Origin of the sequence: Streptomyces sp. TRM64462 (assembly GCF_013362995.1) — a bacterium.
Classification (GTDB): Bacteria; Actinomycetota; Actinomycetes; order Streptomycetales; family Streptomycetaceae; genus Streptomyces.
Genome location: NZ_JABWDV010000438.1, coordinates 7440 through 61392, shown reverse-complemented (window position 1 = coordinate 61392; position 53953 = coordinate 7440). Strand labels below are relative to the sequence as shown.

The 53953-nt window shown below is 73.3% G+C and carries 42 protein-coding genes and 2 tRNA genes; 15 read left to right on the top strand and 29 right to left on the bottom strand.

The window, feature by feature from the left end; all coding sequences use genetic code 11:
- The coding region (locus tag HTZ82_RS28345; RefSeq protein WP_175412232.1) for a TetR/AcrR family transcriptional regulator at positions 1–352 on the bottom strand (352 nt) is incomplete at its 3' end.
- A 101-nt stretch (positions 353–453) separates the two neighbouring features.
- Between HTZ82_RS28345 and hisN the strand changes: the two genes are divergently transcribed.
- Together hisN and HTZ82_RS28335 are read left to right on the top strand one after the other, a co-directional pair.
- A complete protein-coding gene (hisN, locus tag HTZ82_RS28340) occupies positions 454–1254 on the top strand; it encodes a histidinol-phosphatase (RefSeq protein ID WP_175412231.1) in 801 nt (266 codons plus the stop codon).
- Between the two features lie 188 nt (positions 1255–1442).
- Positions 1443–1865 (top strand): cyclic nucleotide-binding/CBS domain-containing protein, encoded by a 423-nt coding sequence (locus HTZ82_RS28335; protein ID WP_175412230.1) that lies wholly within the window; start codon positions 1443–1445, stop codon positions 1863–1865.
- A gap of 75 nt (positions 1866–1940) precedes the next feature.
- Here the strand turns inward: HTZ82_RS28335 and HTZ82_RS28330 are convergent, their stop codons facing one another.
- Positions 1941–3413 carry a catalase gene (locus HTZ82_RS28330; protein ID WP_175412229.1) on the bottom strand — a complete coding sequence of 491 codons (1473 nt, stop codon included), beginning with the start codon at positions 3411–3413 and terminating at the stop codon, positions 1941–1943.
- Positions 3414–3530: 117 nt separating this feature from the next.
- On the opposite strand from HTZ82_RS28330, the gene HTZ82_RS28325 reads away from it, so the two are divergent.
- Positions 3531–3947: a Fur family transcriptional regulator gene (locus HTZ82_RS28325; protein WP_175412228.1), complete on the top strand. Its 417-nt coding sequence runs from the start codon at positions 3531–3533 to the stop codon at positions 3945–3947.
- A gap of 175 nt (positions 3948–4122) precedes the next feature.
- Here the strand turns inward: HTZ82_RS28325 and HTZ82_RS28320 are convergent.
- From HTZ82_RS28320 to HTZ82_RS28305, 4 genes are all read right to left on the bottom strand, one after another.
- Positions 4123–4196: transfer RNA gene (locus tag HTZ82_RS28320), tRNA-Met, on the bottom strand.
- 66 nt (positions 4197–4262) lie between these two features.
- The gene (locus HTZ82_RS28315) at positions 4263–6770 is read right to left on the bottom strand and encodes a sel1 repeat family protein (RefSeq protein WP_375540869.1); all 2508 of its coding nucleotides are present in this window, start codon (positions 6768–6770) and stop codon (positions 4263–4265) included.
- Positions 6771–6997: 227 nt separating this feature from the next.
- Positions 6998–7071: transfer RNA gene (locus HTZ82_RS28310), tRNA-Met, on the bottom strand.
- Positions 7072–7112: 41 nt separating this feature from the next.
- A complete protein-coding gene (locus tag HTZ82_RS28305) occupies positions 7113–10010 on the bottom strand; it encodes a UPF0182 family protein (RefSeq protein WP_175412226.1) in 2898 nt (965 codons plus the stop codon).
- Between the two features lie 141 nt (positions 10011–10151).
- On the opposite strand from HTZ82_RS28305, the gene HTZ82_RS28300 reads away from it, so the two are divergent.
- Positions 10152–10754, top strand: a complete 603-nt coding sequence (locus HTZ82_RS28300; RefSeq protein ID WP_375540868.1) for a PPA1309 family protein — start codon at positions 10152–10154, stop codon at positions 10752–10754.
- Positions 10755–10780: 26 nt separating this feature from the next.
- On the opposite strand, the gene HTZ82_RS28295 is transcribed toward HTZ82_RS28300, so the two are convergent.
- From HTZ82_RS28295 to HTZ82_RS28280, 4 genes are all read right to left on the bottom strand, one after another.
- The gene (locus HTZ82_RS28295) at positions 10781–11869 is read right to left on the bottom strand and encodes a PDZ domain-containing protein (RefSeq protein WP_175412224.1); all 1089 of its coding nucleotides are present in this window, start codon (positions 11867–11869) and stop codon (positions 10781–10783) included.
- Between the two features lie 93 nt (positions 11870–11962).
- A complete protein-coding gene (locus HTZ82_RS28290) occupies positions 11963–12133 on the bottom strand; it encodes a hypothetical protein (protein ID WP_175412223.1) in 171 nt (56 codons plus the stop codon).
- A 264-nt stretch (positions 12134–12397) separates the two neighbouring features.
- Positions 12398–12859, bottom strand: coding sequence for a molybdenum cofactor biosynthesis protein MoaE (locus HTZ82_RS28285; protein ID WP_175412222.1), 462 nt, complete (start codon positions 12857–12859; stop codon positions 12398–12400).
- 108 nt (positions 12860–12967) lie between these two features.
- Entirely contained in the window at positions 12968–14083 is a 1116-nt protein-coding gene (locus HTZ82_RS28280) for an SDR family oxidoreductase (RefSeq protein ID WP_175412221.1), read from the bottom strand.
- 190 nt (positions 14084–14273) lie between these two features.
- Between HTZ82_RS28280 and HTZ82_RS28275 the strand changes: the two genes are divergently transcribed.
- Complete coding sequence (locus HTZ82_RS28275; protein ID WP_175412220.1) at positions 14274–15707, top strand: zinc-dependent metalloprotease; 1434 nt, start codon at positions 14274–14276, stop codon at positions 15705–15707.
- Positions 15704–16219 (top strand): NUDIX hydrolase, encoded by a 516-nt coding sequence (locus HTZ82_RS28270; protein ID WP_175412219.1) that lies wholly within the window; start codon positions 15704–15706, stop codon positions 16217–16219. The genes HTZ82_RS28275 and HTZ82_RS28270 overlap by 4 nt, the downstream gene beginning before the upstream one ends.
- 65 nt (positions 16220–16284) lie before the next feature.
- Here HTZ82_RS28270 and HTZ82_RS28265 read toward each other — a convergent pair whose 3' ends face one another.
- From HTZ82_RS28265 to HTZ82_RS28250, 4 genes are all read right to left on the bottom strand, one after another.
- Entirely contained in the window at positions 16285–17040 is a 756-nt protein-coding gene (locus HTZ82_RS28265; protein WP_175412218.1) for an AIM24 family protein, read from the bottom strand.
- Between the two features lie 25 nt (positions 17041–17065).
- Positions 17066–17746 carry an AIM24 family protein gene (locus HTZ82_RS28260; protein ID WP_175412217.1) on the bottom strand — a complete coding sequence of 227 codons (681 nt, stop codon included), beginning with the start codon at positions 17744–17746 and terminating at the stop codon, positions 17066–17068.
- 16 nt (positions 17747–17762) lie between these two features.
- Entirely contained in the window at positions 17763–19532 is a 1770-nt protein-coding gene (locus tag HTZ82_RS28255; protein ID WP_175412216.1) for a TerD family protein, read from the bottom strand.
- Between the two features lie 118 nt (positions 19533–19650).
- Positions 19651–20226: a M48 family metallopeptidase gene (locus tag HTZ82_RS28250; protein WP_175412215.1), complete on the bottom strand. Its 576-nt coding sequence runs from the start codon at positions 20224–20226 to the stop codon at positions 19651–19653.
- Positions 20227–20429: 203 nt separating this feature from the next.
- On the opposite strand from HTZ82_RS28250, the gene HTZ82_RS28245 reads away from it, so the two are divergent.
- On the top strand, positions 20430–21689 hold the full coding sequence (locus HTZ82_RS28245) for a ThiF family adenylyltransferase (RefSeq protein WP_175412214.1): 1260 nt from the start codon (positions 20430–20432) through the stop codon (positions 21687–21689).
- 62 nt (positions 21690–21751) lie between these two features.
- Positions 21752–23149, top strand: coding sequence for an AarF/ABC1/UbiB kinase family protein (locus tag HTZ82_RS28240; RefSeq protein WP_175412213.1), 1398 nt, complete (start codon positions 21752–21754; stop codon positions 23147–23149).
- Between the two features lie 24 nt (positions 23150–23173).
- Here HTZ82_RS28240 and HTZ82_RS28235 read toward each other — a convergent pair whose 3' ends face one another.
- The 5 genes from HTZ82_RS28235 to HTZ82_RS28215 all read right to left on the bottom strand — a co-directional run bounded on the left by HTZ82_RS28235 (position 23174) and on the right by HTZ82_RS28215 (position 27004).
- Positions 23174–23371 carry a hypothetical protein gene (locus HTZ82_RS28235; RefSeq protein ID WP_175412188.1) on the bottom strand — a complete coding sequence of 66 codons (198 nt, stop codon included), beginning with the start codon at positions 23369–23371 and terminating at the stop codon, positions 23174–23176.
- Between the two features lie 59 nt (positions 23372–23430).
- Complete coding sequence (locus HTZ82_RS28230; protein WP_175412237.1) at positions 23431–23754, bottom strand: hypothetical protein; 324 nt, start codon at positions 23752–23754, stop codon at positions 23431–23433.
- Positions 23754–24122 carry a WhiB family transcriptional regulator gene (locus HTZ82_RS28225; protein ID WP_175412212.1) on the bottom strand — a complete coding sequence of 123 codons (369 nt, stop codon included), beginning with the start codon at positions 24120–24122 and terminating at the stop codon, positions 23754–23756. The genes HTZ82_RS28230 and HTZ82_RS28225 overlap by 1 nt, the downstream gene beginning before the upstream one ends.
- Positions 24123–24292: 170 nt before the next feature.
- A complete protein-coding gene (locus HTZ82_RS28220; protein WP_175412211.1) occupies positions 24293–24652 on the bottom strand; it encodes a hypothetical protein in 360 nt (119 codons plus the stop codon).
- A 168-nt stretch (positions 24653–24820) separates the two neighbouring features.
- Positions 24821–27004 (bottom strand): ATP-dependent DNA helicase UvrD2, encoded by a 2184-nt coding sequence (locus HTZ82_RS28215; RefSeq protein WP_175412210.1) that lies wholly within the window; start codon positions 27002–27004, stop codon positions 24821–24823.
- Between the two features lie 150 nt (positions 27005–27154).
- On the opposite strand from HTZ82_RS28215, the gene HTZ82_RS28210 reads away from it, so the two are divergent.
- Entirely contained in the window at positions 27155–27412 is a 258-nt protein-coding gene (locus tag HTZ82_RS28210; RefSeq protein ID WP_175412209.1) for a mycoredoxin, read from the top strand.
- A gap of 80 nt (positions 27413–27492) precedes the next feature.
- Here HTZ82_RS28210 and nudC read toward each other — a convergent pair whose 3' ends face one another.
- The 5 genes from nudC to HTZ82_RS28185 form a co-directional block, all read right to left on the bottom strand.
- Positions 27493–28440, bottom strand: a complete 948-nt coding sequence (nudC, locus tag HTZ82_RS28205; protein WP_175412208.1) for an NAD(+) diphosphatase — start codon at positions 28438–28440, stop codon at positions 27493–27495.
- Between the two features lie 86 nt (positions 28441–28526).
- Positions 28527–29933 (bottom strand): dipeptidase, encoded by a 1407-nt coding sequence (locus HTZ82_RS28200; RefSeq protein ID WP_175412207.1) that lies wholly within the window; start codon positions 29931–29933, stop codon positions 28527–28529.
- Positions 29934–29943: 10 nt separating this feature from the next.
- A complete protein-coding gene (locus HTZ82_RS28195; protein ID WP_175412206.1) occupies positions 29944–33489 on the bottom strand; it encodes an ATP-dependent DNA helicase in 3546 nt (1181 codons plus the stop codon).
- 96 nt (positions 33490–33585) lie between these two features.
- Positions 33586–36954, bottom strand: coding sequence for an ATP-dependent DNA helicase (locus tag HTZ82_RS28190; RefSeq protein ID WP_175412205.1), 3369 nt, complete (start codon positions 36952–36954; stop codon positions 33586–33588).
- A 100-nt stretch (positions 36955–37054) separates the two neighbouring features.
- Complete coding sequence (locus HTZ82_RS28185; protein ID WP_175412204.1) at positions 37055–37477, bottom strand: MGMT family protein; 423 nt, start codon at positions 37475–37477, stop codon at positions 37055–37057.
- Positions 37478–37620: 143 nt separating this feature from the next.
- Between HTZ82_RS28185 and HTZ82_RS28180 the strand changes: the two genes are divergently transcribed.
- From HTZ82_RS28180 to HTZ82_RS28155, 6 genes are all read left to right on the top strand, one after another.
- The gene (locus HTZ82_RS28180) at positions 37621–40737 is read left to right on the top strand and encodes a flippase-like domain-containing protein (protein ID WP_309235734.1); all 3117 of its coding nucleotides are present in this window, start codon (positions 37621–37623) and stop codon (positions 40735–40737) included.
- Between the two features lie 120 nt (positions 40738–40857).
- Positions 40858–41292, top strand: a complete 435-nt coding sequence (locus HTZ82_RS28175) for a molybdopterin-binding protein (protein WP_175412203.1) — start codon at positions 40858–40860, stop codon at positions 41290–41292.
- Between the two features lie 58 nt (positions 41293–41350).
- A complete protein-coding gene (gene modA / locus HTZ82_RS28170) occupies positions 41351–42112 on the top strand; it encodes a molybdate ABC transporter substrate-binding protein (RefSeq protein WP_375540867.1) in 762 nt (253 codons plus the stop codon).
- Positions 42109–44184 carry an ABC transporter permease gene (locus tag HTZ82_RS28165; protein ID WP_175412201.1) on the top strand — a complete coding sequence of 692 codons (2076 nt, stop codon included), beginning with the start codon at positions 42109–42111 and terminating at the stop codon, positions 44182–44184. Before modA ends, HTZ82_RS28165 begins: the two co-directional genes overlap by 4 nt.
- Positions 44185–44301: 117 nt before the next feature.
- Positions 44302–45906: an alpha/beta hydrolase gene (locus HTZ82_RS28160; protein ID WP_175412200.1), complete on the top strand. Its 1605-nt coding sequence runs from the start codon at positions 44302–44304 to the stop codon at positions 45904–45906.
- Positions 45907–46047: 141 nt separating this feature from the next.
- A complete protein-coding gene (locus tag HTZ82_RS28155) occupies positions 46048–47634 on the top strand; it encodes an alpha/beta hydrolase (protein ID WP_254712168.1) in 1587 nt (528 codons plus the stop codon).
- A gap of 109 nt (positions 47635–47743) precedes the next feature.
- Here the strand turns inward: HTZ82_RS28155 and moeZ are convergent, their stop codons facing one another.
- The 5 genes from moeZ to HTZ82_RS28130 form a co-directional block, all read right to left on the bottom strand.
- Positions 47744–48922: an adenylyltransferase/sulfurtransferase MoeZ gene (gene moeZ / locus HTZ82_RS28150; protein WP_175412199.1), complete on the bottom strand. Its 1179-nt coding sequence runs from the start codon at positions 48920–48922 to the stop codon at positions 47744–47746.
- 85 nt (positions 48923–49007) lie between these two features.
- Positions 49008–49769, bottom strand: a complete 762-nt coding sequence (locus HTZ82_RS28145; protein ID WP_175412198.1) for a spherulation-specific family 4 protein — start codon at positions 49767–49769, stop codon at positions 49008–49010.
- A complete protein-coding gene (locus HTZ82_RS28140) occupies positions 49757–50716 on the bottom strand; it encodes an NAD-dependent epimerase/dehydratase family protein (protein WP_175412197.1) in 960 nt (319 codons plus the stop codon). Before HTZ82_RS28140 ends, HTZ82_RS28145 begins: the two co-directional genes overlap by 13 nt.
- Before the next feature lie 137 nt (positions 50717–50853).
- Entirely contained in the window at positions 50854–51951 is a 1098-nt protein-coding gene (locus HTZ82_RS32820) for a hypothetical protein (RefSeq protein ID WP_309235733.1), read from the bottom strand.
- 157 nt (positions 51952–52108) lie between these two features.
- Positions 52109–53863 carry a DUF3492 domain-containing protein gene (locus HTZ82_RS28130; protein ID WP_175412196.1) on the bottom strand — a complete coding sequence of 585 codons (1755 nt, stop codon included), beginning with the start codon at positions 53861–53863 and terminating at the stop codon, positions 52109–52111.
- Positions 53864–53953 lie beyond the last annotated feature (90 nt).

Sequence of the window (53953 nt, the reverse complement as noted above, 5' to 3'; positions counted from 1 at the left end):
CGTGGCGTGGCGCCGGGAGCCGGGGGTCCTGGCACCCGGTGAGCAGGGCGCGCAGCAGGGGGCGGGCGGCGGCCCGGGCGACGAGCCAGTCCGCGAGCAGCACGAACCCTTCCGCTTCGGCGCCCGCCCGCGCCGCCCGTACCGCGATCTCGTCGATGCCGTCCACGCACGCCTGGGCCTCGCGCCGCAGCAGGGCGCGGGCCAGGCCGTCCTTGCTGCCGAACTCGTTGTAGAGCGTCTGCCGCGACACGCGCGCGGCGGCCGCCACGTCCACCATCCGCACCGTCGCCCACGGCCGCTCCAGGACGGCCTCGTACGCGGCGTCGAGCAGGGCTTCCCGTACGGTGGGCATCGGCGGCCTCCCGGGGCAGGCGCGTGTCCGGCCCGGTCAGCGTCAGGGCGGCCCCGCACACTGTCAAGAGCCCTGACGGGGCTCGGGATAGAGTCGGGCCCATGGCCGACTACCACGACGACCTGCGTCTCGCCCACGTCCTCGCGGACGCCGCCGACGCCGCCACCATGGACCGGTTCAAGGCCCTCGACCTCAAGGTCGAGACGAAGCCGGACATGACCCCGGTGAGCGAGGCCGACCGGCACGCCGAGGAACTGATCCGCGGCCACCTCGCGCGGGCGCGCCCGCGGGACGCGGTACTCGGCGAGGAGTACGGCGTCGAGGGCACCGGCCCGCGCCGCTGGGTGATCGACCCGATCGACGGCACCAAGAACTACGTGCGGGGCGTCCCCGTGTGGGCGACGCTGATCGCGCTGATGGAGGCGGGCGAGGGCGGTTACGAGCCGGTCGTCGGCGTCGTGTCGGCGCCGGCGCTCGGCCGCCGCTGGTGGGCGGCGAAGGGCCTCGGCGCGTACACGGGCCGCAGCCTCACGTCGGCGTCGCGCATCCAGGTGTCGAAGGTGGCGAAGCTGGCGGACGCGTCGTTCGCGTACTCGTCGCTGAGCGGCTGGGAGGAGCGGGGCCGCCTGGACGGGTTCCTGGACCTGACGCGGGCCTGCTGGCGTACGCGCGCGTACGGCGACTTCTGGCCGTACATGATGGTCGCGGAGGGGGCCGTGGACATCTGCGCGGAGCCGGAGCTGTCGCTGTGGGACATGGCGGCGACCGCGATCGTGGTGCAGGAGGCGGGCGGCACCTTCACCGGCCTCGACGGCCGCCCGGGCCCGCACAGCGGCAACGCGGCCGCCTCGAACGGGCTGCTGCACGAGGAGCTGCTGGCGTACCTGTCGGCGAAGCCCTGACGTACGCCCCGCCGGTGGGGTACCGGACGTACGCCCCCGCCGCCGAGGTGCCGGACGTACGCCCCCGCCGCTGAGGCGCGCGCCCCCTTGTCGGGTCCTGTGAGCCCTGTCACTCTGAGAGTCCCCCCGCTTGTGCGCTTGTGAATCCCTTCTCGTTGAAGGATTCACCAAGGAGGTGGCTCTCTTTCATGCTCGTCCGTGACGCCATGAGCACGCTGGTCCTGACCATCGGTCCCGCCCACACACTCCGCCAGGCCGCCACCCTCATGTCGGCGCGCCGCGTCGGCGCGGCCGTCGTCCTCGACCACGACAGCAACCATCTCGGGATCCTCACCGAGCGCGACATCCTCAACTCCGTCGGCGCCGGGCAGAACCCGGACCTGGAGACCGCCGGCGCGCACACCACCACCGACGTCGTGTTCGCGGCGCCGGGCTGGACGCTGGAGGAGGCCGCGGAGGCCATGACCCACGGCGGCTTCCGGCATCTGATCGTCCTCGACGGACACGGCCCGGTCGGGGTCGTCTCCGTACGCGACATCCTGCGCTGCTGGGCCCCGGCCCGCCGCCGCGCGGCGGTCGCGGCCGCCTCGTCCGCCTCGGCGGCCGGTTGAGTACGGGCGCATGCCGAAGGGCCGGCCCCCGCGAAAGGAGCCGGCCCTCCACCTACGACAAGCGATCCAGTGCTTTCAGCCACGCAGGGCCTGGACCGCGGCCTCCAGCCGCTTGCCGAAGTCTCCGTCGGCCTGACGGAAGTTGTCGATCGCGCGCTCGGCGATGTCGTCGCGCGACACCTTGGCGATGAAGCCCGCCAGGTTCTCGATCAGACGGCCCTTCTCGTCCTCCGACATCAGCCGGTAGAGGTTGCCCGCCTGGACGAAGTCGTCGTCCTCGGCGTGCACGGGCGTCGGGTGGTTGCCGGTGCCGGCCGTGAAGCCGTCGAACGGCTGCCACAGCGGCCGGTCGATCTGGTGCGGGCCGCCGAAGCTGTTCGGCTCGTAGTTCTTGGCGCCCTTGTGGCGGCCGTCGTACAGGAAGCCGTCGCGGCTGTTGGTGCGCGCCTCGGTGGCGTGCGGGCGGTTCACCGGCAGATGGTCGGCGTTGATGCCGACGCGGTAGCGGTGGGCGTCGCCGTACGCGAAGAGGCGGCCCTGGAGCATCTTGTCGGGCGACGGACCGATGCCCGGCACGAAGTGGGCGGGGCTGAAGACCGACTGCTCGACCTCGGCGAAGATGTTCTCCGGGTTGCGGTTGAGCTCCAGCTTGCCGATCTCGACGGGCGGGTAGTCCTCGTGCGGCCACACCTTGGTGAGGTCGAACGGGTTGAAGCGGTACGTCGCCGCGTCCGCCGCCGGCATGATCTGCACCTGCACGGTCCAGGTCGGGAAGTCGCCGCGCTCGATGGCCTCGCGCAGGTCGCGCTGGTGCGAGTCCGGGTCCTCGCCGGCGAGCCTGTCGGCCTCGTCCTGAGTGAGGTTCTTGATGCCCTGGTCGGTCTTGAAGTGGTACTTGACCCAGAAGACCTCGCCGGCCTCGTTGTTCCACTGGTAGGTGTGCGAGCCGTAGCCGTTCATGTGGCGGTAGCTCGCGGGGATGCCGCGGTCGCCGAACAGCCAGGTCACCTGGTGGGTGCTCTCCGGGCTGAGGCCCCAGAAGTCCCAGACGTTGTCCGCCTCCTGCGAGCCGGTGTACGGGTCGCGCTTCTGGGTGTGGATGAAGTCGGGGAACTTGATGGCGTCGCGGATGAAGAAGACCGGGGTGTTGTTGCCGACGAGATCGTAGTTGCCCTCTTCGGTGTAGAACTTCAGCGCCCAGCCGCGCGGGTCGCGCACCGCGTCCGCCGCGCCGAGGCTGCCCGCCACGGTGGAGAAGCGCAGGAAGGTCTCGGTCCGCTTGCCGATCTCCGAGAGGAACTTCGCGCGCGTGTACGGCGTGACGTCGGCGGTCACCGTGAACGTGCCGTACGCGCCGGCGCCCCGCGCGTGGACGACTCGCTCCGGGATGCGCTCCCGGTTGAAGTGGGCGAGCTTCTCCAGCAGGAGCTGGTCCTGCACGAGGACCGGCCCGCCCGGGCCCGCGGTCTCGCTGTTCTGGTTGTCGGCGACCGGCGCGCCGGCCTCCGTGGTGAGCGGTCCCTGCGTCACGTGCGCCTCCTGCTGCAACAATCCTGTCCCGTGGCCAAAGCCGTAACTGATCCTACAATGGACTTTGTCTAAGTCAAGCCCACTTCCAAAGACACACCTGTTCGGGACTGAGCCCCTCCCTGTTAGGCTGGCCGCATGAGTGACCTGTTGGAACGCCTGCGCGGCCGGGGCTGGCGGATGACCGCACAGCGGCGTGTCGTGGCCGAGGTCCTCGACGGGGATCACGTGCATCTGACCGCCGACGAGGTCCACGCCCGCGCGGCCGAGCGACTGCCGGAGATCTCCCGCGCGACCGTGTACAACACGCTGGGCGAGCTGGTGAGCCTCGGCGAGATCCTCGAGGTGTCGACGGACCGCCGCGCCAAGCGGTACGACCCGAACGCCCACCGCCCGCACCAGCACCTGGTGTGCGCGCGCTGCGGCGCGATCCGTGACGTGCACCCGAAGGGCGACCCGCTGGCGGACCTGCCGGACACGGAGCGCTTCGGCTTCACGATCTCGGACGTGGAGGTCACGTACCGCGGCGTCTGCCCGAACTGCGCGAGCGCCTGATCCACCGCACGTGAGCCCCCGGTGCCGCTCGGCGCACCGGGGGTTCGGTCTGTCGTGGGCGGTGCGGAGGCCCCGTGGGCGGTGCGGAGGTCCCGGTGGTCGGTGCGGAGGTCCCGGTGGTACGGGAAACGCCGAAGGCCCGGATCCCTTGGGATCCGGGCCTTCGGCCGTTCAGTAGCGGGGACAGGATTTGAACCTGCGACCTCTGGGTTATGAGCCCAGCGAGCTACCGAGCTGCTCCACCCCGCGTCGGTGAACACAACCTTACGGCACGCCGTGGACCAGCGCAAATCCGTATCGCGCCGCCGTGCGGGGTCACGCCGTGAGCTCCTGGTGCAGGGCCTCGCTGAGCCGCGCCGCGCGCTCGGCGACCTCGGCCGGGCCGAGCTCCACGGCGCGGGTGCACCAGCGGCGGCCCTCGGCCAGCTCGCCCCTGCGGGCGGCGAGCAGCGCGAGGCGCAGCGCGGCACGGCCGTGGCCGGCCCGGGCGGCGCGGGTCCACCAGAGGGCGGCCTCGCGTTCGTTGCCGTCGCGGGCGAGGAGCAGTCCGAGGTTGAAGGCGCCGTTGCGGCTGCCCGCCTCGGCGGCCTCGCGGTACCAGCGCGCGGCCTCGGTGACGTCGCCGCGCGACGCGGCCAGCATGCCGACCCGCACCTGGGCGCGGCGGTGCCCCTGCTCGGCGGCCCGCTCGTACCACTCCTCGCACTCGGTCTTGGGGGCCTGCGGCCGGCCGAGGGCGGGCGGCCCTGGCGGGGGCTGGCGTGCGTCGAGGACGGTGGCGAGCCGGAACGCGGCCTCGGCGCTGCCGCTGCCCGCGGCGACGCGCAGATGCCGCTCGGCCTCCTGCTCGTCGCCGTCGCGGAGCCTGGCGATGCCGACCTGGAGGGCGGCCTCGGTGTGGCCCGCGGCGGCGGCCCGCTCGTACCAGCGCAGGGCGGTGCGGTCGTCGTCGCGGCCCGCGTACAGGATGCCGAGGTTGAACGCGGCGTCGACGCTGCCGGCCTCGGCGGCCTTGGAGAACCAGGGCTCGGCGCCGTGCGGGTCGCCGGCCTGGAGCAGCAGGATCGCCAGGGCGTTGGCGGCCTCGCGGTGCCCGGCGTAGGCGGCGCGGCGGTACCACTGCTCGGCCTGGGCGGTACGGGCCTGGGCGGCGAACAGGAGGCCCAGGTTGTACGCGCCGTTCACGTCGCCGGCGTCGGTGGCGGCGCGGTACCAGCGCTCGGCGGTCTGGTACTCGCCGCGTGCCGCGTGCAGGGCGCCGAGGGCGTTGGCGGCGTTGCCGTCGCCGTCCTGCGCGGCGCGCAGCCACCAGACGGCCGCGCTGTCCTCGTCACCGGCGTCCCGCAGCAGGAACCCGAGCGCGCAGGCGGCACGGGGCTCCCCGTCCTTGGCGGAGGTCAGGTACCAGCGCCCGGCCTCCTTCAGCTCACCGCGCTTCTCGAGGATCGCCCCGAGGTGCAGGGCGGCCCGCCGATGCCCACGCGCGGCGGCCTGCCGATACCACTGCTCAGCACTGTCCCGAAGCTCCCGCACACCGGCGACCCCACCGATCCCGGCACCGGGGCCAGTGCCGTGGCCCCGGCCCTGGGCCCGGCCATGGGTCTGGCTCTGGCTCTGGCCTCTACTGCTGCGCCCCTCAGCCCCGCCCCCGGCGGCCCGCCCGGCACCCAGGCCCTGGGCGCGACCGGGCTCCGCGACATCGTCAAAGCCCCGGCCGCCGCCGTCCGGGCGCCCAGCGCGCCCCTCGGCCCCGGCCCAGGCAGCGCGCCCGGCGCCCGAGCCGTGGCCCCCACCGAGCCCGGCGACAGCGTCGGCGTCCCGGCCGTCGGCGCCCAGGCGCCCAGCGCGCCCTTGCGCCCCGGGGCCCGTGGTCCGGTCGGGGCTTCCTGCGGCACCGGCCCGCGCCCGGTCCCCGGGGGCGGGGCCCATGTCCCGGCGCTCCGGGTCATGCGACGCCCGGTCCTCGGTCCACCAGTGCGCGTCCAGGTCCTCGGCGGCGCTGCTCTCGGCCGGCAGGGCCGTGGCCCGGTCCTCCGGCCTCCGGGGGCCGTGGCCCTCCGCCCGGCCGCCGGAGGGCAGGCTGCCGGAGGGTCCGCCGGCGGGCGTACGGCCCGTGGCGTGCCCGGCGGGGGGCGCGTCGAGGCGCCGGCCCGGGAGTTCGGCCGAGAGGCAGTCGTGGAGCCTCTCCGATTCCGCCGCCTGGCGTTCGAGGGCGCGGGCGAGGCGGTACGCGGCCTCGCGGTGGCCCTGTTCGGCGGCGACGCGCAGCCACCGCTCGGCGCCGGCGTCGCCGCGGTGCTCCATGAGGTCGGCGAGTGCGTACGCGCCGAGGGCGTGGCCCTGCTCGGCGGACTGGCGCAGCCAGTATTCGGCGGCCGGTTCGTCGCCGCGCTCCCGGTGGTGGCGGCCCAGCGCGTGCGCGGCCGCCGCCGAGCCGGCGACGGCGGCGACCCGCCACCAGCCGGCCGCCTCGTCGGGGTAGCCGCGCTGGTGCAGGAGGACGCCCAGGTTGTTGGCGGCGGCACGGTCACCGTCGGCGGTGGCCGCACGCAGATGGGGCTCGGCGCCGTCGAGGTCGCCGCGGCGCAGCAGCATGGCGCCCAGCACGCTCATCGACGCGGTGTCGCCCTCCTCGGCGGCGCGCCGGTGCCGTGCCTCGGTCTCGACGGTGTCGGCGAAGGCCTCCGCGGAGTCCATCGCGGCGGCGTTCCATCCCCCCGTGCCGTCGGTCGCGTCGTCGGCGTGGTCGATCGCCTCCGCGGCACCTTCGGCGTGCTGTCGCTCAAACCGCCCTGTCTCCAACAGCGTTGCCCTGTCCCCCATACATTCCATCGTCGCACCACCTGCAACCCGCGTACACCTTGGTATACCGCAGCCTGTGAGGTCACTTCAGCGTTTTGTCGACATGCCCACAGAGAGATAAGTCAAACACGTCACCGTCCAAGTGCCCCCGCCGACACGGCCTTTGGCCGGTCCGCACACCTGACCGCTTCTGACCGCACGCATGACCAGGGCCCGGATCCTTGAAGGATCCGGGCCCTGGTCTTCAGTAGCGGGGACAGGATTTGAACCTGCGACCTCTGGGTTATGAGCCCAGCGAGCTACCGAGCTGCTCCACCCCGCGCCGTTGTGTGTTCACACTATCACGACGCGGGGCGGGCTCGATCAGCCGCTCGGCTGGGCCGCCTCCCTGCGCTGGGCGTCCGCGGCCGCGGCCCGCTGCAGCGCCTCGGCGAGGTCGGCCTGCGCCTTGCCGTACGCCGTCCAGTCGCCCTTCTTCAGCGCCGCCTCGCCCTCGGTGAACGCCTTCTGGGCGTCCGCGATGGCCTGGTTCAGCGCCGCGTCACCGGTGGCCGGCGGCTTCGTCGGGTCGGGCTTGGCCGGCGGTGGCGTCGTCGGGGTCTCCCCGTCCACGCCGAACACCTGGTTGAGCGCCTCACCGAGGGTGTTCTCGAACACCGTGACGTCCCTGGCCGCGTCGCCTTCCTTCGCGCTGGCGTCGACGTACGACACCGCCACCTTCTTCAGCAGCGGGTACAGCGCGCTGCGGCCCTGGGCGTAGACCGGCTCGACGTACAGGAACCCGCCGTCGAGCGGCACGGTCAGCAGATTGCCGTACTGGATCTCCGAGTCGGCGCCCTTCATGTCACGGACGAACGTGGCGACCGCCGGCAAGCTGTTGAGCTTGCTCTGCACCTGGGCGGGGCCCGGCACCTCGGATGTGACCCTCAGCAGCCTTATCTTGCCGTAGTCCTTGCTGGTGGCGTCGGCGTCGACGGCCATGAACCCGCCCAGGTTCGGGCGGCCGTTGGGCGTGAACGTCGTCGTCAGCGAGAACCGCTGCGCCGTGTCACCAGGCATCTTCATGCTCAGGTAGTACGGCGGGACCGCGTTGCCGTCCTTGTTGGTCGGGTCGGCCGGGACCTGCCACGCGTCACTGCCGCTGTAGAACTGGGCGGCGTTCTCGACGTGGTAGCGGGTCAGCAGCTCGCGCTGGACCTTGAACATGTCCTGCGGGTAGCGCAGGTGCGCCTTGAGCTCGTCCGAGATGGCGTCCTTGGGCTCGACCGTGTCGGGGAACGCCTTCATCCACGTCTTGAGGACGGGGTCCTCGGTGTCCCACTGGTAGAGCTTCACCGAGCCGTCGTACGCGTCGACGGTGGCCTTGACCGAGTTGCGGATGTAGTTGACCTGGTTCTGCTGGGCCACGACGGTCCGCGTCTGGTTCCCCGCGGTCAGCGAGTCGGCGGTGGTGTCCCCGAGCGTCGTCCGCGACGCGTACGGGTAGCCGTTCGTCGTCGTGTACGCGTCGACGATCCACTTTATCCGGCCGTCCACGACCGCCGGGTAGGCGTCGCCGTCGATGGTCAGCCACGGGGCGACCGCCTCGACGCGCTCCTTGGGCGTGCGGTTGTACAGGATCCGCGAGCCCTCGCCGATGGCTCCCGAGTACAGGATCTGCGGCTCGCTGAAGGCGACGGCGTAGGCGGCCCGGTTGAAGGGGTTGCCGAGGCTGACGCCGCTGTTCCCCTGGAAGCGGGTCTTCTTCTCGCCGTTGGCCTCGTAGTCGAGCTCCTGGTGCGGGCCGCCGACGATCGAGTACTGCTCGGTCTTCTCGCCGTAGTAGATCCGCTGCTCGTACTTCCCGGCCTGGCCGCTGGTCGGCAGGCCGTTCTCCGTGAAGATCGGCGAACCCGCGCCGTCCACGGCCGTACCCGCGCCCATGATCGCGCCGTAGCCGTGGGTGTAGGTGAAGTGGTCGTTGATCCAGTTCCGCTTCGGGATGCCCTTGATGTTGAGCTCACGCAGACCGATGACGGTGTCCTTGCCCGCGTACCGGTCGACGTCGAGCGTCACGGGGAACTGGTAGTACTTACGCTTCTGCTCCAGCTGCTGGAACGTCGGCGAGACGATGTTCGGGTCGAGCAGGCGGTAGCTCGCGGCGGTGTCGGCGTCCTTGCGGAGCTGGTCCTTGGCCGAGACCGTGGCCTTGCCCGAGTAGTTCTCGGGCTTGGTGTCCGCGATGTCGTACGCCTTGCGCGTCGCCTCGATGTTCTTCTTGATGTACGGCGCTTCCTTGGCCTGCTCGTTCGGCTGGACCTGGAACTTCTGCACGATGGCCGGGTAGAGGCCGCCGATCAGGATGGCCGACAGGACCATCAGGCCGAAGCCGATGACCGGGAGCTGCCAGGTGCGGCGCCACAGCGTCGCGAAGAACAGCAGGGCGCAGATGACCGCGATGAAGAACAGGATCGTCTTCGCCGGCAGATAGGCGTTGGCGTCCACGAACCGCAGGCCCGTCCAGTTGCCCGCCGCCTTGAAGTCGCTGGACTTCACCGCCAGGCCGTACCGGTCGAGCCAGTACGCGACGGCCTTGAGCGACACGAAGACACCGAGCAGCACCGACAGGTGCCCCGTGGCGGCCGCGGTGGCACGGGCGCCGGGGCTGGTGATGCGCAGCCCGCCGTACAGGTAGTGCGTGAGGGCGGCGGCGATCAGCGACAGCACGGTCGCCGCGAACCCGAAGCCGAGCAGGAACCGGTACCAGGGCAGGTCGAAGGCGTAGAACGCCACGTCCATCTTGAACTGCGGGTCCTTCTCACCGAAGGAGACGCCGTTCACCCACATCAGCCACGTGCGCCACTGGCCGGACGCCGAGGCGCCGGCGATCAGGCCGACGAGCGCGGCGACGCCGAGGAGCACCCACTTCTTGTACGGGGCCACACCCATGCGGTAGCGGTCGAGGCTCTGCTGCTCGAGCGACATGGCGCTCAGCGGGGGCCGCAGCCGGTGTGCGAGCCAGATGTTCAGCCCGACGGCCAGGGCCATCAGCAGACCGAAGACGGCGAACATGCCGATCTTGGTCCACAGGGTGGTGGTGAAGACGGACGAGTACTGAACGGACCGGTACCAGAGCCAGTCCGTCCAGAACCCGGAGAACATGACGAAGAGCATGGCCAGGACGGCCAGCACTCCCAGCGTCATGAGTAGCGTGCGGGCCCGCCGCGACGGCCGGCCGACTCTGATCCGTGGCCCGGTCGGGCCTCCGCCGCGGTCCGGCATCTGGAAAGCCAACGTGCGCCCCTCGAAGTTCGCGATCGATGTGTTGCCAGCAGGCCCAGCGATGGTAGGCCCCACTGATGCAACTTACTGAAGCTTTACCTAGTTCCCGTCTCCGGGTCGAGAGAAGGCAGGATATTGACCATGTCCAACGTTTCCCCCTCCTCTCCGAACTCTCCGGACTCTCCGAACGATCAGCCGCCTCCCGCGGCCGGTCCCATGGCAGCGAGCCCGCTCACCCGCGCGGTCCTCGAAATCGACGAGTACGCGGCGGGCCTCGGCTGGGACCAGCCGGCCCGTCTCTTCGCCCTCGTCGACACCGCGCGGCTGCGCGCCCAGGAGCCGGAGCTGGCCACCCAGCTCGGGCTCGACTCCGACGAGGCCACCGCGCCCCTGACCCCGATCGAGCAGGACGAGCTGCCGGCCGGGCAGCCCCTCGACGAGTTCCTCGGCACGATCGCCTGGCCCGACGCCGTTGCGGGCTGCGCGCTGACCGTGGAGCGCCTCATGCTGCCGCCGTCGGCCGAGGGCTCCGTACCCGACGGCCTGGACGAGGCCGCCCTGACGAAGTGGGTCGCCGAGCACCCGGAGCGCCAGGAGGTCCGGATGACCGTCGCCGTGCTGCGGGACGGTGCCCGTGAATCGGCGCTCCGGCTGCGCGCCAAGGACTCCCCGACGGAGGTCCTCACCGGCGCCGACCTGGTGCCCAACCTGGCCGAGGCGCTGGCCGCCACCTTCGAGGGCTGACGGCCGGGGCGCGGTGGAGGCGGGTCTCAGCTCGCCGAGCAGCTGGGGAGGGCGTCCGTGTCGCCCTCACGGACCTTGTTCAGCGACTCCACCGCGTCCCGGATCGTGTCCACCTTGATGAGGGTCAGGCCCTCGGGGGTGTCCGACGCCGCGGCGGGGCAGTTCGCCGCCGGGGTGAGGAAGTACGTCGCGCCCGCCTCGCGGGCCCCGACGAGCTTCATGTCGATGCCGCCGATCGGGCCGACCCTGCCCGATTCGTCGATGGTGCCGGTGCCCGCGACGAACTTTCCGCCGGTGAGCGGGCCGGGGGTCAGCTTGTCGACGATGCCGAGCGCGAACATCAGGCCCGCGCTGGGCCCGCCCACGTCGTCCAGCTTGATGTCGATGCCGAACGGGAACGTGTGGTCCGTGCCGGCGGAGATGCCGACGATGGCCCGGTCGCCGTCGTCCGCGCGCTTGGTCGTGACGGTGACCTTCCGCGAGGTGGTCGGCTCACGGCCGGCCTTCTCGGCGGCCGCCGCCTCCTTGGCGGGGACGATCGTGAAGTCCACCGGCCTGCCGGGGCTGCGCTTGGTGACGACCCTCGCCACGTCCTGCGGCTCCCGCACGGCCGTGCCGTCGACCTCCTTGATCACGTCACCGGCGTGCAGCCTGCCCTCGGCGGGGCTTCCCTTCTGCACGGAGGACACGACCACGCGGGACTTCACCGGGATCTTCAGCTCGCGCAGCGCCGCGACGCGCGCGCTCTCCTGGGACTGGCTGAACTCCTCGGCGTTCTCCTGCGTCGACTCCTCCTCGGTCTTGCCGTCCGGGTAGAGGGTGCTGTGCGGGACGACGACGCTGTCGTCGGAGAGCCAGCCGGCGATGGCCTCGACGAGGTTCATCCGGTACTCCGCGCCGGTGACGCGGACCGTCGTCATGTTGAGGTGCCCCGAGGTGGGGTACGTCTTCTGGCCGGAGATCCGCAGCACCGGCTCCCCGCCGTGGTCGCCCAGAGTGTTGACCGTGGGACCGGGGCTCATTTCCGAGTACGGCACCGGGATGAACACTCCCGCGCAGAGCAGCGCGATGAGGACGAGGGTGGAGGCGAGCATCGTCGCGGTGCGGCGTGGCATGGAACGACAGTACGGGACGGGCCTGTCCGTGCACCCCCGGGGCCGTCCGTACGGGGTGATCAGACGATCATCGGCCGCCGGGCGTCCGGTGGGTCAGGCGGAGCCGCTGCTGGAGTGCGTCTTGTCCATCGCGTCGCGGAACCGGGCGTAGCCGTCCAGCTCGGCTATGTCCTCGGTGGTGCGGCTCCGCGAGGCCCAGCCTCCCCATATGGCGGCGCCGACGGCAGCGAACAGTGGAATCAGCAGCCAGGCGAGTACTGCCATCGCGACCTCCCGTCCCCAAGATCGAAAACAACCGGCCGATCAGCAGATTAACCACTTGCCGTCTCAACGCTCATGCCGGGGACGCGGTTACGCAAATCGGCCATGGGTGACGGGTGGCCGAAGCGTGACGGGCGGCGCCGACGGCAGCCGACGGCGCGCGGCCGAGGTGCCTTCAGCGGCACGGCCGGGGTGACTGCGGCGGCACGGCCGGGGTGACTGCGGCGGCGCGGGCAGGGCGGCTTCAGCGACGCGGCCGAGGCGGCTTCAGCAGGCGCCGACCCATTCCTCGGTGCCGTCCGAGAAGCGCTGGTGCTTCCAGATCGGGACCTCGTGCTTCAGGTCGTCGATCAGCTTGCGGCAGGCCGCGAAGGCCTCCGCGCGGTGCGGGCACGACACGGCGACGACCACGGCCAGATCCCCGACGACGAGGTCGCCCACCCGGTGGACGGCGGCCAGGGCCCGCACGGGGAACTCCGCGACGACCTTCTCGGCCACGCGGCGCAGCTCCGCCTCGGCCGAGGGGTGGCTGGAGTACCCGAGGGCGTCCACGTCCGCGCCGCCGTCGTGGTTGCGCACGGTGCCGACGAAGAGCGCCGTGCCTCCGGCCGCGTCGTCGCCTACGGCACGGAAGACCTCGTCGAGGGAGAGCGGCGTGTCGCGGATCGCCAGCAGACGGATCGGGTCCGCTGCCGTGCGCTCACCGGGGTGGTCGTACGTGGGAGCCATGGCACCCATCGTGCCGTACGGGACCGACATCCCGGTATTGCGTGTTCGACCGGCGGACACACGCGCGCGTTGGAGCCTCCTACAGCCGCACCGCCCCCAGGGGTCGGCTCACAGGCCGCGGCGCCTGCGGGCGCGCCGTACCAGGGCGGCCGTGCCGAGCAGGGCGACCGTGGCGCCGGCGGCACCGGCGGCCGTGGCGTCCTTCCGGCCGAGGCGGCGGCCCGCGACGGTGTGGCGGCCCGCGACCTCCTCCAGGAGCGCGGCCAGCACCTCCTCGTTGGTCCACTGCGGGCGCCAGCCCGCGTCGTGGAGGCGTCCGACGCTCACCACCCAGGGGTGCATCGTGTACGCCAGGTCACCGGCCGGTGACGGCGTGAGGCCGATCCGGTGGAGCCGGGTGGCCGCGCCGAGCGCCACGGCGGACGGCAGCTCCATGCGCCGGATGCCGCTGAGCTCCTCAACCTCCTCCTGCTCCAGCCAGCCGTCGCAGCCGACCGCGAACTCCCCGTCGACCTTGCCGAGCGCCGCGTACTCCAGGGCGCTGACCAGGTCCTCGACGTGGCAGAACTGCCAGGCGGGGCGGGACCCGGCCACCACGAGCAGCCGCGGCGACTCGAAGTAGCGGGTCAGCGCCGTGTCCGTGCCGCCGACCAGGACGGCGGGGCGTACGACGGTGATGTTCAGGCCCGGGTGCGCGCGCGGGGCGCGGCGGGCGAGGCGCTCGATCTCCAGGAGGTCGCCGACGCCGGTCGCCTCCGCGGTGGCGCGCAGCTCGGCGTCCTCGGAGAGGGGGATGTCGTTGTCGGGCAGTGCCCCGTAGACCATGGCGGAGGTGCACAGGACGACCCGGTGGACGCCCGCGGCCGCCGCGGCGGTCAGCACGGTCTGCGTACCCCGTACGTTGTACGCCGTACGGGCGGCCGCGTCGGTCTCCAGGTCGAGATCGAGCGCCAGGTGGACCACGACGTCCGCGCCGCGCAGCTTGTCGGCGATGGCCGGGTCCCGTACGTCGAGGATGTGCCACTGCGCGCCGGACTCGTCGCCGCGGCGCTCGTCGATGGCGATGACCTGCTTGATCTCGTCGGACGCGACGAGGCGCCCGGTCAGCAGGGCGCCGATGCCGGACGCGGCTCCGGTGACCGCGACGACGGGGCCCCTGCCGGTGCCGGTGGACGAGGTCGAACGGTTTCGCGCTGCGCGAACCTGCGGATCTGGGGAACTCACCAGGCGTCTCCAGCGGTTGTCTTCAGTACGTACGCGGACAACGCGTACGTACCAGGTGGCGTCCATCCTGCCGCAGGCGATGCGTCAGTGGAGCACCGAGCCCCAGACCGGCCCGGATGTCTACGCTGGGTGTGATGTCGGGCAACCGCCGTCGGCACGAGGCCGGCGGCCCTACGAGCCGAGGAAACCCGTGAGCGACACCCCATTCGGATTCGGCCTTCCGCCGGAGGAGCCGGACGACGGCGACGAGGGCAAGAAGAAGCCCCAGGATCCCCAGGGTGGTGCGAACCCCTTCGGGTTCGGTGGTCTGCCCGGTGGCGGCCCGGGCGGCGCGGACAATCCGTTCGCGGCGATGTTCGGGTCGTTCAACCCGGCCGACCTGGGCGCGGCCTTCCAGCAGCTCGGCCAGATGCTGAGCTACGAGGGCGGCCCGGTGAACTGGGACATGGCCAAGCAGATCGCCCGCCAGACGGTCTCGCAGGGCACCGCGGACGGCACGAAGGACGCCAGCGTGGGCGCCGCCGAGCGGACCGCCGTCGAGGAGGCGGTGCGCCTGGCCGACCTGTGGCTGGACGGTGTGACGTCGCTGCCGTCCGGGGCGAACACCGCCGTGGCGTGGAGCCGCGCCGAGTGGGTCGAGGCGACCCTGCCCGCGTGGCAGCAGCTCGTCGACCCGGTGGCCGAGCGCGTCGGCATGGCCATGGGCGAGGTGCTTCCGCAGGAGATGCAGGCCATGGCGGGCCCGCTGATCGGCATGATGCGCTCCATGGGCGGCGCCATGTTCGGCCAGCAGATCGGGCACGCCGTGGGCGTGCTGGCCGGTGAGGTGGTCGGCTCGACGGACGTCGGGCTGCCGCTGGGCCCGGCAGGGAAGGCCGCGCTGCTGCCGCTGAACGTGGCGGCGCTCGGCAAGGACCTGAGCGTTCCGCAGGACGAGGTGCGGCTGTACCTGGCGCTGCGGGAGGCCGCTCATCAGCGGCTCTTCGCGCACGTGCCGTGGCTGCGCTCGCACCTGTTCGGCGCGGTCGAGGGCTACGCGCGCGGGATCAAGGTCGACACGTCCAAGCTGGAGGACGCGGTCTCCCAGCTCGACCCGGCCAACCCCGAGCAGCTGCAGGAGGCCCTCCAGCAGGGCATGTTCCAGCCGGAGGACACGGCCGAGCAGAAGGCCGCCCTGGCCCGTCTGGAGACCGCGCTCGCACTCGTCGAGGGCTGGGTCGACGCGGTGGTCCACGCCGCCGCCGGGTCCCGGCTGACGTCCGCGGACGCGCTGCGCGAGACGCTGCGGCGGCGCCGCGCGTCGGGCGGTCCCGCCGAGCAGACCTTCGCGACGCTGATCGGCCTGGAGCTGCGGCCGCGGCGGCTGCGGGACGCGTCCCGGCTGTGGGCGTCCCTCACCGACGCGCGCGGCATGGACGGGCGCGACGCGCTGTGGGAGCACCCCGACATGCTGCCGACGGCATCCGACCTGGACGACCCGGACGGCTTCGTGCACCGGGAGCACATGGACTTCTCGGAGCTGGACAAGATGCTCGGCGAGGCGGCCCGCCGGCCGGACGAGGACGGCGAGGACGGCGAGGACGGCGAGGGCGGCAAGGGCGGAGAGGGCGAGTCCGGCAGGTGAGTCTCCACGACGACGCCGTCCTCGTACTGAAGGGGTACGAGGACCAGGCAGAGCTGCGCCGGACGTATCTGGACCACCTCTCCACGTACGAGAACGCGATGTGGAAGGCCTGCGCGGCGGGGCATCTGACGGCCAGCGCGCTGGTGGTGGCCCCGGAGCGGGGGCAGGTGCTGCTCACCCTGCACAAGAAGATGCGCATGTGGCTGCAGATGGGCGGCCACTGCGAGCCCGAGGACCGCACACTGGCCGCGGCCGCGCTGCGTGAGGCGACGGAGGAGTCCGGGATCCCCGGGTTGACGCTCCTGCCTGGCGGGCCCGCGCGCCTGGACCGGCACTCGACGCCGTGCGCGTGGCACCTGGACGTGCAGTACGCGGCCGTGGCGCCGGCGGGCGCGGTGGAGGCGATCAGCGACGAGTCGCTGGACCTGCGCTGGTTCGCGTACGACGAGGTCGCGAAGGTGGCGGACGACTCGGTGGTCCGGCTGCTGGAGCGGACGCTGGAGCGTCTCTGACCACCATGTGTAAGGGGCGGCCCGCCATGGCGGGCCGCCCCTTACCTGTTCCGTTCCAGACTTGTTCAGTTCCAGGCGTTGTTCTGGTTCTGGGCGTGCGCGCCGTGCTGGCCGACGCCGAACTGGGCGCCGACACCCTGCCCGATCTGCACGTTCTGCGGCGGCATGACCTCACTCGGCTGGACCAGGGCGAAGCCCTGCCCGAGGAAGTTCAGCTCCCAGCCCTCACCGGTGTTGCCGCGGCGCCGCCGGATGTTCGACGCGTGCGTCTGGGCCTGCATCTGCACGCGCAGCGACGACGACCAGGCCACGATCGCGTCGGCGTCGACATTGACGTACTTGTCCGGCGTGACCTGCATCATCAGCGGCTGGCCCGAGGTCATCAGGGCGACCTTGCCCCGGCCCGAGATGTTGAGCTGGTACTTGCCGGAGCCGGAGATCCCGTACTGGCTGTCCACCGCGATGACCTCGGTGTGCAGGGCCGAGTCGAGCGCCAGCACATAGGAGCTGTCCACGGTCAGCCCCTCCTGGTCGACGTCCACGACATGGATGTACTGCGCCAGGTTGGCCAGGTAGACCGTGCCCTGCCCGGAGCAGCGCATGAGGTCGAGCCCCTCGCCCGTGTGGGCGCGGGCCCGGCGCTGGCTCTGCGTCTGGTACTCGCCGTCGAAGTCCATCAGCCCCTGGTAGGCGACCATGGCGCCCTTGCGGGCGAGGACGTCGTCGTGACCGGTGAGGGCGACCCGCAGCAGCTGCGGGTTCTGCACCGTGTACCGGTCCTGGCTCTGCTGTTCCGTATAACCGAAAAGCGGGCTCTGCATGGTGTGTTCTCGCTCCCCCTGGTCCTCAGTGCCGGATCCGCAGGCGGTCGGTACTGTCCTCACTCGGCTGCACGACGACGATGCCCTGACCCGAGAAGGCCATCTGATAGGCCTCGCCGCTGCCCCGTCCGATCAGGGAGCCGGCTTTGAAGCTGCGCTTGCCCTTCACCTTCAGGGACGGCGACCAGGCGACGAGCGCGTCGGGGTCGACGTACGTCTCGTCGTCGCCCCGGCCGCAGTCGACGACGATCGGCGTGCCGCGCGAGGTGAGCGCCACCCAGCCGGTGCCGGCGATCTGCACGTTCCACAGGCCCTGCCCGGCGAACTTGGCCATGCCCTTGACCCGTTCGACGCCCCACTGGAGGTGCGCGTCGAACGCCAGCACATTGGTGCCGTTGACGGACAGGGCGTCGTTGTCGAGGTTGACGACCACGACGTCGGCCCCGTAGTCGGCGAGGTAGAGCAGCCCGTCGCCGGAGCACTTCATGAGGGGGGCGCCCTCACCGGTGACCCAGGAGGCGGCGATCTGGCGGACGGCGGGCGGATTCGGCTCGTACTGGACGAAGCCCTCGTACGCGACGACCGAACCGGTCCGCGCGAACAGGTCCTGGCCGGTGGCCATGGCGACCTTGAGCATCGCCGAGCCGTGGTTCTCCATCCGGGCCACGACGGGGGTGGGGGCGTAGCCCGCGAGTTGCTGGTTCATAGGTCTCCGGGCTCCCTCAGACCTCGTACGGCTGGACGACGATGAAGTTCCCGGGCGCTCCCCGGAACTGGAGGTTCACGGTCTCCCCGCTGTGGCCCGGGTAGGCGTTGCGGCGCAGCCGGACCTGGGTGGAGAGGACCACCTGGGAGGCCGCTGACCAGGCGACGACCGCGTTGCAGTCCGCGAAGGTGGTCGGTGTGACGGGCAGGACCACGGGGACGCCCTGGGTCTTCACGACGACCGTGCCGGTGCCCTGGAAGAGCATCGTGAACAGCGCGCCGCCGGGGATGCCGTGGCCCTCGATGCGGCGCACCTCGTGGTGCAGCGACTCGTCGAACGCGAGGACGTTCTCGGCGGAGACGCAGATGCCGTCGCCCTGGAGCTCGATCGGATGCAGCTGCGCGCCGTTCTCGGCGAGAAAAAGCTGGCCGCGGCCGGTGCACCGCATGAGCTGCATCTCCTGGCCCGTGGCGTTGCCGACGATACGGCCGGCGAAGCCGGCGCCCTTGTAGCTGAAGTCGACCTTGCCCTGGTACATGACCATGCTGCCCTGGCGCGCGAGGACAGGAGTCTGCCCCATGGCCAGGTCGACCCGCATGAGCTGCGCGTTCTGCGGGGTCCAGCGCTGACCGGTGGGCGTCTCGCGGTACTTCTGGAGCGCGGCGGCCAGGCCGGCGCCCTGCGGGGCGCCTTGAGGCACGCCGTGCGGCGCGCCCTGGGGCATGCCGTGCGGCGGCGTTCCGGCGGGCGGCATGCCCATGGGGGGCTGCTGGCCGTACGGAGCCGGGGCGGGCTGCCCGTATCCGGCGGGCTGCTGCCCGTACGGGGCGGGCGCGCCGTGCGGCGGCGTCTGGCCGGGGACGTGGCCGTACGGGGCGGGCTGCTGCGGGTGCTGCGGGTGTCCGTACGGGGACGGGGACGGCGTGGGCGCCTGCGGGGCCGGCGCGGGGGCAGGGGCCTGCGGGGCCGGGGCGGGGGCGGGGGCCTGCGGGGGCGGGGCCATGGGAGCCGCCATCGTGGGCGCTGCGTGCAGCGGCTGTTGCGGCGGCACGGGCGCGGTGAGCGGGGCTTGAGCAGGAGCGGGTGCCGGGGCCGGAGCCGGGGTCTGGGCCTGGGCGGGCGCCGGTGCTTGGGCCGGGGCCTGGGGTGCGCCGAAGGACGGTGCGGGCTGGGCCGGGGCGGCGGGGCCGGGAGGCGGCGCGAAGCCCGGTGCCGCCGCCTGCGGCTGCTGCTGCGGCGCCGGGGCCTGCTGCTCCTCTTCGAGCACCTCGCCGCCGAAGTTCTTGAGCAGCGCGTCGAGACCGCCGTCGAACCCCTGGCCGACGGCGGCGAACCGCCAGACGTCCTTTCGGTAGAAGTCGCCGAGCATGACGGCCCGCTCGGTGGTGAACTCCGATCCGTCGAAGGCGTAACGGGCGACTTCCTCACCGCCCGCCACGATCCGGATGTAGCCGGGGCCCACCTGGGACATCTGTCCTGCGCCGTCGATGGTGGCGGTGAAGGCGAGTTTGTGGATCTGCGGCGGGACACGGTCGAGCGTGACGCGGAACGACTCGGTGTCGCCGGCCTGCGCGCCGAGGAGCTGGACGGACTCCTCCGGCGACTTCGGCTGGTTGAAGAAGACGAAGTACCGGTCGTCCGAGAGCCGTTCGTCGGCGTCGAGGCCGAAGCAGCTGATGTCGAAGGTCAGCCCGGGACCCGCGATCTGCACGCCCACGTACAGATCCGTCCCGGCGGTCAGATCACTGATCCGGGCCTTGTGGCCCCGTTGGAATTCCCTGGCCATGCGTAACGACCGTCCCCCATCCCGGATTGGTGTGCGTCGCGCCAGGCTAACGGCTGGGTGCGACAGCGACCACGTCGGCGGCCGGGTCGGTACGGAGTCGGTACAGGATCGCCGAATGTCAGTCGGCGGACGCACCCGGAAGGTGCGGCAGCCGGTCGGCGGCGACCACGCCCTCCAGGTAGCCGCGGGCCCGCTCCGTACGCGGGTACGGCTCCAGGAGCCGCCAGAAGCGCGGGCCGTGCCCGGGGACGAGCAGATGGGCCAGCTCGTGGAGGAGCACGTAGTCGACGACGTACTCCGGCATGCCCTGGAGGCGGTGCGACAGGCGGATGCTGCCCTCGGCGGGGGTGCAGGAGCCCCAGCGCGTGTTCTGGTTGGTGACCCAGCGGACGGACGCGGGCCGGGCCCTCCCTTCGAGGTACTGGCCGGACAGCCGCTCGGCACGCTCGGCCAGCTCGGAGTCGCCCAGGAGGCGTCTGCTCTCCTGCGCGGCGAGCTTGTCGAGCATGACGTCCACCCAGCGCCGTTCCTCCGCCTCCGACATCTTGGCGGGGATGAGCACGACGGTCCTGTCACCCTCGCGGTAGGCCGAGACGGTCCTGCGGCGCCGGGAGCTCCTGCGCACCTCGACGGCGGACGTGCCCCTGGGCCGGGGCGTGTCGCTGGTGGGGCTGTGCTGAGGGTCCGCGGGCACGCCCCGACGTTACCCGGTGGCCGCGGTGAAGTCCTCCTCCGGAACGGTCCGTCCACGATCCGTCCACAGCCTGCACCATTTGAATGACTAATGAGCCCGCCTGTGGATGACGATCGGCGGGCGGTGGACCGGCCGCGGCATGCTGACTCCGCGATCCGAACCGGGGGACGACTCGGGGATTTCGGGAACGGACGGGGGCCGGTATGCATCCGATGGTGAAGCCCGCGCTGCGGCGGGGCTGGCGGGATCTTCAGTACGTGCAGTTCGGGGTGACGCCCGCGCACGCGGTGGTGGTGGGCCCGGTGGACACGACGACGGGGAGTCTGCTGGGGCTGCTCGACGGGACGCGGGGCATGGCGCTGCTGCGGGAGGAGGCGCGGGCGCTGGGGGTGCCGGACGCCTGGCTGGAGGCGCTGCTGGCGCGGCTTGCGGGTGCGGGGCTGCTGGAGGACGCGGCGGCGCGGGACCCGGCGGCGGAGGCGCTGCGGCGGCGGGAGGGTGTGCTGGATCGGCTGCGGCCGGACGCGGCGTCGCTGTCGGTGGTGCACCGGGAGCCGGGCGGGGCGATACGGCGCCTGGGCGCCAGGGCCGGCTTACGGGTGCAGGTGCGGGGTGCGGGCAGGGTGGGCGCGAGCGTGGCGGCGCTGCTGTCGGCAGCGGGAGTGGGGCGCGTGGAGGTACTGGACGGCGGGTGTGTGGAGCCCTGGGACGTGGTGCCGGGCGGGCTCCCGGCCGAGGCCGTCGGGGAGCGGCGGGACGTGGCGGCCCGCCGGCTGGTGAGCCGCTCGGCGCCCGGTGGTCGTGCGGTGCGGGCAGCGCGGCGCCCGGGTGCGGGGCCGGCCGGGAGCTCGGGCGGGAGCTCGGCCGGGAGCTCGGCCGGGAGTTCGGGCGGGAGTTCGGGTATGGCGGAGCCGGGGCTTGCGCTGGTGGTGGTGGCGCCGAGAGACGGCCTCGCGGTGTACGCGCCGGATCCGGTGACGGCGGACGGCTGGGTCGGCACGGGAACGCCCCATCTGTTCGCGGGGGTGCTGGAGGCCACGGGAGTGGTGGGCCCGCTGGTGCTGCCCGGGAGTACGGCGTGCGCGCGGTGCCTGGAGCTGGCGCGGACGGACGGGGACCCGGCGTGGCCGCGGATGCTGGCGCAGTGGCGGTCGGGACGACGCGGTCCGGTGCCGTCCGGGGACGTGGGGCTGGTGTCGGCGGTGGCGGGGCTGGCGGCGGCGCATGCGCTGGCGTTCCTGGACGGTGAGCTGCCGGCGAGCGCGGGCGCGCGGTGGGAGGTGTCCTCGCCGCTGCTCGAGTGGCGGGCGCAGCGGGTCGGGCCGCACGGCGACTGCCCTTGCGGGGCCGCGGACGGGGATGCGGTCGGACAGCCTGGCGGGACGGCCGTAGGGAAGGCCGGTGAGGGTGCCGGGGTGCGGGCCTCGGGGGTCGGGAGGGGGCAGGACACAATGGCGGGGTAACGGCCGTCAACGGCGCATGCCGAGGCAAACGCGGTACGGCAGTCTGGGATTTGGAGGGGCGCATGTCTGATCTTCCCCGGAAGGCGGTCACCCGTACCGCCAAGTTGGCCGCGTTGCCCCTGGGCTTCGCGGGGCGGGCCACCTGGGGGCTGGGCAAGCGGATCGGCGGCAAGTCCGCCGAGATCGTGGCGCGCGAGCTCCAGCAGCGCACGGCGGATCAACTGTTCAAGGTGCTCGGCGAGTTGAAAGGGGGCGCGATGAAGCTGGGGCAGGCCCTGTCGGTGTTCGAGTCGGCGCTGCCCGAGGAGGTCGCCGGGCCGTACAGGGCGGCGTTGACGAAGCTTCAGGAGGCGGCGCCGCCGATGCCCGTGCGGACGGTGCACGGGGTGCTGGAGGAGCGGCTGGGCGCGGACTGGCGTGAGCTGTTCCTGGAGTTCGAGGACAAGCCGGCGGCGGCCGCGTCGATCGGCCAGGTGCACCGGGCTGTGTGGCACGACGGACGTGAGGTCGCGGTGAAGGTGCAGTACCCGGGGGCGGGTGAGGCACTGCTGTCGGACCTGGCGCAGCTCAGCCGGTTCGCACGGCTGCTGGGGCCGCTGGTGCCGGGCATGGACATCAAGCCGCTCATCACGGAGATGCGCGACCGGGTGTCGGAGGAGCTCGACTACGGCCTGGAGGCGCAGGCGCAGCGGGAGCACGCCGCCGAGTTCGCGGACGACCCCGATGTGGTGGTCCCCGATGTGGTGCACCAGTCGGAACAGGTGCTGGTGACGGAATGGATCGACGGGATACCCCTGTCGGAGGTCATCGCGGACGGTACGGAGGAGGAGCGGAACCGGGCGGGGCAGCTGCTGGCACGGTTCCTGTTCTCGGGGCCGACCCGTACGGGACTGCTGCACGCGGACCCGCATCCGGGGAACTTCCGGCTGCTGCCGGGCGAGGGCGACGGGGACCTGCGGCTGGGGGTGCTGGACTTCGGCACGGTGGACCGGCTGCCGGGCGGGCTGCCGGAGACCATCGGCGCGTGTCTGCGGATGACCCTGGAGGGCGAGGCGGAGACGGTCTACCGGCTCCTGCGCGACGAGGGGTTCGTGAAGGAGTCGATCGATCTCGACCCGGACGAGGTGCTGGAGTATCTGCTGCCGATCATCGAGCCGGCGCAGGTGGAGGCGTTCCCGTTCACCCGGGAGTGGATCCGCACACAGGCGGCACGGATCGCTGATCCGCGCTCGCCGGCCCACCAGTTGGGCAAGCGGCTCAACCTGCCGCCGTCGTATCTGCTGATCCACCGGGTGACGCTGAGCACCATCGGGGTGCTGTGCCAGCTGAACGCGACGGTGCGGCTGCGCGACGAGCTGTCCGCTTGGCTGCCGGGCTTCGTACCGGAGGACATATCAGAGGACGTGCCGGAGGACGTGCCGGAGGGCATCGCCGAGCAACCGGAGGAGACTCCGGCCTGAGCCGGCGGCGGCCCCGGCGCGTGGTTACCACCAGGCGGAGTCGAGTCTGCTCTCGATGGACCGGATGTGGGCGCGGGCGCAGGTGTCGCAGAAGTAGTGCCGGCTGCCGTTCTCGACGGAGCAGGTCCAGGTCACGGGGAGGCTTTCGGCGGTCGCGCCGCAGCGCGAGCACACCACGCTCTGCGTGCGCGACTGCGCGGGGTCGGGAGTCCGCTCGTTCACCACGAGACGATAACTCTCCGCGGGTCGTGGTGGCTGGTGCTTCCGTGCGCCACGGCTGGTTACTGCATGACCGCCATGGCCAGCGCGCGGCGGGCCCGGAGCGAGGCGCGCTCGGCGCGGCGCTGCATCCTGCGGGCGGCGATCAGGCGGGTGCCCACACGTTGCTCGTCGGCCTGGCGCAGTCGCTCGTGCATATGGGCACGGGCCAGGGCTTCGGGGATGAGTTGCATTTCGAGGGTCCTGTTCTGGCGCGAGGCGTTCGCGCCGAGGGTGGTGACGTCAGTGGTCGCGGAGCCCAGGGGCTCGTTCGTGGAAGAGGTCATCGGGGCCTGCTTCTGGGGGTCGTGCGTGAGGGGGCGGTCGATGGTTCCGGTGGCGGTGATCATGCCGTGACCGGGTTCTTGCGCGGGCGGCCACGCGGCCGCTTCCGGGCGACGACGACACCCTGGACGAAGAGCTCGCCGCCCCAGACGCCCCACGGCTCACGCCGCTCCTTGGCGCCCGCGAGGCAGGCCGCCATGAGCGGGCAGGTGCGGCAGAGGGACTTGGCGTACTCGACATCGGCCGGCGACTCGGCGAAGAAGACCTCCGGGTCGTAGGAGCGGCAGGGCACGGGTACGCCGAGGTTCTCGATGGCGTCGTCGAGCGCGGTGAGCGCGGTGAGGGCGGTCAAGTCGTGGTCCTCCGTGAGGCCGGGCGGGGGGATCGTTTCGGAAGGCGGTACGGACGGGGCGTGCGCTTCGAGTTGCACGGTGGTGTTTTCCTCGTCTGGTCGGTCCGGCCGGTCGGCCGGTGGGCTGGTACCGGGTTCTGCTTGGTCCCGAGGCCCCTTCGCTCCGTGTCACCCGTGGGGGCAAAACAGAAGGGCCGCGGATCCCTGGTGGGGTTCCGCGGCCCTGAAGGCGCCGGCCTGATCCTGGATCAGGCTGGATCACTCCAGGGTTCGAGCCCACGGAAGGCCCACATCGTGTGGTGCTGCGTCGTCTGCTGCTGCTTGGTCTCGGCACCGGTCGCCGCAATGACATAGGCCGGGGCCTGCGCCGCTGCTACTTCTGCTTCCAGTGCCTTGGTCGGTCGCTCATCGGCGATGGGTCCGTCGCAGACGGGGAGAGCCGTCAGGAAGGACGCCGGACGGACGGCACGGGTGCCGAACAGACCAATGCCGGCGAACGCCGAACCGGACAGGCCGGTAAGACCGGAGAAGCCGAGCGAGCAGGCGGAGGCGACCGAGCGATCGGTCATTTTGGCGGTGCTGTTGTTGCTGGTGTTGAAGCTGATCACTGGACTCGCCTCCTCTCGGCGTCTCGGGGGATCGGTCGGAACCGGTCCCGCATGTATTCGGATAAGTACAACACGAGGACAGGGCTTCAGTGAAGCCGCTGTTCGCGTGGTTAAGAACCTATGGGGCTTCCTGGGGCGGGCGCAAACTATTTTTTCGACGAGTTGGCATCAGTCATCCCCGTCGTCCGCGGCGAGTTGCCGACCTGCGCAGATGGCCAGGACGTCGGTGCCGAACCGGTTGAGCTTGCGGATGCCGACGCCGGGGATCGCGGCGAGCTCGCCGTCGGTGGACGGGACGGTCTCGGCGATGGCCATGAGGGTCTTCTCGGTGAACACGCAGTAGTCGGGCTGGCCCAGCAGGCGGGCCTGGCGAGCGCGCCAGTCGATGAGCCGTTCGTAGACGCCCTCGTCCATCTCCGAGGGGCAGTCCTCGCAGCGCATCAGCTTCATCTCGCCGGATGCGGTGAGTGTGGTGCCGCACACCCGGCAGCGCACGGGGCCGCGGGCGCGGCGGGGGCCGGTGCCGGCGGGGCCGCCGCGTTCGGCGTGGCCGGCGGTGGTGGCGGTGCGGGCGGCGGGTGCCGTGGTGCCGGGACGCAGCCCCTTCAGGAACCGGGACGGTTCGCGGTTCGGGCGGCCGCCCGGGGAGCGGGACAGTGCCCACGACAGGGACAGGTGCCGGCGGGCGCGGGTGACGCCCACGTACAGCAGGCGGCGTTCCTCCTCGATCTGCTCGTCGGTCTTGGCATAGGTGATGGGCAGGGTGCCCTCGGTGAGGCCGACGACGAAGACGGCGTCCCATTCGAGGCCCTTGGCGGCGTGCAGGGAGGCGAGGGTCACGCCCTGGACGGTGGGGGCGTGCTGGGCCGCGGCCCGTTCGTCCAGTTCGGCGACCAGGTGGGCGAGGGTCGCGTCGGGGCGGGCGCGGGCGAGGTCCTCGGCGAGGCGGACGAGGGCGGCGAGGGACTCCCAGCGGTCGCGGGTGGCGCCGGAGCCGGCCGGTGGTTCGGTGGTCCAGCCCTTGGTGGAGAGGACGGCGCGCACCTGGGACGGCAGGTCCACGACGTCGTCGAGGAGGGCGTCGTTGCCGCCGAAGCGGGCCGCGCTGCGCAGGGCGGCGCCCGCCTCCCGTACTTCCTGGCGTTCGAAGAAGCGCTCGGCACCGCGGAGCTGGTAGGGGACGCCCGCGTCGGCCAGGGCCTGCTCGTAGATCTCGGACTGGGCGTTGACACGGTAGAGCACGGCGATCTCGCCGGCCGGGACGCCGGCGACGATGAGGTCGCGGATGCGGCGGGCGGTGCCTTCGGCCTCGGTGGGTTCGTCGCCGTAGGCCGTGTAGACGGGCTCCGGGCCGGGGTCGCGCTGGGAGACGAGTTCCAGGCGGTGGTCGGCGGCACGGCCGCGGGCCTGGGCGAGGAGGCCGTTGGCGAGGTGGACGACCTGGGGTGTCGAGCGGTAGTCGCGGACGAGTTTGACGACGGTCGCGTGGGGGTGGCGGGTGCGGAAGTCGAGGAGGTAGTCGGGGGTGGCACCGGTGAAGGAGTAGATGGTCTGGCTGGCGTCGCCGACGACGCAGAGGGTGTCGCGGTCGCCGAGCCACAGGTCGAGGAGGCGCTGCTGGAGCGGGGAGACGTCCTGGTACTCGTCGACGACGAAGTGCTGGTACTGGCGGCGGACCTGTTCGGCGATGTCGTTCCGGTCCTGGAGGATGCCGACGGTGAGCAGGAGGACGTCCTCGAAGTCGAGGACGTCGCGTTCCCGTTTCAGCTGTTCGTACATGGCGTAGATCTGGCCGGTTTCGGCGGGCGCGCGGGGGGCGTCGCGCTGGGCCTTGGCGACGGCGGCCGGGTAGTCGGCGGGGACGGTCTGGGTGACCTTGGCCCATTCGATCTCGGCGGTGACGTCGCGCAATTCGGTGCGTTCGAGGCGGATGCGGCAGCGGGCGGCCGCGTCGGCGACGAGCTGGGCCTTGCGGTCGAGGAGCCGGGGCAGGTCGCCGCCGACGGCTTTCGGCCAGAAGTACTGGAGCTGACGGAGGGCGGCGGAGTGGAACGTGCGGGCCTGGACGCCGCCCGCGCCGAGTTGCCTGAGCCGGCCGCGCATCTCGCCTGCGGCGCGGTTGGTGAAGGTGACGGCGAGCACGCTGGAGGGCTGGAGGATGCCGGCCCGTACCCCGTAGGCGATGCGGTGGGTGATCGCGCGGGTTTTGCCGGTGCCCGCGCCGGCCAGTACGCACACCGGTCCGTGCAGGGCGGTCGCCACTTCGCGCTGCTCCGGGTCGAGCCCGTCGAGCACCGCGTCGGCGTCCTGGGGGACCTGCGGGAAGAGGGTGGAGTGCGTTGCTGCTGTCACCCGTCCATGCTGCCAGGTCGCCTGATGCGGCCGTGCCGGTTGTCCACAGGGGTGCGGGATTCGTCATACCCCCTGAGGGAATGCGGGATGGGGCGCGTACGTTTTCCGAGTGCGATCAGGCACTCCGAGTGAACGAGGACGGAAGAGACGATGCAGGGAACTGTGACGATGTACAGCACGACGTGGTGTGGCTACTGCCGTCGGCTGAAGAGCCAGCTGGACCGTGAGGGCATCGCGTACACGGAGGTCAACATCGAGCAGGACCCTGAGTCCGCCGCGTTCGTGGAGAAGGTCAACAACGGCAACCAGACCGTTCCGACCGTGCTCGTGACGCCGAACAGCGGTGCCGAGAACGTCGTGATGACGAACCCGAGTCTGGCGCAGGTCCAGCAGGCGCTGGCCAGCTGACGTCTCCGGGGCGCCTCGCCTCCGGTCAGGCGGTCACGTCGAACGCCCCTTCCCGGCCGGGAAGGGGCGTTCGTGTGTGTTCAGCCGACGCTGCCGGGCTTCGGGAGGGGCTTGCCGTACCAGAGTTCCAGGAGGTGCGAGGCGATGGAGATGCCGTACGGCGGCAGTACCTCGCCGGACTCGAAGGCGGCCGTGAGTTCGTCGCGCGAGAACCAGCGGGCTTCCTCGATCTCGTCTCCGTCGACGTTGATCTCCGCGGAGGTGGCGCGGGCCATGAAGCCGAGCATGAGGCTGGACGGGAACGGCCACGGCTGGCTGGCGACGTACTGGACGTCGCCGATGGTGACGCCGGCCTCCTCGTAGACCTCGCGGATCACGGACTGTTCGATGGACTCGCCGGGCTCGACGAAGCCCGCGAGGGTCGAGAAGCGGCCTTCGGGCCAGTGGACCTGGCGGCCGAGGAGGGCGCGGTCGTCCTCGTCCGTGACCAGCATGATCACGGCGGGGTCGGTGCGCGGGTAGTGCTCGGCGCCGCAGGCCGGGCAGCGGCGGATGTGGCCGGCTGCCGCGATGACCGTGCGTTCGCCGCAGCGTGAGCAGAAGCGGTGGAGGCGCTGCCAGTTCTCCAGGGCGACGGCGTGCACCATGAGGCCCGCGTCCCGCGGGGACAGCAGCAGTCCGGCCTCGCGCAGGCCGGCGGGGCGCGCCGACTGGTCCATGCGGCCGGGCAGGGCGTCCTTCTGGAGGGCGAAGTAGCTGACGCCGTCCGCGTCGGTGCCGAGGAAGTAGCGGTGGGTCTCGGTGAGCGGCGCTTCGAAGGCCGGTGTCGTGACCAGTTCGGTGCGGCCGTCGGGGGTGTCGTCGATGAGGGCCTGGCCGCCGGACACCACGAACACGCGGGTCGTCGGGTGGCTCCAGGCAGCGGCGAGCCACGCCTCGTCGAGGCGGTGGTGTGCCGCTCGGTCGATGCCGCTCGGGGCGGTGAGGCCGATGGGACGGTGCTCGGCCTCGTTGCTGGTGATGCTCACTGGTGCGTCCAACTCCCCCGGTGTGTGGGTGTCTGTGTCGGCGTCGTCTGGGCAGGGCTTCGGCGTCGGGTCGGCGGGGTCGGCGGTCAGCGCAGGGCGCCGGCCATCTCGCCCCACAGATGGGCGGACGCCTCCACTCCTTTGAGGAGCAGGTCCAGCTCGACCTTCTCGTTCGGTGCGTGCCAGCCGTCGGACGGTACGGAGATCCCGAGGAACAGCACCGGGGCCTCCAGGACGTCCTGGAGGTCGGCGGCGGGGCCGGAGCCGCCCTCGCGCGTGTAGCGGATCTTCGTGCCGTCGAACGCGCGGCTCATGGAGCGGGCGACGGCCTGGAGTGCGGGGTGGTCGAGCGGGGTGAGGCAGGGCCGGGTGGCCGCGCCGAAGGTGATCTTGTGGCGGATGCCGGCCGGTACGCGCGCGGCGACCCAGTCCCGTACGGCCTGCTCGATCCGGTCCGGGTCCTGTCCCGCGACCAGGCGGAAGGACAGCTTCAGCTGGGCGGACGACGGGATGATCGTCTTGCCGCCGGGGCCCTGGTAGCCGCCGCCGATGCCGTTGACCTCGGCGGTCGGGCGGGCCCAGACGCGCTCCAGGGTGGAGTACCCGGCCTCGCCGAGCGTGCCGTGGGAGCGGGCGGCGGCCAGCCAGGCCGGCTCGTCGAAGGGCAGCTCCGCGATCAGGGCGCGCTCGGCGTCGGTGAGCTCGGCGACACCGTCGTAGAAGCCGGGGATCGCCACGCGCTCGTCCGCGTCGTGGAGTGCGGCGACCAGGCGGGCGGCGGTCGTGGCCGGGTTGGGTACGGCGCCGCCGAAGGAGCCGGAGTGGATGTCCTGGTCGGGTCCGTACAGCTCGATCTCGCAGTCCGCGAGGCCGCGCATGCCGGTGCAGACCGTGGGCGTCGTCTCGTTCCACATGCCGGTGTCGGAGACGATCACGGCGTCGGCGGCGAGCCGGTCGCGGTGCTGCTCGACGAGTGCGCGGAAGTGCTCGGACCCGGACTCCTCCTCGCCCTCGACGAGGAGCTTCAGATGGACCGCGGGCGTCGTGCGGCCGGTGAGGGCGAGGTGGGCGCGGACTCCGAGGGTGTGGAAGAACACCTGGCCCTTGTCGTCGGCGGCACCGCGCGCGTAGAGCCGGTTTTCCTTGATGACCGGTTCGAAGGGGTCGGTGTGCCAGCCGTCCTCGCGGGCGGCGGGCTGCACGTCGTGGTGACCGTAGACCAGGACCGTGGGCGCGTCGGGGTCGGCCGACGGCCACTCCGCGAACACGGCGGGGGCGCCGGCCGTCTCCCAGACCTCGGCGGTCGGGAAGCCGGTGTCCTTCAGTTTCGCGGCGAGCCACTCGGCGCTGCGCCGTACGTCGGCCGCGTGGTGCGGCTGCGCGGACACGGACGGGATGCGCAGCCATGCCGCGAGGTCGTCGAGGAAGGCGGCGCGGTGCTGCTCGATGTAATTCCGTACGGTCTGGACGGCGCTGTCCGGGGTGTCGCTCATGCTCTTGAGCCTATCCGGCGCCGGACGGTGGCCCGTCTGGCGTCTCACCGAGCAGGATGCGTTCGAGCCCGTCACGCCCCGGCAGGTCGTCGGGGCGGACGACGTCGCCGGTCCGTACGTACACGAACGCGGCCGTGACCGATTCGAGCGGCAGGCCGTGCAGCTCTGCCCAGGCGAGGCGGTAGACGGCGAGCTGGAGGGGGTCGCCGGTGCGGTGGCGGTTGGTCTTCCAGTCGACGATCTCGTACGTGCCGGTGGCCGGGTCGTGGTAGACGGCGTCGATCCGGCCCCGGACGGTCCGGCCGGCGAGGGTGAGCTGGAACGGCGCCTCGACTCGGTGGGGTATGCGGTCGGCGTACGGGGTGCGCTCGAAGGCTTCCTTGAGGGCGGCCAGGTCGCGTTCGTCGATGATCTCCGGCTCGTCCGCGTACGCCTCGCCGCCGGGCAGCTCGTCGGGGCCCAGCATGGGCAGCGGCAGCTCCTCGAAGCGGGCCTCCACCCAGGCGTGGAAGCGCGTGCCGCGGCGGGCGGCGGGCTGCGGGGGGCGGGGCATGGGCCGTGCGAGTTCGGCCGCGAACGCGTCGGGGTCGTCCGCGAGGCGGAGCAGCTGCGAGGCGGACAGGGAGGCGGGCAGGACGACGTCACGGGTGGTGGCGCGGGCGCGCATCAGCTCGCCGGTGAGGGCGTCCAGGTCGCGGTCCCAGGAGGCGACGGCCCGGGCCTCTTCGGGGGTGAGGCGCGCGGCCGCCTGCGCTTGAGGTGGCGGTTGTGGGGGGCGCTGGTGGGGCAGGGCGTGGGGCGGTATGCCGTCGGGGGCGGGCGGGTCGTCGGACCAGGGGTCGTCGTCCCAGGGACCCCAAGGGTCATCCTGGTCGGCCTGGTCGGCCCGGTCGTCGGCCTGGACGTCGGCCTGGACGTCCTGGTCGGCCCAGGGTTCCTCAGGTGCCTCGGGCGCCTCGGGCGCCTCGGGCGCGTTGCCGGGTGGAGCCGCTTCGAGGTCGTCGGGCCACAGGACGTCGTCGGGTTCCGCGGGGCGGACGTGTTCGGGTTCCGGCTCCCTCGGGGCAGGCGGTGCCTCCAGGTAGGCCAGGACCGTGTCGGCGGCGGCGCGGCGGCGGGCCAGGGAGTCCGGGTCGAGGGGCAGGGGCCAGGCCCGGTCGGTGCCGGCGGCGGTGAGGGCCGGGTTCTCGGCGTCCTCGTCCGGTTCGTCCGCCCAGGCCTCGATCTCGCCGTACCCGGCGGCGCAGTGCTCGTACAGGGCGTGCAGGAACGCGGACGGGCCGCGGCGGCGCTTCTGCGACGGGCCCCACCAGTGCGCGGAGGCGAGGAGGAGGGAGCGGGGGCGGGTGAAGGTCACGTAGCCGAGGCGGAGCTCCTCGGTGTGCTGGTGGTCCTTCATCGCCTCCTTGAACGCCTTCAGCGCCGGGGCGTCCCAGGTGTCGATCTCCGGGAGGGTCGGGGCGTCGCCGCGCAGGGCGTGTGGGAGGACCTGCGGCTGGGCCGTCCAGGACTCGCGGGACCGGGTGCTGGGGAACTGGCCGGTGACGAGGCCGGGGACGGCGACGACGTCCCACTCCAGGCCCTTGGACTTGTGGGCGGTGAGGACCTTGACGGTGTTCTCTCCGCCGGGCAGGGCGTTGTCGAGGCCCTTCTCGTACTGGGCGGCGGTGCGCAGGAAGCCGAGGAAGGCGAGGAGGGTGGCGTCGCCGTCGAGGGAGGCGAAGCCGGCGGCGATGTCGAGGAAGTTGGAGAGGGTTTCGCGGCGGCGGGCGGCCAGGGCGTGCGGGGACGCCGACAGCTCGACCTCCAGGCCGGTGGTGGCGAGGATCCGGTGCAGGACGTCCATCAGGGGGTCGGCGAGGGAGCGGCGCAGGTCGCGCAGCTCGGCCGCGAGGCGGGCGAAGCGGACGCGGGCCTCGTGGGAGAAGGGTAGGCCGTCGTCGTGGCCGCCGGTCTCCAGGAACGTGTCCAGGGCGTCGGCCAGTGAGACGACCTCGGACGGGTCGACGCCCTCCACGGCGGCCGCGAGGCGCTCGTCGGGGTCGGACTCCTCGTCGGTGGCGCGGTGCACGAGGAGGCGGGCGCGGCGGCCGAGGAGGGCCAGGTCGCGGGCGCCGATGCGCCAGCGGGGCCCGGTGAGGAGCCGTACGAGGGACGCGTTGGCACCGGGGTCCTGGAGGACTTCGCAGACGGCGACCAGGTCGGCCACTTCGGGGAGGTGGAGCAGCCCGGACAGGCCGACGACCTCGACGGGCACGTCGCGCGCGACGAGGGCGGCCTGGATCTCGGGGAAGTCCGTCGCCGTGCGGCACAGGACGGCGATCTCGCCGGGCTCCTTGCCGGTGCGTACGAGGTGGGCGATGGAGTCCGCGAGCCAGGCGAGCTCCTCGGCCTGGGTGGGGTGGAGGGCGATCCGTACGGTGCCGTCGCGTTCGGCGCCGGGGGCGGGGCGGAGGGCCTCCACGCCCGCGTGCAGGGCGCGCAGGGGTGCGGCGAGACCGTTGGCGAGGTCGAGGAGGCGGCCGCCGCTGCGGCGGTTCTCGCTGAGCGCGAAGCGGGTGGCGGGGCGGCCGTCGGCGTGCGGGAAGTGCTCGGGGAAGTCGTCGAGGTTGGCGACGGACGCGCCGCGCCAGCCGTAGATGGCCTGGCAGGGGTCGCCGACGGCGGTGACGGGGTGGCCCGTGCGGCCGCCGAAGAGGCCGGAGAGGAGCAGCCGCTGGGCGACGGACGTGTCCTGGTACTCGTCGAGGAGGACGACCCGGAACTCGTCGCGCAGCAGGGCGCCCGTCTCGGGGCGGGTGAGGGCCAGTTCGGCGGAGAGGGCGATCTGGTCGCCGAAGTCGAGGAGGTCGCGGTCGCGTTTGGCCGCGCGGTAGCGGACGACCAGGTCGAGGAGTTCGCGGCGGGCGGTGGCGGCTTCGGGGACCTTGCGCAGGTCGGCGTTGCTGAGGCGGGCGCCTGCGAGGGCGGCGAGCAGTTCGGAGTCGTACGCGCGGAGGTCGTCGGGCCGTACGAGGTGCTCGGCCAGCTCGGCGTCGAGGGCGAGGAGGTCGCTGACGAGGGTGGGGAAGGACCGGGTGAGCGCCGGGTACGGGCCGGGGGCCTCGCGCAGGACGCGGGCGGCGAGCTGGTAGCGCGTGGCGTCGGCGAGGAGGCGGGCGGTGGGCTCCAGGCCGATGCGCAGGCCGTGGTCGGTGAGGAGCTGCCCGGCGAACGCGTGGTAGGTGGAGATGCGGGGTTCGCCCGGCGGGTTGTCGGGGTCGACGGCGTCGGGGTCGGTGACGCCGGCGCGGACGAGGGCGGTGCGGACGCGTTCGGCGAGCTCGCCGGCGGCCTTGTTGGTGAACGTGAGGCCGAGGACCTGTTCGGGGGCGACCTGGCCCGTGCCGACCAGCCAGACCACGCGGGCGGCCATCACCGTCGTCTTGCCGGAGCCGGCTCCGGCCACGATGACCTGCGGGGCGGGCGGCGCGGTGATGCAGGCCGTCTGCTCCGGCGTGAACGGGATGCCGAGGAGCTCCTTGAGCTGCTCGGGGTCGGTGATGTGTGAGGTCACCCGGAGAAGGCTAACGGGGACGTCCGACAGTCCGGTCGGGCTGTGGACAACCGGCCGGCGTGCGGCGCCGTGGGCGTCTCCGGCCCGACGCCGCGGCTACTCGACGATGTGGCGGCCTTCGGGGCGGGCGCTGCAGGAGGCGCGGAAGGCGCAGGTGGCGCAGTGCTGGCCGGCGGTGGGCGTGAAGCGCTCGTCGAGGACGCGGCCGGCGGCGGTGGCGAGCAGATCGGCCACCCACTCGCCCGACAGGGGTTCCTGGGCCTGGACGCGCGGGAGGGCGTCGCCGCCCTCCTTCTTGGGGGCGGCCTGGCGGAGGTGGACGAGTTCGGCGCCGCCGGGCTCGGGGCGGTCGCCGCCGAAGGCCTCGTCGACGGCGCCTTCGCGGACGGCGAGCTGGTAGACGGCGAGCTGGGGGTGGTGGGCGACCTCGTCCTTGGTGGGGGTCTGCTTGCCGGTCTTGAAGTCGACGACGTAGGCGCGGCCGTGTTCGTCGCGTTCGACGCGGTCCATGGAGCCGCGGATCCGTACCTGGTACTCCCCCGCCTCCAGGGTGACGTCGAAGTCGTGCTCGGTGACGGCGGGGGTGCGGCCGCCGCGGTCCATGACGTGCCAGCGCAGGAAGCGTTCCAGCGCCACGCGCGCGTGCTCCTTCTCCTGGGCCGACTTCCAGGGGGCGTCGAAGGAGAGAGCGTCCCAGACCGAGTCGAGGCGCTCCATGAGGACGGCCAGGTCGGCGGGGGTGCGGCCGGAGGCGACCTCGTCGGCGAGTACATGGACGACGGTGCCGAAGCCCTGGGCGGCGGTGGCGGGGGCGTCGGCCTTCACCTCGCGGCCCAGGAACCACTGGAGGGCGCAGGTGTTGGCGAGCTGGTCGAGGGCGCTGCCGGACAGGGCGACGGGGCGGTCGCGGTCGCGGAGGGGCTCGGGGGCGTGCGTGGGGTCGTACAGGCCCCACCAGCGGTAGGGGTGGGCCGCGGGCACGAGGGGCTGGCCCTCGTCGTCGGTGAGTGCGGCGAGCCGGGCGAGGCGGCGGGCGGCGGCGTCGCGCAGGGCCGGGGACGCGTCGGGGTCGACGGTGGTGGCGCGCAGCTCCGCGACGAGGGCGGCGACGGCGAGGGGGCGGCGGGGGCGGGCGGTGACGTCCTTCGGTTCGACGCCGAGCTCGGTGAGGAAGCGGGACGGCTGGTCGCCGTCCTCGGCGGGTGCCTTGACGGCGGTGACGACGAGGCGGTCCTTCGCGCGCGTGGCGGCGACGTAGAACAGGCGGCGCTCCTCGGCGAGGAGGGCGCCGGGGGGCAGTGGCTCGGCGAGGCCGTCGCGGCCGATGCGGTCGGCTTCCAGGAGGGAGCCGCGGCGCCGCAGGTCGGGCCAGAGGCCCTCCTGGACACCCGCGACGACGACCAGGCTCCACTCCAGGCCCTTGGAGCGGTGGGCGGTCATCAGGCGGACGGCGTCGGGGCGTACGGGCCGCTCGGCGAGGGTGTCGGCGGCGATGTCCTGGGCGTCGAGCTCCGCGAAAAGGTTCAGGGCGCCGCGGCCTCCGGTGCGTTCCTCGGCGCGGGCCGCGGTGTCGAACAGCGCGCACACCGCGTCGAGGTCGCGGTCGGCGTTACGGCCCGCGGGGCCGCCGCGCAGGGCGGCGCGGTGGAGGCGGGCGGGCCAGCCGGTGCCGTTCCACAGGTGCCAGAGGGCCTCCTCGGCGGTGCCGCCGGCGGCGAGCAGCTCGCGGGTCTCGCGCAGCAGCGCGCCGAGCCGCTGTGCTCCGCGCGCGTAGGCGGGGTCGTGCGCCACGAGCCGCTCGGGTTCGGCGAGGGCGCGCGCGAGGAGGACGTCGGACGGCGCCGGCACCTTCGCCCCCGCCGCCCGCTCCTCGTCCCGCAGCGCCCGCCCCAGTCGGCGCAGGTCGGCGGCGTCCATGCCGCCGAGGGGTGAGGCGAGCAGCGTGAGCGCGGTCTCGGTGTCGAGCCATGGGGCGGGGGTGGTGCCGGGGGACGACGGGGTGTCGGCGGTCGGCGCGGGAGGGTCCGGCTCTGATGTGGCGGTGACCGGCGTGTGCGCCGCCTCCGGAGGTGAGGTCGGGCGGAGGGCTGCTGTGGCGGTGGCGCGGAGGGCCGTCAGGAGGGGGGCGACCGCCGGTTCGTGGCGGAGGGGGACGTCGGCGCCGTCGACCTCCAGGGGGACGCCGGCCGAGGTGAGGGCGCGGCGGAGGGCCGGGAGGGAGCGGCCGCCGGCGCGGACCAGGACGGCCATGTCGTTCCACGGGACGCCCTCCTCCAGGTGGGCGCGGCGCAGGATGTCCGCGATGTTGTCCAGCTCCGTGGACGCGGTCGGGAACGTGTACGTCTCCACCCGGCCGCCCGCCCGCACCGCCCCCAGGTCGCGGTGCGCCCGCACCGTGTCCGCGGGCAGGCGCGGCAGCGGCATCCGCGTGGTCAGCAGCCGGGTCGCGGCCAGCAGCGCGGCGGGCTGGCGGCGTGACGTCGTCAGGACGGCGACCGGGGCCGGGCGTCCGTCGGGGCGCCGGAACATGTGCGGGAAGTCCAGGATGCCGTTCACGTCCGCACCCCGGAACGCGTAGATCGACTGGTCGGGATCGCCGAACGCGTACAGGGTCCTGCCCTGCCCCGCGAGTGCCTGGAGGAGCCGTACCTGGGCCGGGTCGGTGTCCTGGTACTCGTCGACGAACACCGCGTCGTACTCGGGGAGCCGCACCCTCCCCGCCAGCAGGACCGCGCGGTGCACCAGCTCCGCGTAGTCGAGGACGCCCTGCATGTCGAGCACGTCCAGGTACTCGGCCAGGAACGCGGCCGCCGCCGACCAGTCCCGCCGCCCGGTCCGTGCCGCGAAGTCCGCGAGGGCCCGCGGGCCGAGGCCGAGCTCGCGGGAGCGGGCCAGCACGGCCCGTACCTCGTCCGCGAAGCCACGCGTCGTGAGGCAGGCCCGCAGCTCGTCGGGCCAGTGGATACGGGCGAGCCCGGCGCGCTCAAGGTCCAGCTGCCCGGCGAGCAGCTCACGCACGGTGACATCCTGCTCCGGTCCGGACAGCAGGCGAAGCGGTTCCGCGAAGAGGTCGGCTTCCTGGTGGGCGCGGACCAGCGCGTAGCAGTACGAGTGGAAGGTGGTGGCCTGCGGGCCGCGTACGCCGGGCAGCCGGGCAGCCACGCGGTCGCGGAGCTCCACGGCGGCCTTGCGGCTGAAGGTGAGGACGAGGATCCGTTCCGGGTCGGTGCCGCGCTCCACGCGCGCGGCGACGGCCTCGACGAGCGTGGTCGTCTTGCCGGTGCCGGGCCCGGCCAGGACGAGGAGCGGCCCGGCGGCATGGTCAACCACGGCACGCTGCGCTGCGTCCAGGAGGGGAGGAGTCACGGGGGCCGGCGGAGTACGCACCAGTCGGTACGCGCCCGGGGTCCTGTGCCGTACCTGGTCCTGGTACGGCACACGCCGGGTGGAGGAGGAGGAACTCACGTGGATCGCCGGTCCTGGTGGGTGTGCGGGGTGTTCACGGTGCGTGCAAGGTGAGGGAGCGGTGGTGAAGGGGCGCTGCACCGCCGTATGGCGGAAGCTGTCAATTGTGAGTCATCGCACGCCCGGCGTCGCGGCCCGCGTCATCGCCGGAACCGCCGCCACCGCCGTCCCATCTGGCTCGCCGCATGTCGATGCGCGGCAGGTGGGTTCCGGTGCCGTGCGCCGACGTGGCCTCGCGCAGCGGCGTGGCCTCGCGCAGCGGCGTGGCCTCCTCACGGTAGTGGGCGAGGGCGCGCTGCTCGTGCCCGGGCAGCAGCCGTCCGTCGGCGCGCACCACGCGCCACCACGGCACGGCCCCGCCGTACAGCGCCATGACCCGGCCCACCTGGCGCGGACCTCCCTCGCCGAGCCATTCGGCGACGTCCCCGTACGTCATCACCCGGCCGCGCGGGATGAGCTCGGCGACCTCCAGCACGCGCTCCGCGTAGTCCGGAAGCCGCTCGGCACGCTCCTCAGCACTCATCCGGACCATCCTGCACCACAGGTACGACAACGCGGGCATTACACCCTGATGCTCTCCTGCGCCCCCCGGTCATGCCACCATCTTCCGGGCGGTGACTGGTGATACGAGATCAAGAAGAGACAGCGAAGGCGGAGGGACGGGACGTGCGGCCAGCGGACGTGGCGAGCGCTCCTGACGCCGAGCCGCGCCCGGACGCCGCCGACGCGCCGCGCCCAGGCGACGGCGACCGGCAGCGGTCCGGCGACGGCTCCGCCGGCGCCTTCCGCGCACGGGCGGCCAGCGGCAGGGCGACCGGCGGCGGGCCGCCGGGCGACGCGGGCCACGAGGCGCGCGGCAGCACGGGCGGCAGCGCCGACGAGGGTCCGCACGGCAGCGCCGAGGGCGGCGACCGGAGCGGTACGGGTGCCACGCCCGGCGGTACGGGCGGCACCCCTGGGGGCGCCCCGGCCGACGGCGGCACCGACGACACCAAAGGCACCTCTGGCAGCGCGGGCGAGACGCCCAGCAGCACAAGGGGCAAAGGCCCAGGCCCCGGCACCGGCGCCCCGTCCGACACGACCGGCCCCGGCACCCCCAACGGCAACACCGACGACACCCGAGCCGGCAGCGGCTCCGCCGGTACCTCCGGGCCGTCGGGCCCCGCCGGTACGCCCGGGTCGTCCGCGTCCGGCGGGGGCCACAACGACCGGGTCTCGGGCGACGAACCGCTGCTCGCCGCGCGCGTGCACCGCCCGTCCGATCTCCTGCGCCTGCTCACCGGCCTGCTGGCGATCGGTGTCGTCCTCGCCATCGCGGCCTTCGCCCACGGCACCACGTCGGGCCTGGAGCAGGACATCACCAAGGGCACGGGCCAGACCCCGGACGTCTTCGTCTCCGTCGCCGGACTCGTCTCCAGCATCGCGGTGCTGCTCGTCCCGGTCGCCTTCGCGATCGAACGGCTGATCAAACGGGACGGCCTGCGCATCGCGGACGGCGTACTCGCCGCCGTACTCGCGCACGGCGTGACCCTCGCCGTCGACCTGTGGGTGGCCAGGGGCGCGCCCGCCACCATCCAGGACGCCCTGACGCAGCCGCAGAGCGGCGGCGGCCTGACCGACCCGGTGCACGGCTACCTCGCGCCGGTCATCGCGTACATGTCGGCCGTCGGCATGGCCCGCAGGCCGCGCTGGCGGTTCGCGCTCTGGACGGTGCTGCTTCTCGACGCGTTCACCATGCTCGTGGCGGGCTACACCACGCCCCTGTCGATCATCCTGACCATCCTGATCGGCTGGACGGTCGCGTACGGCACGCTCTACACGGTCGGCTCGCCGAACGTACGGCCCACCGGGCAGACCCTGCTCGCCGGGCTGCGGCACGTCGGGTTCCGGCCCGTCTCGGCGATGCGCGCCGAGGGCGTGCCGGACACGGCCGAGCAGGGCGACCGGGGCCGCAGATACCTGGTGACCCTGGAGGAGGGCTCCCCGCTCGACGTCACGGTCGTCGACCGCGAGCAGCAGGCGCACGGGTTCTTCTACCGGGTGTGGCGCCGCCTCACGCTGCGCGGCTTCACCACGCGCCGGTCCATCCAGTCGCTGCGCCAGGCCCTGGAGCAGGAGGCCCTGCTGGCGTACGCGGCGATCGCGGCCGGCGCGAACGCGCCCAAGCTGATCGCCACGTCGGAGCTGGGCCCGGACGCCGTGATGCTCATCTACGAGCACCGGGGCGGCCGCTCACTCGACTCGCTCGCCGACGACGAGATCACCGACCAGGTCGTACGGAGCTGCTGGGAGCAGGTCAAGGCGCTGCAGTCGCGGCGGATCGCGCACCGGAGGCTGACGGGCGACGCCCTGCTGGTGGATCGTTCCGGCAAGGTGGTGATCACGGACCTGCGGGGCGGCGAGATCGCGGCGGGCGATCTGGTGCTGCGGATGGACATCGCGCAGCTGCTGACCACGCTGGGCCTGCGCGTGGGCCCTGAGCGCGCGGTCGCCGCCGCCGTCGACGTGCTCGGGCCCGACACGGTCGCCGACTGTCTGCCGCTGCTCCAGCCGATCGCGCTCAGCCGGTCCACGCGCGCGACGCTGCGGCGTCTGGCGCGTGAGCGGTCGCAGCGGGAGCGGGAGGCGGTGCTGCGGGCGTCCGAGGCGGCCAGGCAGGCCCGTCCGGAGACAGCGCAGAAGGGCGCCGTCACCAAGGCGGACCGGAAGGCCGTACGGGCGGAGAAGCAGGCCCAGAAGCGGGCCCTGGAGGACGCGTTGCACGGGGCCCGGGAGGAAGACCTGCTGGCGCAGATCCGGCGCCAGGTGCTGCGCATCAGGCCGCAGGCGCCCGTGGAACCGGTCCGGCTGGAGCGGATCAGGCCCCGTACCCTCGTCAGCCTCATCGCGGGTGCCATCGCCGCGTACTTCCTGCTCTCGCAGATCGCGACGGTCGAGCTGTCCACGATCGGGGGTGCGGACTGGGGCTGGGTGGCGGCCGCGCTGATCTTCTCGGCGCTCAGCTATGTGGCGGCCGCGATGAGCCTGCTGGGCTTCGTACCGGAGCGGGTGCCGTTCCTGCGGACGGTGGCGGCGCAGGTCGCCGGGTCCTTCGTGAAGGTCGTCGCCCCGGCGGCGGTGGGCGGCGTGGCGCTGAACACGCGGTTCCTCCAGCGGGCGGGCGTGCGGCCCGGCCTCGCGGTGGCGAGCGTGGGCGCATCGCAGCTGTTCGGGCTCGGGGCACACATCACGCTGCTGCTCACCTTCGGGTATCTGACGGGTACGCAGCGGTCGCAGGACGACTTCACACCGTCCAGGACGGTGATCGCGGGGCTGCTGACGATCGCGGTGCTCCTGCTGGTGGTCACGGCGGTGCCGGCGCTGCGCAAGTTCGTGTCGTCGCGGCTTCGCTCGCTGTTCGCGGGTGTGGTGCCGCGCATGCTGGACATGCTCCAGCGGCCGCGGAAGCTGCTCACCGGGATCGGCGGCATGCTGATGCTGACCGCGATGTTCGTGCTGTGCCTTGACGCGTCGGTCCGGGCGTTCAGCGACGGCGAGCAGCCGTTGAGCTACGCGAGTCTCGCCGTGGTGTTCCTTGCGGGCAACGCGCTCGGGTCGGCGGCGCCGACGCCGGGCGGTGTGGGCGCGGTCGAGGGCGCGCTCATCGGTGGTCTGATCCTGACCGGCGTACCCACGGAGATCGCGACGCCCGCGGTGCTGCTGTACCGGGTGCTGACGCTGTGGCTCCCGGTGCTGCCGGGCTGGTTGTCGTTCAGCTACCTGACGCGGAAGGGCGCGCTGTAGCGCCGGTGGTCCCTGCAGTCCCCGTAGCCCTGTAGCTTCGTACGGCTCCGGTCGCATCCGCCAGGAGGATCGCCCGGTCTTGCTTGCGGCTGCGAGCTCGGGGTGCCTACATTGCCGCACATGCGGCACGTACGGTCCTACACCACGCAGCAGGCGGCGCGGCTTCTCGGCGTGAGCGCCGACACGGTACGGCGCTGGGCCGACGGCGGCCGGCTGCCCACGCGCCGGGACGAGGCCGGCAGGCGGCTGGTCGACGGACCGGACCTGGCCGCGTTCGCGGTGGAGCTGGCGCGGCAGGCGGACGAGGCGGGCGAGGCGCCGTACAGCAGCACGCGCAACGCGTTCGCCGGGATCGTCACGGCCGTGAAGCTCGGGGACGTCGCCGCGCAGGTGGAGATCCAGGCGGGGCCGCACCGGCTGGTGTCGCTGCTCACGCGCGAGGCGGTCGAGGAGCTGGGCCTGGAGGTGGGCGTCGAGGCGGTGGCGCGGGTGAAGTCGACGAACGTCCATGTCGACCGGGTGCGGGGCGACCGGGTGCGGGGCGACCGTGGCTGAGCGGCGGGGGCATCGCGGCGGGTTCCGTCGGCGCGCCGGAGGCCGCGTTCTGGGGGCCGTGCTCGCGGCCGTGCTGCTGGTGCCGCTGGCGGCGTGCGGTGGTTCGGGTTCCGGGCCCGGTTCCGGTTCCGGTTCGGGTTCGGGTGACGGGGGCCGCGGGAAGGTGACGGTGCTGGCCGCCGCGTCCCTGACGGACGTCTTCCGGGCGATCGGCACCGCGTACGCCGAGGAGCACCCCGGTACGGAGGTCGTCTTCTCCTTCGCCGGCTCGCAGGAGCTGGCCTCGCAGGTACGGCAGGGTGTGCCCGCCGACGTCCTCGTCACCGCCGACCCCCGGACCATGGAGGGGCTGAAGGACGACACCGGTACGCCGGTCGTCATCGCGCGCAACCGGCTCACGATCGCCACGGCCGAGGGCAACCCGGAGCGGATCACCGGCCTCAAGGACCTCGCGAGAGGCGACCTGAAGGTGGTGCTCGCCGCGCCCGAGGTGCCCGCCGGGCGGTACAGCCGGCAGATCCTCGACCGGGCCGGGGTGGACGTGCGGCCGGTCTCGCAGGAGCCGAGCGTGCGGGCCGTGCTCAGCAAGGTCCAGCTGGGCGAGGCGGACGCGGGACTGGTGTACGCGACGGACGCCGCCACCGCGCGCGGGGACGTGGACACCGTCGACGTACCGGACGCGCAGAACGCCGTCGCCTCCTATCCGGCCGCCACGCTGGACTCCGCCGGGAACCCGGACGGGGCCCGCGCCTTCGTGGCCTGGCTGCGGTCGGCGGAGGCGCGGAAGCTGCTGGCCGGCGCCGGGTTCGAGACGCCGTGAACACGCCCCGGCGGGTGCCCGCCGCGCTGGCCGTCCCCGCCCTGGTGGCGGTGGTCTTCCTGCTGCTGCCGCTCGCCGGGGTGCTGGCGCACGCGCCGTGGGGGACGCTGGCGCGGCGGCTGACCACGCCCGCCGTACGGGAGGCGCTGGGGCTGTCCCTGGTCGTGTCGGGATGGGCGCTGGCGCTGTCCCTGCTGCTGGGCGTGCCGCTGGCGTGGGTCCTCGCGCGCGTGGACTTCCCCGGTAAGGCCCTGGTGCGGGTGCTGGTGATGCTGCCGATGGTGCTGCCGCCGACGGTGGCGGGTGTGGCGCTGTTGCAGGGGTTCGGGCGGCGCGGGCTGCTGGGCGGGGTCCTCGACGACTGGTTCGGCGTGACACTGCCGTTCTCGACGGCGGGCGCGGTGGCGGCGGCGGCGTTCGTGTCGATGCCGTTCCTGGTGATCAGCCTGGAGGGCGCGCTGGCCGGACTGCACCCGCGGTACGAGGAGACGGCGGCCTCCCTGGGCGCCTCGCCGCTCCGGGCGTTCTGGACGGTCACGGTGCCGATGGTCGCGCCGGGGCTGGTGGCGGGGGCCGCGCTGTGCTGGGCTCGGGCGCTGGGCGAGTTCGGCGCGACGATCACTTTCGCCGGGAACCTGCCGGGCACGACCCAGACGCTGCCGCTCCAGGTGTACCTGCTGCTGCAGAACGACCCGGAGGGCGCGGTCGCGGTGTCGCTGCTGCTGCTCGTGGTGGCCACCGGCGTGCTCGTCGCGCTGCGGGGCCGCTGGCTGGGCCGCCCGTCGGCCCGCGAGGCCCGGCCGGGTGCGCCGGGGGCCTCGGAGGAACCGGAGGGCCGCGCGCTTCCGGGTGCGGTTCCGGGCGCGTTCCCGGACGGCTGGACGGGGCGGGACGGCCGCGACCTGCCGGGCGACGGTACGGATGGCACCGGGGACGCCGCGGCCGGTGACGCGGCCGGTGACGCGGCCGGTGACGCGGCCGCCGGTGTCGGAGGAGGCCGGCCGCTTGTCGCGGAGGTGACCGGGGCCACCGCGGTCGGGCTGGACGTCCCCGGTGGGACCACCGTCGCCGTCGTCGGGCCCAACGGGGCCGGCAAGACGACGCTGTTGCGGGCGCTGCTGGGTCTGACGCCCCGCGCCACGGCCACGTCCCTGCACCTGGGCGACGGGGACCTTGCGGGGGCGCCGCCGCACCGGCGGGGGATCGCGTGGGTGCCGCAGGACGGGGCGCTGTTCCCGCATCTGTCGGCGCTGGCGAACACCGCGTACGGGTTGCGCGCCCGGGGCGTTCCACGGGCCCACGCGCGCGTGGAGGCCCGGAAGCGGCTGGACCGGCTGGGCGTCGGCCATCTCGCGCACCGCCGCCCCGCCGAGCTGTCGGGCGGCCAGGCGCAGCGGGTCGCGCTGGCGCGGGCGCTCGCGGCGCGGCCACGGCTGCTGCTCCTGGACGAGCCGCTGGCCGCGCTCGACCAGACCACGCGCGCGCGGGTGCGACACGCGCTGCGCCGGCACCTGGCGGGGTTCCCGGGCGTGTGCCTGATCGTGACGCACGACCCCGTGGAGGCCGTGTCGCTGGCGGACCGGGTCCTGGTCCTGGAGGACGGGCGCCTGGTGCAGTACGCCGAGCCGGGTGAGGTGACGCGGCATCCGCGTTCGCCGTGGGTGGCGCGCATGCTGGGCCGCAACGCCTGGCAGGGCACCGTACGGGACGGCGGCGGCCTCGACGTGACGGGCGGCCCTGACGGCCCGGCGGGCGGCGTCCGCCTGGTGACGGCCGCCGACCCCGCACCCGCCGACGGGACGCCCGCCCTCGCGGTCGTCGCGCCGGAGGCGGTGTCGCTGCACCGCACCCGCCCGTCCGGGAGCAGCCCCCGCAACGTGTGGCGGGGCACGGTACGGGAGCTGACCGCGCACGGCGCCCGCCTGCGGGTCCTGGTGGCGGGCGCCCCGGCACCGGGCCTGGACCTGGTCGCCGAGGTGACCCCGGCGGCCGCGGCGGACCTGGGGCTCGCGGAGGGCGCCGAGGTGTGGGCCAGCGTGAAGGCGACCGAGATCACCGTCGTCCCCCTGTAGCCGCCTGCCCGGGCCGCACGGCCCGCAGCGCTACCTGCCATAGGCGGGCGTCACCCGCGGCCACCCGCATGGCTGCCCGCGCAGGCGCCGGGCGGGCGGCGCGCCGATGATGGATTCATGCCGATGACTCGCGCCGCCCCGCGTACCGCCGCCCTTCGGCGTACGACGCGCCTCGCCGCCTCGGCGATCGCCACCGCCGTGCTCCTGGCGTTCGGCGCGGCGGGCTGCGCCGACGGCGGGGACGGCGGGGCGGACGGCGGCCGCAGTCCCATGCGGGACCTGGCCGCGCAGAAGCCGACGTGGCGGGCGTGCACCGCTCCCCCGGACGCGGGGGCGGGCGGGACCGCGCCGTCGCCGCTGCCGGACGGCACCCGGTGGGAGTGCGCGTTCATGGACGCGCCGCTGGACTACGCCGAGCCCGGCGGCGAGACCGTCGAGCTGGCCCTGATCCGGGCGAAGGCCCGCGACCAGGCCCAGCGGATCGGCTCCCTCGTCTTCAACTTCGGCGGGCCCGGCGGCTCCGGCATCACCGGCCTGCCGTCCTTCGCCGCGGACTACGAGTCGCTACGCGCGCGATACGACCTCGTCAGCTTCGACCCGCGCGGCGTCGGCCGCAGTGAGGGCGTGGAGTGCCTGGGCGACCGCGCGCTCGACGCGTTCTTCTCCCAGGACGCGACGCCCGACAACGCCGCCGAGCAGGAGACCCTCCGGAGCGAGCTGAAGCAGTACGCGGAGGCGTGCGACGAGAACTCCGGGAAGATGCTGCCGCACGTCGGTACGGAGAACGCCGCACGCGACATGGACCTGATGCGGCAGGTGCTCGGCGACGACAAGCTGTACTACTTCGGCATCTCGTACGGCACGGAGCTCGGCGGCGTGTACGCCCACCTGTTCCCCCGCCACGTCGGCCGCGCGGTGTTCGACGCGGTCGTCGACCCGACCGCGACGGCCGGGGAAGGCGCCCTGGGACAGGCGAAGGGGTTCCAGCTGGCGCTGGGCAACTTCGCGCAGGACTGCGTGGACCGGGGTGACGCGTGCACCCTGCCGGGCAGCACCCCCGCGGAGATCGAGCAGTTCGTCACCGCGTTGCTCGACCGGCTCGACCGGCAGCCCGTCGACGGCATCGGCGACCGCAAGCTCACGCAGACGCAGGCGGCCAACGGCATCCTGCAGGCGCTGTACTCGAAGGAGTACTGGCCGTACCTGGAGCAGGGCCTGGACGAGGCGGACGGGGGCAACGGCGCGCTGCTGCTGGCCCTGTCGGACTCGCTGAACGGCCGTGACGAGAACGGCAACTACAACAACCTCCAGGCGGCGAACGCGGCCATCAACTGCGTCGACGACAAGCAGCGGTTCACGCTGGACCAGGTCAAGACCAGGCTGCCGGAGTTCCGCGAGGCGTCCCCGGTGTTCGGCGACCTCCTCGGCTGGGGCCTGCTCGGCTGCAGCCAGTGGCCCGTGCCCGGGACGTGGGAGCACCCGGACGTCAGCGCGCCCGGGGCGCCGCCGATCCTCGTGATCGGCACGACGGGCGACCCGGCGACGCCGTTCGAGGGCGCGAAGGCGATGGCGCGGGCGCTCGGCAAGGGCGTGGGCGTGGAGGTGACCTACCGGGGCGAGGGGCACGGCGCGTACAACGGCGGCGACGCCTGTGTGAAGCGCGTCGTGGACGCGTATCTGCTGGACGGCAAGGTGCCGGCCTCGGGAACCGTCTGCCCGTGAGGGGTTGTCCACAGGGCGAGGCGGGCTGTCGCGGGCGGCGCCTACGATGACGTTCGACAGGTGGGTTTCCGGGATCGGTCGAGGTCATCCGGGGGTGTCCGGGTTATCAGGGCTACCAGGGCTATCAGGGTGGGGGGAAAGATGTCCATGCGGGTGAGGGCCGTGGCCATGGCGGCCGGGGTGGCCCTGCTGGCCGGTGCGGTCGCCGGCTGCCAGACCGGGAACGGCACGGGCAGCGGTGCGGGCAATGGTGCGGGTAGCAGTGCGGGCAATGGTGCGGGGAGCAGTGCTCCAGGCAAGCCCGGCAGTTCCGCGGGCATGCCGGCGCTGCCGGCGTCGCTCACGGACCAGAAGCCGGACTGGCGGGGCTGCGAGGCGCCCGACGGCGGTGAGGCGCCCGGGTCCGGGTGGCGGTGCGCGACGGTCAAGGTCCCTCTCGACTACGCGAAGCCGGACGGGGCGACTCTCGATATCGCGCTCGTCCGCAAGGAGGCCCGCGACAAGGGCGACCGTATCGGCGCGCTGCTGTTCAACTTCGGCGGTCCTGGCTCTTCCGGCGTCGAGATACTGCCGTCCGCCGCCGACGAGTACGGCGCGCTGAACCGCCGCTACGACCTGGTCGGCTTCGACCCGCGGGGCGTGGGGCGGAGCTCGGGTGTCGTGTGCCGGGACGACGAGGAGCAGGCGGCGGCCGAGAAGCGCGTCGACCTGACGCCGGACACGGCGGCCGAGGAGGCCGCCTACCTGAAGGACGCGTCGGACTTCGGGGCGGGCTGCGCCCGCCGGTCCGGCACGGTCATCCGCCACGTCACGACGAACAACACGGCCCGCGACATGGACCTGGTCCGGCACGTCCTGGGCGACAAGAAGCTGAACTACTTCGGCTTCTCGTACGGGACGCAGCTCGGCGGCGCCTACGCGCACCTGTTCCCGAAGAACGTCGGCTGGACGGTGCTGGACGCGGTCGTCGACCCGACATCGGACGCGACGGGCCACGCACGGAACCAGACGACCGGTTTCCAGCGGGCCCTGAACAACTACTTCGAGTCCACCGGCGAGGGCGCCGAGGCGGGTACGGCGCGCGTGGCGCGGCTGCTGAAGCGGCTGGACCAGAAGCCGCTGCCGACCAGCGGCGGCCGTGAGCTGACGGAGAGCCTGGCGCTGACGGGCATCGTCCTGCCGCTGTACTCGGAGAGCAGCTGGCCGGCGCTGACGACCGCGCTGGAGGAGGCGGAGAGCGGCCGGGGCGACGCGCTGCTGCGGCTCGCGGACCTGTACAACGACCGCGGCCCCGACGGGAGTTACGGCACGGACAGCCACTCCCAGCGGGCGATCTCGTGCGCGGACAGCAAGCAGCGGCCGACGCCGGCCGAAGCCAAGGCGCTGCTGCCGGAGTTCCGGCGGATATCGCCCGTGTTCGGTGAGTTCCTGGCCTGGGACACCGCCGGCTGGTGCGCGAACTGGCCCGTGGACGGCGAGTGGACCACGCAGGACGTGAGCGCTCCGGGCGCGGGCCCGATCCTGGTGGTGGGGACGAAGGGCGATCCGGCGACGCCGTACGAGGGTGCGCCCCGGATGGCGGACGGGCTCGGCGATGACGTCGGCATCCTCGTCACCAACGAGGGTGAGGGCCACGGCGCGTACGGCACGTCGACGTGCGTGACGCGGACGGTCGACGACTACCTGCTGCGGGGCAAGGTCCCGACGGACGGCAAGACCTGCTCGTAACACCGGCCCCGGACACAGGAGGAGCCGAGGACGCGGGAAGGGGGCCGGTCCGAGCGGTCCGGCCCCCTGCCCGGGAGCGATGTCCGATGTCCAATGTCCGGACGTCCGGTCAGTAGACCGGCTTGTGCGGCTCGATCTGGTTCACCCAGCCGATGACGCCGCCGCCGACGTGAACGGCGTCGGAGAAGCCCGCGGACTTCAGGACCGCCAGGACTTCCGCACTGCGGACACCCGTCTTGCAATGCAAGACGATCTTCTTGTCCTGCGGCAGGTCCTGGAGGGCGGCGCCCATCAGGAACTCGTTCTTCGGGATCAGCCGGGCGCCGGGGATCGAGACGATCTCGTACTCGTTGACCTCGCGGACGTCGATGATGTCGATGTTCTCGCCGTCGTCGATCCACTCCTTGAGCTGCTTGGGAGTGATCGTGGAGCCGGCCGCCGCCTCCTGGGCCTCCTCGGACACGACGCCGCAGAAGGCCTCGTAGTCGATGAGTTCGGTGACGGTCGGGTTCTCGCCGCAGACCGCGCAGTTCGGGTCCTTGCGGACCTTGACCTGGCGGTACTGCATCTCCAGGGCGTCGTAGATCATCAGGCGGCCGACCAGCGGGTCGCCCACGCCGGCGAGGACCTTGATGGCCTCGGTGACCTGGATGGAGCCGATGGACGCGCAGAGCACGCCCAGGACGCCGCCCTCGGCGCAGGACGGGACCATGCCCGGCGGCGGGGGCTCCGGGTAGAGGCAGCGGTAGCAGGGCCCGTACTCGGACCAGAAGACCGACGCCTGGCCGTCGAAGCGGTAGATGGAGCCCCAGACGTACGGCTTGTTCAGCAGCACGCACGCGTCGTTGACGAGGTAACGGGTGGCGAAGTTGTCCGTGCCGTCGACGATCAGGTCGTACTGGCTGAAGATGTCCATCACGTTGTCGGCTTCCAGCCGCTCCTCGTGAAGGACCACGTTCACGTACGGGTTGATGCCGAGGACGGAGTCGCGCGCGGACTCCGCCTTGGAGCGGCCGATGTCCGACTGGCTGTGGATGATCTGGCGCTGCAGGTTCGACTCGTCGACCTCGTCGAACTCCACGATGCCGAGCGTGCCCACACCGGCCGCCGCCAGGTACATGAGGGCGGGCGAGCCGAGGCCGCCGGCGCCCACACACAGCACCTTGGCGTTCTTCAGCCGCTTCTGTCCGTCCATCCCCACGTCGGGGATGATCAGATGGCGGGAGTACCTGCGGACCTCGTCTACGGTGAGCTCGGCAGCCGGCTCGACCAGGGGTGGCAGCGACACGGGGACTCCGTTGGTCGTATGTCAGTACGGGACTACCCCCGCGCGGGCGGGGACTACATGTCCCGTAACACTGCCACGGCCCTCCTCATTCCGAGACACCCGGTCCGATCTGCGAGACGATTTCGTCCCAGTAGCCGGGCAGGGCCGAGAATGGGTTGGTTTGTCCTGTGCGGTCGGTGAAGAAGATCGTTCCGGCGCCCTGCCACCGGGCGATCCGCATGGCCTCGTCCAGATGAGTGCGGGGCACTCCGTGAACGAGGTGCGCGAACCGTTCCGGCGGATGGTCGGCCGTCCACTCCTCAGCCTGTGACCAGCGGTATTCCGTCCACGGCCCGGCGAAGGTCACGAGCTGGTCGGCGATCTCCGCGTAGCCCGGGTACGGGTGCGTGCCGTGACCGAGCACGAGATGGCCGCCGTCCGGGTCGTCGCCCTCCTCCAGCACCGTCTCCAGGGTCGCCGTGAGGCGCCGCACTCCGGCCAGGTCTTCCCGCTCCGTGGGACAGCCGTCCAGGAAGTAGCCGTCCACGCGGTACCAGTCGAGATATCGCTGGGCGTCCGACACGAGGTCCCCGTACGTGCGCCGGCCGGTCCCCGCGAGGTGGCCGAGGACGCGGACGCCCGCGTTCCGCAGCCGGGCCGCCGCTTCCGTGCAGTGCGGGTCGGGCCGGACGCCGGGGCCGTCCGCGACATTGAGGACGGCCCAGTGCACCGGGGTGCCCGGCCGGGTCAGCTCCGCCCATTCGACGGGCGCGAGGAGCGGGTGGGCGTAGCCGGGGATGCCGAAGCCGAGCCTCTCGGCACCGGTCGCGGAGAGGTCGTCGGTGCCGGGTCTGGTCAGATGCGGCATGCCGCCTCCATCCAGATGTCGGCCAGCGACTCCTCCAGGTTGATCCGGGGCCGCCAGCCGAGCCGGTCGCGTGCGGTGCGGACGTCGGCCTGCTGCCAGCCGCCGCAGCCGTCGGGGTACGGATGCGGAGGGGGCGGCAGGTGGTCGCCGAGCGAGTCGGCGCGCTGCGCGGCGATGGAGGGCCGGGCGGGCGGCCCGTCCAGCTCGTGGAGGGCGCCCGTGTACCCGGCGACGCGCGCGAGGACACCCGCCGCGTCCCGGAGCCGTACGGCACGGCCCGTGCCGATGTTGACGACGCCCTGCGCGGCCGACAGCGAAGCGGCGTGCACGGCGCGCGCCACGTCCCGTACGTCCACGAAGTCGCGCTGGACTCCGAGGCCACCGAGTTTCAGCTCGCCGTCGCCGGACTGCATGGCCCGGCGCAGGGCCTCCGCGAGCCGGCCCAGCGGCGAACCGGCCGGGGTGCCGGGGCCGACCGGTGAGAAGACCCGGAGCACGACGGCGTCGAGGCCGGCGCCCAGGACCAGTTCGGTGGCGGCGAGCTTGGACACGCCGTACGGGCCGCCGGGCCGGGGCACGGCGTCCTCGGCGGTCGACGAACCGGGCTGTGCGGGCCCGTACTCGGACGCGCAGCCGACCTGCACCATGCGCGCGCCGCAGCGGCTGCGGCGCAGGGCCTCGCAGACGGTGGCGACGGCGACGGTGTTGTGCCGGGTCAGCTCGCGGGCGCCGCCCCGGGTGGCACCGGCGCAGTTGATGACGACACCGGGGTGGACGGCGTCGAGGAACCGGGTGAGCGCGCCGGGACTGCCGTTGGCGAGGTCGAAGCGGACGTCGGAGTCGTCGCGGCGGCCGAGGGCGGTCAGGTGCACCGCCGGGTCGGCGAGCAGCCGGTCGGCGACGAAGCGGCCGATGAATCCCGTGGCACCGAGCAGCAGCACCCTCATCGCGCGCCCCCTTCGCGCCGGCAGGCCGTGGTCGGGGATTGGGGGGTCATCTCGTGTGTCTCCTCGGTCGAAGGTCGAAGGTTCGAAGGTCAGACGTCGAAGGTCGAAGGTCGCGGGTCGATGGTTCGAAGGGTGGTTCAGGCGTGGGCGGGCGCGTGGGCGGAGGCTCGGGCGAGGGCCCTGGTGGCGTGGGCCAGCAGGGCGAGGGCCGCTGCCCCGCAGGCGAGGGTCGGTACGGAGGCGGCGCCCCAGGTTTCGACGGCCGCCCGCACCGGGGCCGACAGCGCGTCGCAGCCCGGGAGCCGTCCGGCCAGCAGGGACGCGCAGGCGACGGCCTCGGCGGCGCAGGCGGCGGCGAGTCCCGCGCTGGCCGACTCGGCGTAGCCGTGGACGGTGAGCAGCCGGGCCAGGAACAGCAGCGTGCCCAGTGCGGCCGCAGGGGCGAGCGCCCCGGGTACGGTGCCGGGCACCAGGCGGACCAGGGCGAGCAGGCCCGTGAGCGCGGCGAGGTGCAGCGCGACGACGGCGAGGAGCAGGGGCCGGGCGCGCGCGGTGAAGTCGGTCAGGCCGCGGCTGCCGGCGAGCCGGTGCCGGGCCCGCACGGCGAACAGCCGGGCGCAGGCGGCGGCCGGGAGCACCGCGAGGGCGAGCCCGACGAGCGGTGCCGTGACCGGAGGCCAGGGCCTCTCGGGGCCGCCGCTGATCAGCTCCGCGAGCAGCCCGTCACCGTACGCGGCGTACGCCAGGAGCAGCACCGTCCAGGCCCGCGCGCCGTGCAGGGCGCGGCCGGGGGCGCGGAGCGGGCCGTGCCGCAGGCAGTGGACGAGCGCCGCGGCGACCGCAGCGGCGCCGGCCACCGTGACGGCGAGCCGCAGCGGCCCCGACGTCAGGGCGTGCCCGGCGACGGCGAGCCCGCAGACGGCCCCGGGGAGCAGCGCGCTGAGCACCCAGTACCGTTCCCGCCGTTCCCGCACGGGACCGGCCTCCGCGTGCCCCCGGCCCTGGCCCTGGCCCAACGGGGCGTCGGCCGGTGACGCGGTGCCGTCGTCGTCGCCGCCTCGGGGCACGCGCGCGTAGAGCTCCTCGGCGAGCGAGAACACGTCCCGGTGCCGGAAGCGGGCGGCGGTGCGGTCGGTGACGCCGTGCGCTTCGAGCCCCGCGGCGATCTCCAGCGGATCGACAGCCCGCTCGCACAGCTCCCGGTGCCGGTGCAGCAGCACCTTCACGGGGTCCACGGAACCGCGCCGGACGACACCAGGCGCGGTGCCCGGCATGCCCCCCGGCCCGGCGCCGGGCGCGGCCCCCTGCGCGGCGCCCTCAGCCGTCCCGGGCCCAGTCCCGGGCCCAGTCCCGGTCCCGGTCCCCGGCCCGGGCCCCATACCCGTCCGCGCCTCAGACATCGCCGCCCCCAGCCGTCGTCGCGCACGCCCAGGCGGGCGCGGGGCGCGGGGCGGCCGTCCAGTGCCCCGGCACGTACGCCTCGGCGGGGTGCGCGAACGGTACGGGCCCGCCCTGCGCGTCCACGGCCTCGGCGTCGCGGCGCACCGGCGCGAGCGACAGGAGTTCGAGGTACAGCGCGCGGAAGGCGGCGAGGTTCTGCTCGACCGTGAACAGTTCGAGTGCGCGGGCGCGCGCGGCGGCGCCCAGCCGTTCCCTGCGCGCCGGGTCGCGCAGCAGCGCGACGCACGCGTCCGCGAGCGCCCGCGGATTGCGCGGGGGCACGACGAGCCCGGTGCCCCCGATGACCTCGACGACCGCGCCGACGTCCGTGGAGACGGTGGCCCGCCCGCACAGCATCGCCTCGATGAGGCCGACCGGGAAGCCCTCGACCACGCTGGACAGGACGACGACACAGCCGGCGGCGTACGCGTCGGGGAGTTCGGGCGCCTCGGGCCCGCCAATTTCCTCGAAGGAGACGGGGTTGTCCCCGACGGCGTGTGCGCCGGCGGCCTCGTCCGGGAAGAGCTGGGCGGCGAGCGCCTTGCAGTGGGCGAGGTACGTCGCGGCCTGCGGGTCCATGACGGGCGCGGCGACGATCCTCAGCCGGGTCTCGGGCTCCTGCCTGCGTACCTCCGCGAAGGCGTGCAGCAGGGCCACGAGGTCCTTGGCGGGCTCGACGCGCCCGACCCACACGAGGGTGCGCGGATCGCCCCCGTCGGCGCCCTCGCCCACGCTGGCGAACCGTTCCGCTTCGAGGCCGGGGTACACCGTCCGCAGCTTGGCCCGGTCGGCGCCGCACCGTTCCTGCCAGCGGCGGGCGTGGGTGTTGCCGGGCGTGATCACGGCGGCCTGGCGGTAGACCTCGGTGGCCAGCCGCCCGTGGAATGCGGCGAGCAGCGCGCGTACCGGCGCACTCGGCGGAGCCCCGGCCGCCCCTGCGCTCCCCGTCGCGCCCGTCGTCCCCACAGCCCCCGTCGCGCCCGTCCTCCCCACAGCCCCCGTCGCCCCCACAGCCCCCGTCGCGCCCGTCGCGCCGGCGAGGTAGTGCGCCCGCAGTTGCACGCCGTACTCGGTGACCAGCAGCGGAACCCCGAAGAAGCGTTTGCCCAGAAGCCCGGGCAGCGCCGCGACGCCCCCCGAAGCGGCATGGCACAGGTCGACGGCGCCGAGCCCGTCCGCGCCGTACCAGTCGAGCGACAGCGGGCGCAGGGCGCGCTCCAGCTGGTCCGCGAAGGCGAGGTAGTCGGGGACGGTCGCGGGCTGCACGCCCCGGCGTGCGCCGGGGGCGCGGCAGGCGGCCTCCAGGACCCGGGCGGCGCTCTCGGAGCGGAGGGCGGCGCACAGCCCGCCGCGGTCACGGGCGAGTTCCGCGAGCCCGTAGAGCCCGGCCGCGAAGGCGTCGTCACCCGACGGTTCGGCACGGCACAGGGCGGTGGCCAGCGCCTCGAAGTGCTCGGTGAAGCGGCGCCGGTCGCGCCGTCCGTAGCTGTGGCCGTCGTCCGCGGGGGCCCAGAGGGCCGCGGTCCGTACCCGCTGGACGTGCCGCGGCAGCGGGACCCGGCCGCCGTCCTCCTGTCGCGCGCTGCGGCTCAGCGCGTAGACGTCGAACTCGTGCTGCGCGAGCCCGCGCACGAGCCGGTCGCACCAGAGCCTGGACTCACCCGACGCATACGGGTAGCCACCTTCCGTGAGCAGACCGATCCGCACGAGTACACCCCCGATCTCCCTTGTGTCCGGCCGCCGTTGATCCGGCGACTCGCGGCGGGGACGACGGTAAGCGGACAGAGCGGTCGCGCG

Bases quoted from the DNA above. Each gene is read 5' to 3' on its own strand.
- HTZ82_RS28200 (WP_175412207.1), bottom strand. From the start codon at position 29,933: ATGAGCGACACCCCGGACAGCGCCGTCCAGACCGTACGGAATTACATC.
- HTZ82_RS28240 (WP_175412213.1), top strand. From the start codon at position 21,752: ATGTCTGATCTTCCCCGGAAGGCGGTCACCCGTACCGCCAAGTTGGCC.
- hisN (WP_175412231.1), top strand. From the start codon at position 454: ATGGCCGACTACCACGACGACCTGCGTCTCGCCCACGTCCTCGCGGAC.
- HTZ82_RS28245 (WP_175412214.1), top strand. From the start codon at position 20,430: ATGCATCCGATGGTGAAGCCCGCGCTGCGGCGGGGCTGGCGGGATCTT.
- HTZ82_RS28140 (WP_175412197.1), bottom strand. From the start codon at position 50,716: ATGAGGGTGCTGCTGCTCGGTGCCACGGGATTCATCGGCCGCTTCGTC.
- HTZ82_RS28155 (WP_254712168.1), top strand. From the start codon at position 46,048: ATGTCCATGCGGGTGAGGGCCGTGGCCATGGCGGCCGGGGTGGCCCTG.
- HTZ82_RS28145 (WP_175412198.1), bottom strand. From the start codon at position 49,769: ATGCCGCATCTGACCAGACCCGGCACCGACGACCTCTCCGCGACCGGT.
- HTZ82_RS28315 (WP_375540869.1), bottom strand. From the start codon at position 6,770: ATGGGGGACAGGGCAACGCTGTTGGAGACAGGGCGGTTTGAGCGACAG.
- HTZ82_RS28325 (WP_175412228.1), top strand. From the start codon at position 3,531: ATGAGTGACCTGTTGGAACGCCTGCGCGGCCGGGGCTGGCGGATGACC.
- HTZ82_RS28260 (WP_175412217.1), bottom strand. From the start codon at position 17,746: ATGAACCAGCAACTCGCGGGCTACGCCCCCACCCCCGTCGTGGCCCGG.
- HTZ82_RS28265 (WP_175412218.1), bottom strand. From the start codon at position 17,040: ATGCAGAGCCCGCTTTTCGGTTATACGGAACAGCAGAGCCAGGACCGG.
- HTZ82_RS28255 (WP_175412216.1), bottom strand. From the start codon at position 19,532: ATGGCCAGGGAATTCCAACGGGGCCACAAGGCCCGGATCAGTGATCTG.
- HTZ82_RS28185 (WP_175412204.1), bottom strand. From the start codon at position 37,477: ATGAGTGCTGAGGAGCGTGCCGAGCGGCTTCCGGACTACGCGGAGCGC.
- HTZ82_RS28285 (WP_175412222.1), bottom strand. From the start codon at position 12,859: ATGGCTCCCACGTACGACCACCCCGGTGAGCGCACGGCAGCGGACCCG.
- HTZ82_RS28300 (WP_375540868.1), top strand. From the start codon at position 10,152: ATGTCCAACGTTTCCCCCTCCTCTCCGAACTCTCCGGACTCTCCGAAC.
- HTZ82_RS28295 (WP_175412224.1), bottom strand. From the start codon at position 11,869: ATGCCACGCCGCACCGCGACGATGCTCGCCTCCACCCTCGTCCTCATC.
- HTZ82_RS28290 (WP_175412223.1), bottom strand. From the start codon at position 12,133: ATGGCAGTACTCGCCTGGCTGCTGATTCCACTGTTCGCTGCCGTCGGC.
- HTZ82_RS28305 (WP_175412226.1), bottom strand. From the start codon at position 10,010: ATGCCGGACCGCGGCGGAGGCCCGACCGGGCCACGGATCAGAGTCGGC.
- HTZ82_RS28335 (WP_175412230.1), top strand. From the start codon at position 1,443: ATGCTCGTCCGTGACGCCATGAGCACGCTGGTCCTGACCATCGGTCCC.
- HTZ82_RS28160 (WP_175412200.1), top strand. From the start codon at position 44,302: ATGCCGATGACTCGCGCCGCCCCGCGTACCGCCGCCCTTCGGCGTACG.
- HTZ82_RS28210 (WP_175412209.1), top strand. From the start codon at position 27,155: ATGCAGGGAACTGTGACGATGTACAGCACGACGTGGTGTGGCTACTGC.
- HTZ82_RS28175 (WP_175412203.1), top strand. From the start codon at position 40,858: ATGCGGCACGTACGGTCCTACACCACGCAGCAGGCGGCGCGGCTTCTC.